General features: G+C 32.4%; 54 protein-coding genes (2 of these 54 running past the window's edge). 39 read left to right on the top strand and 15 right to left on the bottom strand.

Annotation, left to right across the window (positions count from 1 at the left end; genetic code table 11):
- The 5 genes from ATO12_RS15715 to ATO12_RS15695 all read left to right on the top strand — a co-directional run.
- A protein-coding gene (locus tag ATO12_RS15715; RefSeq protein ID WP_034243611.1) for a DUF3526 domain-containing protein crosses the window boundary here: on the top strand, positions 1-897 show its 3' portion. Its footprint begins 444 nt before the window's first position; only the last 897 of its 1,341 coding nucleotides appear in the window; its start codon lies off the left edge, out of view; the stop codon is at positions 895-897.
- Between the two features lie 255 nt (positions 898-1,152).
- Positions 1,153-1,647, top strand: a complete 495-nt coding sequence (locus ATO12_RS15710; RefSeq protein ID WP_034243382.1) for an RNA polymerase sigma factor — start codon at positions 1,153-1,155, stop codon at positions 1,645-1,647.
- Between the two features lie 2 nt (positions 1,648-1,649).
- Complete coding sequence (locus tag ATO12_RS15705; protein ID WP_034243379.1) at positions 1,650-2,339, top strand: hypothetical protein; 690 nt, start codon at positions 1,650-1,652, stop codon at positions 2,337-2,339.
- A gap of 325 nt (positions 2,340-2,664) precedes the next feature.
- Positions 2,665-3,363, top strand: coding sequence for a DUF4386 domain-containing protein (locus tag ATO12_RS15700; RefSeq protein ID WP_034243376.1), 699 nt, complete (start codon positions 2,665-2,667; stop codon positions 3,361-3,363).
- Between the two features lie 43 nt (positions 3,364-3,406).
- Positions 3,407-3,988: a Crp/Fnr family transcriptional regulator gene (locus ATO12_RS15695; RefSeq protein WP_034243373.1), complete on the top strand. Its 582-nt coding sequence runs from the start codon at positions 3,407-3,409 to the stop codon at positions 3,986-3,988.
- Between the two features lie 34 nt (positions 3,989-4,022).
- On the opposite strand, the gene ATO12_RS15690 is transcribed toward ATO12_RS15695, so the two are convergent.
- From ATO12_RS15690 to ATO12_RS15675, 4 genes are read right to left on the bottom strand one after another with little or no spacing between them, the layout of a single operon-like run.
- Complete coding sequence (locus ATO12_RS15690; RefSeq protein ID WP_051575867.1) at positions 4,023-4,706, bottom strand: LytR/AlgR family response regulator transcription factor; 684 nt, start codon at positions 4,704-4,706, stop codon at positions 4,023-4,025.
- Positions 4,703-5,725, bottom strand: a complete 1,023-nt coding sequence (locus ATO12_RS25000; RefSeq protein WP_165583395.1) for a sensor histidine kinase — start codon at positions 5,723-5,725, stop codon at positions 4,703-4,705. Before ATO12_RS25000 ends, ATO12_RS15690 begins: the two co-directional genes overlap by 4 nt.
- Positions 5,726-5,769: 44 nt before the next feature.
- Positions 5,770-6,474, bottom strand: coding sequence for a hypothetical protein (locus ATO12_RS15680; RefSeq protein WP_034243370.1), 705 nt, complete (start codon positions 6,472-6,474; stop codon positions 5,770-5,772).
- A 27-nt stretch (positions 6,475-6,501) separates the two neighbouring features.
- Positions 6,502-8,829, bottom strand: coding sequence for an outer membrane beta-barrel family protein (locus ATO12_RS15675; protein ID WP_034243367.1), 2,328 nt, complete (start codon positions 8,827-8,829; stop codon positions 6,502-6,504).
- Between the two features lie 368 nt (positions 8,830-9,197).
- Between ATO12_RS15675 and ATO12_RS15670 the strand changes: the two genes are divergently transcribed.
- The 15 genes from ATO12_RS15670 to scpA all read left to right on the top strand — a co-directional run bounded on the left by ATO12_RS15670 (position 9,198) and on the right by scpA (position 25,894).
- Entirely contained in the window at positions 9,198-9,767 is a 570-nt protein-coding gene (locus ATO12_RS15670; protein ID WP_034243363.1) for an RNA polymerase sigma factor, read from the top strand.
- 29 nt (positions 9,768-9,796) lie between these two features.
- Positions 9,797-9,979 carry a hypothetical protein gene (locus ATO12_RS15665; protein WP_034243360.1) on the top strand — a complete coding sequence of 61 codons (183 nt, stop codon included), beginning with the start codon at positions 9,797-9,799 and terminating at the stop codon, positions 9,977-9,979.
- A 20-nt stretch (positions 9,980-9,999) separates the two neighbouring features.
- The gene (locus tag ATO12_RS15660) at positions 10,000-10,815 is read left to right on the top strand and encodes a mechanosensitive ion channel family protein (RefSeq protein ID WP_034243356.1); all 816 of its coding nucleotides are present in this window, start codon (positions 10,000-10,002) and stop codon (positions 10,813-10,815) included.
- Positions 10,816-11,460: 645 nt separating this feature from the next.
- Positions 11,461-13,755, top strand: a complete 2,295-nt coding sequence (locus ATO12_RS15655; protein WP_051575865.1) for a TonB-dependent receptor domain-containing protein — start codon at positions 11,461-11,463, stop codon at positions 13,753-13,755.
- A 41-nt stretch (positions 13,756-13,796) separates the two neighbouring features.
- Positions 13,797-14,912, top strand: coding sequence for a PQQ-dependent sugar dehydrogenase (locus ATO12_RS15650; RefSeq protein WP_034243349.1), 1,116 nt, complete (start codon positions 13,797-13,799; stop codon positions 14,910-14,912).
- Between the two features lie 19 nt (positions 14,913-14,931).
- Complete coding sequence (locus ATO12_RS15645; RefSeq protein WP_034243345.1) at positions 14,932-15,396, top strand: c-type cytochrome; 465 nt, start codon at positions 14,932-14,934, stop codon at positions 15,394-15,396.
- 106 nt (positions 15,397-15,502) lie between these two features.
- The gene (locus tag ATO12_RS15640; protein WP_131248845.1) at positions 15,503-16,252 is read left to right on the top strand and encodes a hypothetical protein; all 750 of its coding nucleotides are present in this window, start codon (positions 15,503-15,505) and stop codon (positions 16,250-16,252) included.
- Positions 16,253-16,304: 52 nt separating this feature from the next.
- Entirely contained in the window at positions 16,305-17,576 is a 1,272-nt protein-coding gene (locus tag ATO12_RS15635; RefSeq protein ID WP_034243339.1) for an MFS transporter, read from the top strand.
- A 13-nt stretch (positions 17,577-17,589) separates the two neighbouring features.
- Positions 17,590-19,155 carry a glycoside hydrolase family 3 protein gene (locus ATO12_RS15630; protein ID WP_034243335.1) on the top strand — a complete coding sequence of 522 codons (1,566 nt, stop codon included), beginning with the start codon at positions 17,590-17,592 and terminating at the stop codon, positions 19,153-19,155.
- 6 nt (positions 19,156-19,161) lie between these two features.
- Positions 19,162-20,247 carry an anhydro-N-acetylmuramic acid kinase gene (locus ATO12_RS15625; protein ID WP_034243332.1) on the top strand — a complete coding sequence of 362 codons (1,086 nt, stop codon included), beginning with the start codon at positions 19,162-19,164 and terminating at the stop codon, positions 20,245-20,247.
- Positions 20,248-20,364: 117 nt separating this feature from the next.
- Entirely contained in the window at positions 20,365-20,973 is a 609-nt protein-coding gene (udk, locus tag ATO12_RS15620) for a uridine kinase (protein WP_034243328.1), read from the top strand.
- Between the two features lie 38 nt (positions 20,974-21,011).
- On the top strand, positions 21,012-21,371 hold the full coding sequence (locus ATO12_RS15615) for an FtsB family cell division protein (protein WP_394331716.1): 360 nt from the start codon (positions 21,012-21,014) through the stop codon (positions 21,369-21,371).
- The gene (locus ATO12_RS15610; RefSeq protein WP_034243325.1) at positions 21,364-22,731 is read left to right on the top strand and encodes a methylmalonyl-CoA mutase subunit beta; all 1,368 of its coding nucleotides are present in this window, start codon (positions 21,364-21,366) and stop codon (positions 22,729-22,731) included. Before ATO12_RS15615 ends, ATO12_RS15610 begins: the two co-directional genes overlap by 8 nt.
- Positions 22,732-23,013: 282 nt before the next feature.
- Positions 23,014-23,640, top strand: a complete 627-nt coding sequence (locus tag ATO12_RS15605) for a hypothetical protein (protein WP_165583394.1) — start codon at positions 23,014-23,016, stop codon at positions 23,638-23,640.
- A 121-nt stretch (positions 23,641-23,761) separates the two neighbouring features.
- Positions 23,762-25,894, top strand: a complete 2,133-nt coding sequence (gene scpA / locus ATO12_RS15600) for a methylmalonyl-CoA mutase (protein WP_034243318.1) — start codon at positions 23,762-23,764, stop codon at positions 25,892-25,894.
- A gap of 52 nt (positions 25,895-25,946) precedes the next feature.
- Here scpA and ATO12_RS15595 read toward each other — a convergent pair whose 3' ends face one another.
- Positions 25,947-27,749 (bottom strand): carboxypeptidase-like regulatory domain-containing protein, encoded by a 1,803-nt coding sequence (locus tag ATO12_RS15595; protein ID WP_165583393.1) that lies wholly within the window; start codon positions 27,747-27,749, stop codon positions 25,947-25,949.
- A 303-nt stretch (positions 27,750-28,052) separates the two neighbouring features.
- On the opposite strand from ATO12_RS15595, the gene ATO12_RS15590 reads away from it, so the two are divergent.
- The 9 genes from ATO12_RS15590 (at position 28,053) to ATO12_RS15550 (ending at position 35,530) form a co-directional block, all read left to right on the top strand.
- The gene (locus ATO12_RS15590) at positions 28,053-28,934 is read left to right on the top strand and encodes an SDR family oxidoreductase (protein WP_034243311.1); all 882 of its coding nucleotides are present in this window, start codon (positions 28,053-28,055) and stop codon (positions 28,932-28,934) included.
- 140 nt (positions 28,935-29,074) lie between these two features.
- Positions 29,075-29,839, top strand: coding sequence for a ParA family protein (locus ATO12_RS15585; protein ID WP_034243308.1), 765 nt, complete (start codon positions 29,075-29,077; stop codon positions 29,837-29,839).
- A gap of 6 nt (positions 29,840-29,845) precedes the next feature.
- The gene (locus ATO12_RS15580) at positions 29,846-30,760 is read left to right on the top strand and encodes a ParB/RepB/Spo0J family partition protein (protein WP_034243305.1); all 915 of its coding nucleotides are present in this window, start codon (positions 29,846-29,848) and stop codon (positions 30,758-30,760) included.
- Positions 30,750-31,334: a DUF5683 domain-containing protein gene (locus tag ATO12_RS15575; protein WP_034243302.1), complete on the top strand. Its 585-nt coding sequence runs from the start codon at positions 30,750-30,752 to the stop codon at positions 31,332-31,334. The genes ATO12_RS15580 and ATO12_RS15575 overlap by 11 nt, the downstream gene beginning before the upstream one ends.
- Before the next feature lie 49 nt (positions 31,335-31,383).
- On the top strand, positions 31,384-32,082 hold the full coding sequence (dapB, locus tag ATO12_RS15570; protein ID WP_034243299.1) for a 4-hydroxy-tetrahydrodipicolinate reductase: 699 nt from the start codon (positions 31,384-31,386) through the stop codon (positions 32,080-32,082).
- Between the two features lie 54 nt (positions 32,083-32,136).
- Complete coding sequence (gene lepB, locus ATO12_RS15565) at positions 32,137-33,708, top strand: signal peptidase I (protein ID WP_034243296.1); 1,572 nt, start codon at positions 32,137-32,139, stop codon at positions 33,706-33,708.
- Between the two features lie 19 nt (positions 33,709-33,727).
- Positions 33,728-34,354, top strand: coding sequence for a WbqC family protein (locus ATO12_RS15560; protein ID WP_034243292.1), 627 nt, complete (start codon positions 33,728-33,730; stop codon positions 34,352-34,354).
- The gene (locus tag ATO12_RS15555) at positions 34,351-34,659 is read left to right on the top strand and encodes a DUF6122 family protein (RefSeq protein WP_034243287.1); all 309 of its coding nucleotides are present in this window, start codon (positions 34,351-34,353) and stop codon (positions 34,657-34,659) included. Before ATO12_RS15560 ends, ATO12_RS15555 begins: the two co-directional genes overlap by 4 nt.
- A 91-nt stretch (positions 34,660-34,750) precedes the next feature.
- Complete coding sequence (locus ATO12_RS15550) at positions 34,751-35,530, top strand: M949_RS01915 family surface polysaccharide biosynthesis protein (protein WP_034243284.1); 780 nt, start codon at positions 34,751-34,753, stop codon at positions 35,528-35,530.
- Between the two features lie 25 nt (positions 35,531-35,555).
- Here the strand turns inward: ATO12_RS15550 and ATO12_RS15545 are convergent, their stop codons facing one another.
- From ATO12_RS15545 to ATO12_RS15515, 7 genes are all read right to left on the bottom strand, one after another.
- Positions 35,556-36,572: an endonuclease/exonuclease/phosphatase family protein gene (locus ATO12_RS15545; protein WP_034243281.1), complete on the bottom strand. Its 1,017-nt coding sequence runs from the start codon at positions 36,570-36,572 to the stop codon at positions 35,556-35,558.
- Positions 36,573-36,574: 2 nt separating this feature from the next.
- Complete coding sequence (locus tag ATO12_RS15540) at positions 36,575-37,453, bottom strand: rhomboid family protein (RefSeq protein WP_034243277.1); 879 nt, start codon at positions 37,451-37,453, stop codon at positions 36,575-36,577.
- A gap of 3 nt (positions 37,454-37,456) precedes the next feature.
- A complete protein-coding gene (locus ATO12_RS15535) occupies positions 37,457-38,242 on the bottom strand; it encodes a rhomboid family intramembrane serine protease (protein ID WP_034243274.1) in 786 nt (261 codons plus the stop codon).
- Positions 38,243-38,249: 7 nt separating this feature from the next.
- Positions 38,250-40,136, bottom strand: a complete 1,887-nt coding sequence (mutL, locus tag ATO12_RS15530; RefSeq protein WP_034243269.1) for a DNA mismatch repair endonuclease MutL — start codon at positions 40,134-40,136, stop codon at positions 38,250-38,252.
- The gene (locus ATO12_RS15525) at positions 40,137-40,475 is read right to left on the bottom strand and encodes a hypothetical protein (protein ID WP_240486143.1); all 339 of its coding nucleotides are present in this window, start codon (positions 40,473-40,475) and stop codon (positions 40,137-40,139) included.
- 84 nt (positions 40,476-40,559) lie between these two features.
- Positions 40,560-41,063 carry a 6,7-dimethyl-8-ribityllumazine synthase gene (ribH, locus tag ATO12_RS15520; RefSeq protein ID WP_034243264.1) on the bottom strand — a complete coding sequence of 168 codons (504 nt, stop codon included), beginning with the start codon at positions 41,061-41,063 and terminating at the stop codon, positions 40,560-40,562.
- Between the two features lie 63 nt (positions 41,064-41,126).
- Positions 41,127-41,897 (bottom strand): tetratricopeptide repeat protein, encoded by a 771-nt coding sequence (locus tag ATO12_RS15515; RefSeq protein ID WP_034243259.1) that lies wholly within the window; start codon positions 41,895-41,897, stop codon positions 41,127-41,129.
- Between the two features lie 136 nt (positions 41,898-42,033).
- Between ATO12_RS15515 and recF the strand changes: the two genes are divergently transcribed.
- The 3 genes from recF to ATO12_RS15500 are packed head-to-tail and all read left to right on the top strand — an operon-like array spanning position 42,034 to position 43,902.
- Positions 42,034-43,134 (top strand): DNA replication/repair protein RecF, encoded by a 1,101-nt coding sequence (gene recF, locus ATO12_RS15510; RefSeq protein WP_034243255.1) that lies wholly within the window; start codon positions 42,034-42,036, stop codon positions 43,132-43,134.
- Between the two features lie 58 nt (positions 43,135-43,192).
- A complete protein-coding gene (locus tag ATO12_RS15505) occupies positions 43,193-43,606 on the top strand; it encodes a hypothetical protein (protein ID WP_034243251.1) in 414 nt (137 codons plus the stop codon).
- Positions 43,606-43,902, top strand: coding sequence for a DUF721 domain-containing protein (locus tag ATO12_RS15500; RefSeq protein WP_034243248.1), 297 nt, complete (start codon positions 43,606-43,608; stop codon positions 43,900-43,902). Before ATO12_RS15505 ends, ATO12_RS15500 begins: the two co-directional genes overlap by 1 nt.
- Here the strand turns inward: ATO12_RS15500 and ATO12_RS15495 are convergent.
- Both ATO12_RS15495 and ATO12_RS15490 read right to left on the bottom strand, forming a co-directional pair.
- On the bottom strand, positions 43,888-44,280 hold the full coding sequence (locus ATO12_RS15495) for an acyl-CoA thioesterase (protein WP_034243245.1): 393 nt from the start codon (positions 44,278-44,280) through the stop codon (positions 43,888-43,890). The two genes, ATO12_RS15500 and ATO12_RS15495, sit on opposite strands and share 15 nt — an antisense overlap.
- Before the next feature lie 123 nt (positions 44,281-44,403).
- Positions 44,404-45,528, bottom strand: coding sequence for a hypothetical protein (locus tag ATO12_RS15490; protein ID WP_034243242.1), 1,125 nt, complete (start codon positions 45,526-45,528; stop codon positions 44,404-44,406).
- Between the two features lie 459 nt (positions 45,529-45,987).
- Here ATO12_RS15490 and ATO12_RS15485 point away from each other — a divergent pair, with 459 nt between their 5' ends.
- Entirely contained in the window at positions 45,988-49,251 is a 3,264-nt protein-coding gene (locus ATO12_RS15485) for a SusC/RagA family TonB-linked outer membrane protein (protein WP_034243234.1), read from the top strand.
- A gap of 10 nt (positions 49,252-49,261) precedes the next feature.
- The gene (locus ATO12_RS15480; RefSeq protein ID WP_034243230.1) at positions 49,262-50,917 is read left to right on the top strand and encodes a SusD/RagB family nutrient-binding outer membrane lipoprotein; all 1,656 of its coding nucleotides are present in this window, start codon (positions 49,262-49,264) and stop codon (positions 50,915-50,917) included.
- A gap of 416 nt (positions 50,918-51,333) precedes the next feature.
- On the opposite strand, the gene ATO12_RS15475 is transcribed toward ATO12_RS15480, so the two are convergent.
- A complete protein-coding gene (locus ATO12_RS15475; protein ID WP_034243227.1) occupies positions 51,334-52,497 on the bottom strand; it encodes a hypothetical protein in 1,164 nt (387 codons plus the stop codon).
- A gap of 239 nt (positions 52,498-52,736) precedes the next feature.
- Here ATO12_RS15475 and ATO12_RS15470 point away from each other — a divergent pair, with 239 nt between their 5' ends.
- From ATO12_RS15470 to ATO12_RS15450, 5 genes are all read left to right on the top strand, one after another.
- A complete protein-coding gene (locus ATO12_RS15470; RefSeq protein ID WP_394331715.1) occupies positions 52,737-53,186 on the top strand; it encodes an RNA polymerase sigma factor in 450 nt (149 codons plus the stop codon).
- Positions 53,187-53,246: 60 nt separating this feature from the next.
- Positions 53,247-53,600: a four helix bundle protein gene (locus ATO12_RS15465; protein ID WP_034243220.1), complete on the top strand. Its 354-nt coding sequence runs from the start codon at positions 53,247-53,249 to the stop codon at positions 53,598-53,600.
- A gap of 189 nt (positions 53,601-53,789) precedes the next feature.
- Positions 53,790-54,704: a FecR family protein gene (locus tag ATO12_RS15460; RefSeq protein ID WP_034243218.1), complete on the top strand. Its 915-nt coding sequence runs from the start codon at positions 53,790-53,792 to the stop codon at positions 54,702-54,704.
- Between the two features lie 4 nt (positions 54,705-54,708).
- Entirely contained in the window at positions 54,709-57,261 is a 2,553-nt protein-coding gene (locus ATO12_RS15455; RefSeq protein ID WP_034243216.1) for a TonB-dependent receptor plug domain-containing protein, read from the top strand.
- 83 nt (positions 57,262-57,344) lie between these two features.
- Positions 57,345-57,671, top strand: partial view of a C1 family peptidase gene (locus tag ATO12_RS15450; protein ID WP_034243213.1) — the beginning only. It continues 783 nt past the right edge of the window; 327 of the gene's 1,110 nt are visible here — the first part of the coding sequence; it begins with the start codon at positions 57,345-57,347; the stop codon falls past the right edge of the window.

The raw sequence follows: 57,671 nt of genomic DNA, 5'->3' as shown, positions 1-57,671 counted from the left end.
TCTGAAGAAAAAGAAGGAAAAACCTGGCGATTAATAGCCACTCAAACCTCCTCTCCTCTTAACTTTTTATTTAAAAAGTTATCTATAAGAGTATTTTTTCTATATATCGTATTAGCTATACTTTTTTTATTGGCTATTATTATTTTACAATTACCAATTAATGAAGCTCTTCTGGCATTTATAACGGTAAGTGTTTTGTATTTGGCATTTTGGACTTCTTTATGTTTTATCATTATTTCTTTTCGAAAAAATTCGAGTTTTAATGCATTAACATTACTTTCTTTATGGATTGTACTAACCATATTACTTCCTGCTTCGGTAAACAATTTTGTTGTCAATACATATCCCGTACCAGAAACATTAAAAACTATGGTAGAACAGCGAGATGGATATCATAAAAAATGGGATATGGCAAAAGAGGTTACCATGGACAAATTTTTTGCGCATTATCCGCAGTATAAAAAATACCCGGTTCCTGAAGATAAATTTAGTTGGCTCTGGTACTATGGGATGCAACAAATGGGTGATGATGAATCTCTAGAGTCCAGTAAAATAATGAAGGAAAAAATAAAATTAAGAGAAAAAGTGAGTGAGGCAATATCTTGGGCAATACCTACGATGCACACTCAATTGACTTTTAATCAAATTGCACAATCCGACTTAAATAATCACCTGTCATTTTTAGATCGTCTAGATAAGTACCATGAAGAGTTAAGGCTATACTTCTATCCCAAAATATTCGAAAATTATCCGGTTAGAAATGAAAATTGGAAGGAATTTAAACCAAAATATGCATCTATTGTGCATACTATTAATTGGACCAATTCTATATTTCCATTAGTACTAATTACCGTAATTATTTCTTTAATCAGCTTTTTTAATTTGAGAAAGATCTAATATACATATAGAGAAGTAATACATACAAAGGCTCTATACTATTAATCAACTTCCCTTCGGGCAAATAGGTTCAATCACAAATGTGATTGGACCTATTTATTTATTTGTATTTTCTAAAAACTTAGATAAATAGCCAATACCTTACTTATCTTAGTGTATATAAACACCTAATAATCATATTAATTAAGCATAAAAAACAGGTCACCTGTGATTTTTTATAATTCTAAACGAATAATAGAGTAAACAACAATTAATATGCTTTTGAATGAAGAAACATTTACTAAAATCCTGAGAAGTAATAAAGGTATTCTTTATAAGGTTGCAAATTCATATTGTAAGAATACCAATGACAGAGAAGATCTTATCCAGGAAATAATCATACAATTATGGAAAGCATGGCCAAAATATGACGATACCTATAAAGTATCAACCTGGATGTATCGAATAGCTCTAAATGTGGCTATATCATTTTATCGTAAATCCAATTACCACAGCAATAAATATGACACGTTTAATGAAAATTTGATTTCTACAGTACATAAGCAAAGTTCTGATAGTACAGAAAACATAGAGCAACTCTATCATTTTATTGCTCAGCTAAGTGAGTTAAACAAAGCATTGATCCTTCTCTATTTAGAAAAATATAGCTATGAGGAAATTGGAACAACTCTGGGTATATCTACGACTAATGTAGCTACCAAAATATCAAGGATAAAAAAACAATTAAAAGAAAAATTTAATAACAACTAAAAATGAATTTAGAGAACATACAAGAAGAATGGGGTAATCATTATAACACATCAATTGAGGGTGAAAATTTAGTGATTCAATTATTTAAAGAATCTAAGTATAAAAAAATAGATTCTAATGTAAAACGAATGAAAACACAAAGTGTTTTATATATGATTTTTAATTTATTAGTCATCACTTATACCTGGATTGTTTTGGTAATGAACTTTAAAAACATTGGTATTTCTATTCCTGCAGCACTATTAATACTGCTATCAAAGGTGGTATTTTATAAAAATGTAGCACAACTGAATTCGATGTCCAAAATTAAGTATACCGAACCTGTTGTAAAGCTTCAAAAAATTATCGAACATCTCAAGTTAAAAAGACTGAGACACAATCAATTTATCTTTATTCTGTCGAATATATATTTCTGGTTATTAATGATTGTCTTTTTTTCTATGAATCCATTAGTGTTAATCCCAGAAATTTGGAAAAAAGCGGCTATAGTTGTTATTATACATGTTGGGTTTTCTATACTATGGTTTCCATTATCTTTTTGGATCTTAAGTAAATATGGTGCTCTAGCGCAAAGCTCTACTTTTTGGACTCGATTAGGTAAAAACTCTTTACTTACCGACGAATCTGCAAATGCTTCTTTAAATAAAATATCCTCTTTTTTGGTTGAAATAAAGAGTTTTGAAAAACAATAAGTAATACATTTATTAATGATTTCTTGCCTTTTGTCAAGAAGAAGTAACTTAAAACAAAATAAGTTTGAAATTGGTCACTAATCAAAGATCAATAGTTTAATAAATCTATTATTAGAACAGAAATCTTGAAGAAAATCACAAAACTATCAATTCTAATATTTGCAATAATGGTTCTCTGCCCTTTGCTTATGCAGATTGCAATAGAGAAAGGCAACTATTCATTAATATCATGCGTCTATACTAGTAGCACCTTTTTTAGCATAGGAATTTTATTGAATTCGAAGCCAACAAAAAAAGCTATAGTGATAAACTTAAAAAATAGAAAATGAGTATTGAGAAAAAAAATGCAAGAATTGCTGGATTATTATATATAATCTCAGCATTTCCTATGGCGTTTACAGAGTTGTATGTTCGTTCTAAACTTATTGTATGGGGAGATGCAGCTGCCACAGCCAATAACATCATTAGTTCTAAATCGTTATACAGCATAGGTTTTGTATGTGATGTAGTAGGTTCCACTCTATTTTTACTGGTGCCTTTGGCTCTATACAAATTATTAAAACATATTAATAAAGATTATGCTTCACTTATGGTAATACTGGCATTAATTAGTGTACCGATGATGGCGTTAAACATGATTAATCATGCAACTGTTTTAGAATTATTAAGGGATGTCAATTATCTCAATGCTTTTAAACCCGATCAATTGCATGCACTTATGATGATTTCTCTAGATGCTCATGGTACTGGTTATCTTATTGCTCAGATATTTTTTGGATTATGGTTACTTCCTCTTGGGCTATTAGTATATAAATCAAAAGTAATTCCCAAAATCCTGGGGGTTTTATTAGTTGCAGCATCGGTATGTTACCTCATACAATTTGTTACGATATTTATTTTTCCAAACTATGGTTCTATTATTAATCCAATTGTAAATGCCGTTGTAGGTATCGCAGAATTGGGATTCATGTTTTGGTTAGTTATAATAGGAGTTAATACTAGAAAAATTAATCAACACTATTAAAACTAAAGTAAATAGTAATTTTAATCCTAAATGATTTTATATCATGAACAGTTTAGTAGCATTTATACAGCACATTATTCCCATTACCAAAGCAGAAGCCATAGATATAGCCAACTCTTTTGAATATAAAGAAATAAACAAAGGAGAGTTCATTGTTCGAGAAGGTAAAATTAGTGATGACTACTACTTTTTTGAAAAAGGGCTATTACGAACCTACCTATACGACATCGAAGGTAACGAGGTCACTACTGATTTTTACACTTCAAATTCTATTGTTTTTGAGGTTACTTCTTTTTTTCAAAGAGTACCTTCACAAGTAAATATACAAGCAATTACCGATTGCCAAGGATATCGATTTTCATACCAACAACTCAATTCTCTTTTTCATAATAAGCCGGCATTTAGAGATTTTGGAAGAGCTATCCTAGTTAAAGAATTTATTGCTTCAAAAAAAAGAACTATTTCGATGATAAATCAAACAGCAGAACAACGATATAAGGCTCTTTTACAATCAAACTCAGAAATTATTATGAACGCTCCCTTAAAACATATTGCATCCTATTTAGGAATAACAGATAGCACATTAAGTCGTATTAGAAAAGATGTTGCCAAAAATGAATATTGATTTTTAAAGCTTCTAACCTATAAAAACAGTAGTATTACTTTATATATTTCATCTTTTTTAAGAATTCTTCTTTGTATGTTTTTCCGATAGGTATTTTTTCATCTGCTATATACACCAAATTCCCCGACACTTTTTCTATTTTCTCAAAATTTACAATAAAAGAACGGTGAGTTCTTACAAAATTATGGTCATATAGTTTTTTTTCCCAATTACGTAAACTGTCTAAAAGTAAAATAGATTTTTCTTGAGTAACCACTTTTACATAATCTACTTCGGCTTTTAAATATAAAATATCACCAATCATAATTTTATAAATGGTCTTATCTGCATATAAGAAAAGCTGTTTTTCGGTTTCGTTATTTGTAATCTGTATTTGATTTCTAGCTCTAGTAATTGCTTTAAAAAAACGATCATAAGAAAATGGTTTTACCAAATAATCTAACACATTTTCTTCAAAAGCATCTACCGCATAATCAGGATAAGCAGTAGTTACAATTACTTTTGGAGGGTTGATCAGTGTTTTTAAAAATGATAATCCGTTTAACTCAGGCAGCTGAATGTCTAAAAACATAAAATCTACCTTTTTTAATTCTTCAAACTTAATATCCAATCCACTTTCATATACTCCTAAACAATTCACAAATGGAGTTCTATTAATATAGTTTTGCAACACTTCTTGCGCACCGTGTTCGTCTTCTATAATCAAACAATTTATCATAATGAGATGGTAAGTATTACTTTAAATACATTATCCTTTTTCTTAATCTGCAATTGATATCGCTCTGGGTATAATAACTGTAATCTCCTTTGAGTGTTTTTTATCCCAATACCGCTTTCTTGCCAATTTGCATCAATCTCTGGTTTTTTATTTTCATGATATGGGTTTTCACAGTAAAAAGAGAATTGATCCTTTTTTAATATTGCTTTAATAATTATCTGATGGTTTTTTCCTTTTAAGATGCTAGTATACTTAAAAGCGTTTTCTACAAACGGAATCAAAAGTAATGGAGCTATTTCTCTTTTCGGATTATCAATATCTTCAAAAAAATCGGCTTGTATTTTGGTAGATAAGCGTTCCTCTTGTAAACTAATATAATCTCTTACATGAGTAATCTCATGAGATAAAGTTACTTTTTCTTTTTGGCCTTCATGCAATACATATCTAAAACTACTGGATAGTTTTAAAATCAAATCCGGAGTTTTTTCGTCTTTTTTTAAAGCATTTGCATAAATATTATTTAGAGTATTAAATAAGAAGTGTGGATTTATTTGTGCTTTTAGTGCACTGAGTTCTGCTTGTTGTTTTTCTTGTTTTGTAGTATCTAATTCATGCTGTTTAGCATATAATTTTTTAATAGAATGCAAAGCAAAAAAAGCCAAACTAAAGGAGAAATATGTCACGAAGCTAGAAACTACATATTTCCAGCGATGATCTTGATGATCTTTATGGTCTTCTCCCATATGAAAAAAATTATCTGCATAATAGTGGATTAAAGCGTTACTACTAAAAACAAGCAATACCCAAAAAACATACTTCTTCTTATTTTTTAAAGGAAAGAACCACAGATACATAATATATGTTGGTATCATATTGAATACCAATCCAACCAACTCATGCATAAAACTCATAGGGTACCCTCCTTCTCTTCCCAGATATTTTATATATGGAAAAAAAAGTACCATTCCCCAAAAAAGCAGATGCAATACAGGTTCTGCTTTTTTTAGTTTTGAATACATAGCGTTATTATTCACACGTTCTCTCATTAAACCTTACTAAGGTATTACTTTTCTTGATGATAAATCATCAAATCTTTTATAGATGCCTTTGCAAGAATGGTTTCCTCTTGAGTAGAAGCACCACTTATCCTGAAAAGTATATGCCCTCCCAGAAGTGGATTATAATCTACACGTTCGAAAATAATACTGTCATTAAGAGAAAACCATACTTTATTCTCTTTTCTACCAATTTCGACGGTAACCCATTCATTAGGTTTCATTATGTTTTCTTGTTTACTGAGGTGAAAACCTCGCTCTAAGGAAGAAATATTTTTGTAAAAAAATGGAGTATAGCCATGAGATTCATTGTTAAATGTTAGATTATAATGATTCATTTCTCTTCGCCATTCCCAAATATCTTCGGCGGTAACATTATTTTCGGGTAAGGTTAGCTGTATAGTTTCGCTGGTATCAGAAGCCGAAAATAATACAATTAATACCGATGCTTTTGACAACGCCTTTATTTTATATTGTATTACCATATCTCCCCGATAACTTTTAGGGCTAACCAAAAAGAAACCATCAGAGCTATCAATTTCTTCAAAAACAAATTCATGATCCTTAATCAAGGTTTTACCTTTTCCTATTGTTTCCCATTCTGAAAGTTCTTGAGAAGAGATTTTTTCTTCAACAAAATTATCTGGTTTACAAGCTGTTATTATTAAAATAAAAATTAATATTACTGTTAAAAAAAAAGAATTTATCTTCATTACGTATAGTTTTATTTGTTGTACCGTTTAATTGCTAGAATGATTATGCCTATATTCTCGTTCTTTTCTATTTCTTGCTCTATCTTCACTTTTAAAGAGTGTATATTTTAGACTAAATAAAAATCCCAGTGTTTGTGATTGAAACTTCCAAACGGTACGTTGGTTAAACTCGGGAGTACGTGTATTTCGTTTCATCAAATTATTATCCAATACATCTATTACCCTTAAGTTGGCCGTTAATTTGTTATTCAAAAATTTTGCCCTTACTGCCCAATCAACCCTATGTCTTGGTTCTATATAATTAAAGGCATTTTGCCTCTTGGGTGTATGCCGATATGTTATATCGGTACTCACTTTTTTAGTGATTTTAAATGTATTCTTTACTTGTAGATTAGAGGAATATAATTCATCCCAGGTAACCAGGTTATTCTGATCTGTTTTTGTGTAATAATAGTTTCCGGTAAGCATAGCATTCCAAAACGAAGTAAACTTGTACTTTGCAGTTGTCTCAATACCAAATGAATGATTTATTCCTATATTCTGAAATGAGATTACTTGTACATTGTTATCTTCTATAGCATTTACCCAAAGAATGACATCCTTTCTGTAACGATAAAATGTAGCAACAGACCAATTCAATTTTCTCTTATTATTTTGGTAATTAAGTTCAATGTTATCACTCGATTCTGGTTTTAGCTCTGGATTACCATCAAATCTAAAAAAGGGATTCCCTAGCTGAAATGGATTAATATGATGTAAATTAGGTCTGGAAATTCGTTTGCTATACCCTAAGCCCAGTGTATTATCTTCACTAAAGGCATAGGTAATATGTATTGATGGAAAAAGATTAGAAAAATGTAGATTTGTTGTCGACAGATTTAATGTATTTCGGGATTTCGACGAGAAATATTCATACCGCAATCCAGCTTGCCAATCTAACTTTTGAATCTTAAATTTTGTAAGTGCATAGATACCTAACAGTTCTTCTTCATAATTAAATGTATCTAATGTAGGTACTGTATTATTTGGTCTAAAAAACTGTTGGTTTTTTGTATCACTCTTATTCCAGGATGCTCCTGTTTCTATTATAATTTTTTCTGAAACAGGTAATGCATAGTCTAATGATATGGCATGAATTGTATTATCTTCTTCTATGATTTGATCAAACAAAAAAACATTCTCTTCAAAATCAGTTGATGGATAATCATTTTTATTATTATTAAGATTATAGTCAATCTCTAAAAAATGTCCTTCTTTATTAAATCCTCTACGATAATTAGCATTAAAAACAGAAGTAAAATGTGAATGTGCTGAGTTACGGGTATATATAAAATCGTCACGATCAGTCACATCAAAATATTGAGAATTGTTGTAGAAACTATGATAATCGTCGGTATAATCTAATCCCAGAGAGAATTCATTATGTTCATCTACAAAAAAATCTAAGCCGATTATTCCTCTTTTTATTTTACCATTAAAATCGTGAGGTGTAAAAATACCTTGAGTATCACCATTTATAAAAGATCGATTAATAGTTTCTTTACTATCCATTTCTCTTCCAGATTGCGAGGCATTAAATCTTAAATTCATAAATGATAGGTTATAGTTTCCATCAATACCATAACTATATCGCTTTGTTCCTACTGCACTATTGAGATTAAGGTTAAATCCTTTATTTACACTTCTTTTTAAGATCACATTAATGACTCCTGATAATCCATCTGCCTGATATTTTGCTGATGGAGAAGTAATAATTTCTACAGTTTTTATAGAAGATGATGGGATTTGTTCTAGCAACTCTATTGCATCTAAAGAAGAAGGTTTCCCATTGATTAATAATTTCACATTGTCACTACCTCTTAATGAAATATTGCCAGTTCCCAAATCAGTCTGTATATCTATTATTTGATCAAAAGCTTCGAGGGCTGTAGTCCCAGATTGTTGAATATCTGCTCCTATATCGATAATTTTTCTATCAATTTTAAGCTGTGTGGTAGTTCGATCGGCCTCGATAACAATTTCGTCTAATGTGCTTGCTACCGATTTTAGACTGATTGAAATATTGGCTGGATCACCAACTTCAGAAAACTGTACTGAGGCAGTCTTATAACCAATAAAACTAACTTCAAAATATGTAAATGTTTTGTCTGTCTCTAGTAGAAATTGTCCCTCATCATTAGTCGAAATACCATCAACCAATTCTCCTTTATTGTTATAAACGGCTACGGTAGCATAAGGAATAACCTCTTGAGTTGTTTGATCTCTTACCGTTCCTTTCAACATTGTTATTTCCTGACCACTCATAATTGAGAGCCCTATAAAAAAAAATAGCATAAAACTTATGGTTCGTATCATTCTTTCGATTTTGATAGTTCAAAAGTGATACGCCTATCTTTTTTAGAAAATTTTAATCTGTGAAAGTCCTCAGTTCATCTGTTAACTGCTTAAAAATTAGTTTCAAAAAACAAGAAATCTTTAGAAATCATACTATTACTTTTATTTTTTGCTTAAATTAAGGTTTCAAAAATGTTTTTTTGAACTCTTTTAAACCTTCACTCATACCCCAAAAATTAGTGTTTTTGGATATTTTAATACCATACATCACTTTACAACAAATCATAATTAGGAGTACGGCAATCACTTTGAAATAAAATTAAAAGTGACTTTTTTAGATATACTGTGTCTAAACTATTTAGAGGGATTATATGTAATAAAAATACAGGTTGAAGAAGACAGAACTGGATGAAAATTTGGAGGATAAAGAGCTTGTTTACAAAATAGCCAAAAGTAAGGATACCAGGCTATATGCAATTCTTTATGACAGATATGCAAAAACTATATATAATAAATGCTTGAGTTTTGTAAAATCTAATGAAGAGGCACAAGACTTAACACACGACATTTTTGTTCTTTTATTCGCTAAGCTAAAAACATTTAAAGGAAATTCTAAGTTTTCTACCTGGTTGTATTCATTCACATATAATTTCTGTGTGAATTATGTACAAAGGGTTCAAAAAAAGAAAAAAGAAAAAATCGTATCTATCGATGATATTGTTATTGATTACCCATCAGAAGAAATAGATGATGAAGATATGATGAAATTAAAATCTAAAAAACTAGCAATGGCATTAAAAAAAATTGAACCCGATGACAAAATCATTTTAATGATGAAATATCAGGATGATCTATCTATAAAAGACATTGAAAAAGCTCTTAATATTGGCAGCAGTGCTGTAAAAATGAGACTAAGCCGAGCTAAATCTAGGCTAGTGAACTCGTATAAAACTTTATAACATCTTTTAAACCTAATACCCCAGAAAAAATGAAAAATCCATTTAAAAAAATTATTCAAAATGAAGAATTACCTGCTTCTCTTAAGAAGAAGGTACTTGATGATGTTGAAATAGTAAAATTATCACTAGATCTGGCTGATTTATTTGCTATAAAATATCCAAATTCTCTTGAAGAACTTTTTAAAATAGTAAGTCGTTCTAACAAAAATTAAGGTTTAACCTCCAAAATCGTATGGAAAAATTTCTAAATTTTAAATTGATTGAAAATATATTTAATGAACTGTATGAAATTATACCTAATATCATTGGTGCAATTTTGTTCATTTTAATCGGGTGGCTAATTGTAAAACTCATTCTTTTTATCATTAAAAAATCCTTGAAACTAACCAAAATTGATACTTTGGTATCAAAGATTAGTGAGAATGGGACTCTTTTTAATTCTACCGCCAAAATCGAACCTGCCAAAATAATTTTAGCTTTTGTTAAGTGGTTTCTTATTCTTGTATTGGTCATCGTTGGTGCCGATATGTTTGGTTTAAATATGGTTTCAAATGGTGCAGGAAGACTAATCGATTATTTACCCAAAATATTCAGTTCGATCGTAATTTTAGGATTAGGATTATACCTGGCATCTATAGTAAGAAAATCTGTTTATGCCTTGCTAAAATCTCTGGATCTTAACGGATCTAAACTAATAAGTTCTATACTTTTTTTTAGTATCGTAGCCATTGTGGCTATTACCGCTTTAAATCAGGCAGGTATCAATACTAGTATTATAACCAATAATCTTTCTCTTATTCTGGGAGCTTTTTTAGCCACTTTTGTACTTGCCTTAGGTTTAGGCTCCAGAGATATTGTATACAGATTATTACTTGGTTTTTATTCTAAAAAGAATTTTGAGGTAGGACAAAAAATTAGAATCGAAGATGACGAAGGAATTATTATTTCTATCGACAATATTTGCATAACAGTAGAAAAGAATGACAATAATAGAATAGTCTACCCCATTAAACTTATAGCAAATAAAAAAATCGAAATTATTAGTTAAACACTTCATCAAACATATTAATTTTCAGAAACAGATATATTGTTATGTGTTATAATTATAAACTTATTCAAGGGTAGTGTATAAAATATTTATAACATCGAAATACTCACATGCCCTTATTGAATAAAAAGTATTCATAAAAATTATACTCTTAATTATAAAAAAAAGAGATTCAAAAGTGACTTTTTAGATTCTTATGTGTCAAAACTATATAACAGGTAAAATAGGAGTTTCATACTTCTTATAAAAAGAGAGAGATGATTGTATTGATTACTATTCAGATCTTAATACTAATAGTTTTAATTATACTAATAGTTCGTAATTGGTTTGAATACATGAAGGATAAGAGACAACTACACAAGATTAATAAAGAAAAAGGAAAAATTTAGGGGGTCCAAAAATTACATAATTTGTGTTTTTTTTGGATAATTACGTTTTTTATAGCAGGTCAGTTGATAAGGGGATTTTATAAATCAACTGGCCTCTATAAAGAATGAATATTTTTTACTTTCAGTACAATTGTATATTTTCTTTGATGTTAGGACTATTACATTTGATCGTTAAAATTTCCTAATATTCATTAACACAATCGTGTTTTTTAAAACCAATTGCCTCTAGTTTCCGATATTTGGGAAAAAACAAATCTTGAAAAGAATATTTTTATTTTTAGTACTTGCTTGTCATTTTTCTGTATACTCACAATTTGACATTAAAGGAATTGTCATAAATAATTCGAATAAACTTCCGATTGCCAATGTAAGTGTTCATGATACAGGTAGCAACATCAAAGTTTTTACTGATACTGATGGTAAGTTCTCTATAAAATCTTTAGAAAAAATAACGTTTTTTAAAGATGGTTATACCGAAATTACTATAGACATTAACAACTATAGTTCTACTAAAGACGGGTACATAGTAATACCATTAACCCCCATTACAAATTTGGTAGAGGTGGTGATAGAAGATTATTTTCGTCCACAAAAACATAGGTACGCAACAGAAGCGATCTCTTCTATTACAACTAGTGATATTAATCGTGGCAACCCTATAGAGTTACACCCTATTCTTAATAAAGTTGCTGGTGTTTTTATGCAAAATGGTACTTTGAATACCAATAGAATTACAATTAGAGGAATCGGAGCCAGAAACTTATTTGGCACTGCCAATATAAGAGCCTATTTTGGAGATATCCCATTAACCGATGGAAATGGAGAATCTTCTATAGAGGATTTAGAACTTGGTTCATTATCCCGTATAGAAATCCGTAAAGGACCTTCTTCAAGCAGCTATGGTGTAGGGCTAGGAGGAACTATCTTATTTCAACCTCAATATGCAAATACAAATACCTCTGAGGGTGAGTTCACGACATCATTCGGGAGTTATGGACTAAGAAGAGTTTTGGCAAAAGCAGCTATATCCAAAGAAAAATCTAATATTACAGTACTCTATAGTAACAATCATACCGATGGCTATCGTGATAACAATGAATATGATCGAAATACAATAACACTGGTCTCTGGTTTTGATATCGGAAAGAAAAATAATTTTTCGGTAATAGGTAGCTTTGTTCATCTTAATGCCGGTATTCCCAGTTCTCTAGATCAGGAAAATTTTGATAATAATCCTAGACAAGCTGCATTTACCTGGGGACGTTCACAAGGAAATGAAGATGTAGATTATGGAATATTAGGAATCACCTGGAAACATAATTACAATCCAAAAATAACACATAACACCAGTATTTTTGGTTCTTTTAGAAATAATGACGAGTCCAGACCTTTTAATATCTTGAAAGAAAACGCTACTAGTTTTGGTATAAGAAACCGTATTTTAGGTACTCACCTAATTGCAAATCAAGAATTAAATTGGAGTGTAGGCGGAGAATTATTTCTGGATTATTATACCGGTAAGACTTTTGAAAACTTATACCGAGATTTTCCTCTTGGTACAGGTAGTGTACAGGGCAATCAACTTTCTGATCTTGATGAAAAACGATACTATTACAATATTTTTGCTGAAGCAAATTATAAGATTAGTAAAAAGTTTAGAATAAACTTGGGTACGAATCTTAATCAGACTTTTTTTGATATCAATGATCAATTCTTATCCGATGGAGAGGATAGCTCTGGTAAATTTGATTACGATCCCATACTCTCTCCCAAAATAGGAATGAACTATACTCTAAACTCTCAATTTACATTCTATGGAAACATTGCCCATGGTTTCTCTACGCCAACTACTTCAGAGACACTATTACCCAATGGCCTTTTTAACCCTGATATAAAACCCGAAATAGGATGGAATTACGAAATCGGCACCCGATATAGTCTATTACATGATAGACTCTATGGTTCTGTATCACTATATCAATTTAGAGTAAAAGATCTCTTGGTTTCAAGAAGAACTATCGACGATAATTTCTTTGCTATTAATGCAGGAAAAACTATACATAATGGTGCCGAATTAGAATTGAATTTCGATATGATAAAAATAAACTCCGGAGTATTAAAATTCTTTTTCAATGCATCAATATATGATCACAAATTTGATGATTTTATAGATTTGGATAATGATTTTTCGAGTAATGATCTTACCGGTGTTCCTTCGGGGGTTACCAATTCTGGAATCGAATTTATAGCTCAAAAAGGGTTTTATGGTAATTTTAATTTTCAGACTGTAGGTAAAATACCTGCAAATGATGCAAATACTACATTTAGCAAAAGCTATGAATTGCTACATGGCAAAATAGGATATAAAAATAGTATTGGATCTCGCTTTACATACGACTTATTTTTTGGGGCAAATAATATTTTAGACACCAAGTATGCCTCTCAATTACAAATCAATGCCCGAGGATTTGGGGGTAATGCCCCAAGATATTTCTATCCTGGTTTACCATTTAATGTATATGGAGGGATTAACATAAATTATAGATTATAAATAATATTTCTTTGTATTTTTCAGAAATTAACAAAAAATCTATGAAATTCTCATCATTTTTAATTTCTCTCGCAATTGTATTTTCAGCTTGTGCACAGCAACAAAAAGAAAATGATATCACGCTACAAAATGACCCTAAAAACTATACTACAGAAATTGTTGTTCCTGATTTGCAAATCCCTTGGGGAATGGCCTGGTTGCCTGATGGTAGCATGCTTATTACAGAAAAAAGCGGAGAATTAATTCATTTTAAGAATGGTAACAAAACCTCTATTGGCAATGTCCCTGAAGTATATAACCGTAACCAGGGTGGATTGTTAGATATAGAACTACATCCTAAATATAAAGAAAATGGATGGCTATACATCACTTATTCTTCTAAAGAAGGTGCAGAAAAAGGTGGTAATACAGCGTTGATTAGAGCCAAACTAAACAACAATCAATTAACCAATATAGAAAAACTATATAAAGGAACTCCTAATACTACAAAAGGACACCATTTTGGATCACGAATAGAATTTGACAACGAAGGATACCTTTACTTTTCTATCGGAGATCGTGGCAATAGAGATATCAACCCTCAGGATATTACTCGGGATGGAGGAAAAATATATCGTCTTCATGATGATGGCTCTATTCCTAAAGACAATCCATTTGTTACCAAAAATGGAGCAAAAAAAGCGGTCTTTTCTTATGGTCATCGTAATCCGCAAGGAATGGCAATACATCCTAATGGTACAATCTGGGTTCATGAACATGGCCCTAGAGGTGGTGATGAAATTAATCCAATCATAAAAGGCGCAAACTATGGGTGGCCTGTAATCACTTATGGTATTAATTATAGTGGTACATCTATTACAGATATCACTAAAAAAGAAGGAATGGAACAGCCTTTATATTATTGGGTACCTTCTATTGCTCCCAGCGGAATGGATTTTATAACCAGTGATATTTATCCCCAATGGAAAAATAACTTACTGGTAGGTTCACTAGTATTTCAATATCTTGAATTGGTAGAATTAACCGATGATAAGGTTACAGGACGAAAAAAATTATTAGAAGGTATAGGACGTGTGCGTAATGTAAGACAGGGACCTGATGGCTTTATCTATGTAGCAGTAGAAAATAAAGGTATTGTAAAAATAATTCCTAATTAAATTAGAAACCTGTAAACGCATGAGAAAGTATTTAAAACGTTTCTTCGTTATAGAGATTGCCATAGTAATCATAAGTATTTCACTTGTTGCACAACAAGAAAAATCAGATACCAAATATACCCTCTATTCAGTATCAAAAATTCAGGATACAAAATTATCAGAGAGTATAGCTCGCGGAAACGAGATTTACACTGATTTTTGTATGCAATGTCATCTTCCAGACGGAAAAGGATCTCCTAATGTATTTCCGCCTTTGGCAGGATCAGATTGGTTGATCAATAAACGAAAAGAAAGCATCTATTCTATCAAATATGGATTAAATGGTCCTATCAAAGTTAATGGTAAAACTTATAATAGTGCCATGACCTCATTGGGTCTCGAAGACGAAGAAATTGCAGATGTAATGAATTATATTATGAATAGTTGGGGAAATACTCAGAAAAAAATGGTAACTGTAGAAGAAGTTGCCAGGGTTAAAAAATAATATGTCTTCAAAGTTTATAATGACAATGAAGAATTCATTTAACAAGATATAACAATTGGGTTATGTATAACGTTAATAAAATTAACTAACTAACCAAACATGACATATGAAATTCTTAGTATTTATTTCTATATTTCTAATCATGTATCATGGTAGTTCTCAAAAAAAAAGAGATGCTAATCCCAATACCTATAGATTTAGTTATAAATCAGAGCTATATAAAGGTACCAGGTATGAGATAACTACAAAACTAAGAGCATTAAAGAATAATTCATGGTTTGTAAATATTCCCGAAGAAAAGCAAGTAGAGCTTACAAGTTTATTTAAAAAAGTAAAAAATCAACCTATACCTAGATTATATAGAAAGGATGCAATTGTATTTCTTGATGCATTATATGCTTATGAAGATTTCTTAACAATATATGACAATGCACTTTATGAGGTGATCCAACACCTGAAACATGATATGCGTCGTCTTGATTTTAAATTCGAAAGGCAGTTTACGCAAGCCAAAATACAACTAAATCGTACCCAGAAAGAAGCAAAAAATAATATAGAACGAATAGATCTCCTAAAGAAGGATGTTCGTGATAGTCAAATAAAACTAGTAAGCCACAGGTGGATGAAGAAAAAAATGGAAAAGTATATCGGTATGGATGCCGTTAAAAATCCAGATGAATTGATCAAAGAGTTTAAAAAGGCCGAAGCTATGAATGTTTTTACTATGATTGAAGAAAAGAAGATTGAAAAAATCAATTCGTATCTTGTAGATCAAATCATTGATTTTTTTTATAAAAAATCACTACCAGAGATAAATACAGATGCTCTGAAGTTAGATTATATCGATAAAATATAAATCAGGTATTACTAACAATTTATAAGTATCTTACTTTCCTTAATAACAATTCATGATAGAATCTAACAAAGACAAAAATGCCTGGGCTTGGGTGCCTTCATTATATTTTACAGAAGGATTGCCATATGTGATCATCATCACGTTTTCTGTAATCATGTACAAAAAACTAGGAATTAGTAATGCCGATATCGGCTTGTATACCAGTTGGCTTTATCTCCCTTGGGTTATAAAACCATTATGGAGTCCGTTTGTAGATATTAAAAGTACCAAACGTAATTGGTTTTTAAGCATGCAACTCCTTATTGCTATAGCATTTTTGGGAGTAGGATTAACGATCCCTACCAATAATTTCTTTATCCTTAGTCTTTCGTGTTTCTGGATCGCTGCATTTGCATCTGCCACAAATGATATCGCCTCTGATGGTTTTTACCTTATTAGCCTTTCACAAAAAAAACAATCCTTTTTCTTGGGAGTACGTAGCACATTTTATCGTTTGGCTATGGTAACCGGTCAAGGATTAATTGTAGTGCTTGCTGGTTTTTTAGAAGAGCATTATGGTAATAATCAAAAAGCATGGTCCTATACCATGATTATTACTGCTATTTTCATGATCATATTAACGGTAATAAATCTCTTTGCAACTCCAAAAGTAGAAAATGAAGCCGGAGCTTCTAAAGAAAAACCAATACGTTTCTTCGATGTTTTTAAAACCTTCTTTCAAAAAAAACAAATCGGTATTGTTCTCGCTTTTATTCTTCTTTATAGATTAGGAGAGTCTCAATTGGTAAAAATGGCTTCTCCCTTTTTGCTAGATCAGAATGAAGCTGGTGGATTAGCGCTATCTACCACCGAAGTAGGGACTATTTATGGTACATTTGGGATTATTGCTTTAACTATAGGAGGAATTTTGGGAGGTATTGCCATTTCTATATATGGTTTAAAAAAATGGATGCTTCCTATGATTTTAGCTTTAAACTTACCCAATATACTATATGTTTTATTAGCTTTCTGGCAACCATCTTCTGTTGTATTTGCGACATTGGTTGTTATTATAGAGCAATTCGGATATGGATTTGGGTTTGCAGCGTATCTCATGTTTTTGATTTATGTAGCAGAAGGTGTTTCTAAAACTTCTCATTATGCAATTGCAACAGGATTTATGGCATTGGGTATGATGTTGCCTGGTATGATTAGTGGTTTCATCCAGGAGATTCTTGGATATACTGGGTTCTTTATTTGGGTTGCCGTTGCTGCAATTCCTGGTATTATCCTTACTCGATACATCCAATATCCTGCTAACTACGGAAAAAAAGACAAAAATTAAATTACTGCGAATAATGAACCTATCCAGCCTTTCTAAAACCGAAAAAATTGGTCAGTTTTTCTTTCCGGCCGCATTTATTAATGACACAGAGCAGGAAATAAAAGAAGTTGAAAAATTAATACTAGACTACAAAGTAGGAGGCCTCACTTTTTTTCATAGCAGAGCTAGTGCTGCTACTAATTTTGAAGGTAAGAAAAAAGTTATTCGAAATGAAAACAGTGCCAAGCGACTTGCAGAACTTATAACGCACTATCAAAACATAGCCCCTACTCCATTACTCATTAGTATTGATGCAGAATGGGGTTTAGCAATGCGAGTAGAAAATACTCCTCAATATCCTTATGCCATAACATTAGGAGCCATCCCAGAGGATCAATCAAATTTGATTACCGAAGTAGGAAAACAGATAGGAAATGATCTTAAAAACATAGGAATTCATCTTAATTTGGCTCCAGTGGCCGATATTAATGTCAATCCTAATAATCCTGTAATTGGTTATCGCTCTTTTGGTGAAAAAAAAGAACAGGTCACTCTTAAATCTTTGGCTCTATACAAAGGGCTTAAGGCTTCAGGAGTATTAGGTTGTTTTAAACATTTTCCGGGACATGGGGATACAGCTGTAGATTCACATCTTGGACTTCCTGTAATCTCCAAATCCCGACAAGAATTATATGATGAAGAACTGTATCCATTTATAAAAGCAATAGCATCGGGAATTGATAGTATTCTGATCGGGCATTTGGCCGTACCTTCTTTAACCAACGGAAAAGATGTATCGGCTACTTTATCAAAAGATATCATTAAAGGAGTTTTAAGAAACGAATTAGGTTTTGAAGGTGCTGTTATTTCTGATGCTCTTAATATGCATAGTGTTTCTAAATTATATCCTCAAAAAGGAATGTTAGAATGGAAAGCATTTGACGCTGGTAATGATATTCTATGTTTTGCAGAACATGTACCAGAAGGTATTCGTACTATAGAAAAAAATGCAACAGACCAACAAATTGAGGAAAGTTTTACAAGAATTCAAAAACTGAAAGAAGATGCATTTAAAAAAAATATATCGAATCCTACTTTTGATTTTGAAAAAGCAGCTTCTTTAAATAATAGTATCGCCAAAGTATCACTTACCCATTATAAATCGGATAAAGAAAGTTTTGAAAAATTTAATACCCAAGATTTTGAAGCTGTAGTTATAGGAAATAATGAAGATTGTACTTTTTTTGAAGAAATTAATGTGTCAAAACAATTTACAAAGATGAGGTATACCTCACCTTTTTCTACTACCCTTTCTAGTAATAACATTCTTATAGCACTATTTCCTCCCTCTATAAAGCCAATACATGAGTTTGGTATTGATCCAGAAATACAACAAACTATAGAAGAGTTAAGTAGGTCGAAAAATGTAATTTTATATTTATTTGGTAACCCGTATGCTTTGAGAGTATTACATACTACGGATATGAACAATATAGTACTTGTATATCAGGATTTTAAAACTTTTCAGGAAACTGCAGCCAAACACTTTCTTGGGCTACATACAGCTATTGGCTTATCTCCTGTACAACTTTCAATATAAAAAGATATGAGTTCGATTAAAAATGAATATACCGTAATCGGTTTAATGTCTGGAACTTCTCTAGACGGATTGGATATTGTCTGTTGTACATTTAAGAAGAAAAATGATACATGGACATTCTCTATTAATGCTAGTGATAGTATTGATTATGATGTTATGTTTAAAGAACAATTAAAAAATACAATATATCTCGAACCAACAGCTTTACTGGCTTTTCATAACGAATATGGAAGTTGGCTTGGCCATCAGGTCAAAAAATTTATAACTACAAATAATATTCATGTAGATTTTGTGGCCAGTCATGGTCACACTGTTTTTCATCAACCCGAGATTGGATTAACATATCAAATAGGATCTGGACAACATCTTGCGAATGCATGTGGGCAAAAAGTGATCTGCGATTTTAGAACCAATGATGTTGCCCTTGGTGGTCAGGGAGCTCCCCTGGTTCCTATAGGTGATCAATTGTTATTTGGTCAATATGATTTTTGTCTTAATCTTGGTGGCATTAGTAACATCTCTTTTAATAGCGGGAGAAAAAGAATTGCTTATGATATTTCACCTGCCAATATGTTACTTAATTTTATCTGTTCGACTATAGATAAAACATATGATAAAGGTGGAGAAATCGCAAAAACTGGTACTTTAAACCAGCCTTTACTCGATACTTTAAATAACCTGTCGTATTACGCACTTCCGTTTCCAAAATCTTTGGGATATGAATGGTTTGCCGAAGAAATGATTCCTATTATTGTTCATAATCAGGATTCTGCAGAAAATCTTTTACATACAGCAGTTCATCATATTACAACTCAAATAGCAGATGTAATCAAGAAAACTAAGCATCAAAATAGTACTATGCTGGTAACTGGTGGTGGTGCAAAAAATGATTTTCTTGTTGACTTATTGCAGCAAAAATTAGATGGTTTTGCAACTGTGGTAATTCCTTCAGAAGAAATTATTAATTTTAAAGAAGCACTGATCTTTGCATTTATGGGTGTACTTAGAGAGAGAAATGAAGTAAATTGCCTGCAATCTGTTACCGGAGCAAGGAAAGATTCTTCTGCAGGAGTTTCTTACCATCCGTGGTAAAAATCTCTTGTATATTTCTATGATCTAACAAAAGGTATATTATAACTTTTACGACTATAGAAGTTTTGATATGTAATTACTCAAAAACAATCTTTAAATTTGTCAAAAAAATCAGAAATGCTAATTATCGGTATCGCCGGAGGAACAGGGTGTGGTAAAACTACTGTAGTGAATCAAATTGTAAATGAATTACCAGAAAACGAAGTATGTGTCATATCACAAGACTCATATTATAAAGATACAAGTCATCTCACGTACGAAGAACGAGTTAAAATAAATTTTGATCATCCGCAATCTATAGATTTTGAGCTATTATGTCAACATCTGACCGCACTTAGAAAAGGAGAAACCATAGCGCAACCAGTTTACTCTTTTGTAGAACATAATCGAACCAGTGAAACTGTTAGTACAGCACCAAGCAAAGTAATCATTGTTGAAGGAATTTTGATACTTACTAACCCTAAAATACGGGAGATGTTTGATATCAAAATATATGTACAAACCGATAGTGATGAACGCTTAATACGTAGATTAAAAAGAGATATCGCAGAGCGTGGACGTGACATGGATGAAGTTTTGGATCGATACCAAAATACTTTAAAGCCTATGCATCAACAGTTCATTGATCCAACCAAAGAATTTGCTGATCTTATTATACCTAACAACAACTATAATAACGTAGCTATTGATATTGTACGTACCATTATCAAAGAACGCTTGAATTAACTTTTGTACCTTTACAACAAATATTATTCTCAATTAGATTGAAGCTAAAACAATATTTTCAAAAACTAAAAAATAAACCGGCATTGATCCCGATATTTGCTATATTTTTAAATAAATATGTGCTCATTGTTCTGTTGTTTATAGTTTGGATGCTGTTTTTTGACACTAATTCCTGGTTGATTCACAGAGAGCTAGATGAAGAGATCCAGGAGCTTGAAGATAACAAAGAATACTATATGAAGGAGATTGTAAAAGATCAAAAAGATATTAAAGTATTAAAAGACAGTAGCGAACTTGAAAAATTTGCTAGAGAAGAATATTTTATGAAGCGAGATAATGAAGAAATATACATTATTGAGTACGAAGATAGTGTACCTAAAAACAAAAAAGATGACTAAATCCCTATTCGATAGTTTTGAAACAGTTTCTACAAAACAATGGAAACAAAAAATTCAATTTGATCTCAAAGGTGCAGATTATAATGAAGCATTGATTTATAAATCTTTAGAAGGTATTGATATAAAACCTTTTTATAACCAGGAAGATAACATAGAAAACAGCTCTGTATCTCATCCTTCTACCTGGAAAAATTGTATAAAAATAGTAGTTAATTCAGCAAATATTGGAAATCAAAAAGCACTTGAAGCTATTAAAAAAGGTGCCGAGAGTATTCATTTTGTAATCTTACAAGAAGACATTGATCCAAACAGCCTTTTGCAACATATTACTGTTGCTACTTGTGTTTTTATAGAAACTAAATTTCTTTCTCCTTCTTATGTTCAACAACTAAATCATATTGCCAAAAAAGCTAGTCTTAGTATCTATATTTTAACCGATATTATTAATAATCTCGCGAGTACAGGAAACTGGTATAAAACACTACAAGAAGATCATACTGCATTAGAACAAATCACTAAAAATGATCACCTTAAAAACAATATTAGTATTGATATAGGACTATATCAAAATGCAGGTGCTACAATGGTACAGCAATTAGCGTATGGATTAGCTCATGCCAATGAATATTTAAATCATTTTGAAACCTCATCAAGTACATTCTTAGAAAAAACACCTGTAGTTTTTAAAGTTGCAATAGGTGGTAATTACTTTTTTGAAATTGCTAAACTAAGAGCACTTAGATTATTATGGAGCACATTAGCGCCAGCATATAATGCTACAACAGAGTGTCATATTTTGGCTTATCCATCATACAGAAACAAGACCATTCTGGATTATAATGTAAATATGCTACGTACTACTACAGAATGCATGAGTGCAATATTAGGCGGTGCTGATACCATTCAAAATCTACCTTATGACGATATTTATCATCTCGAAAATGATTTTGGAACAAGAATTTCTTTAAATCAACTTTTAGTTCTAAAAAACGAAAGCTACTTTGATCTGGTTGCCAACCCTGCTTCGGGATCTTATTATATTGAGAGTATAACAAAACAAATGGCAGATAAGGCATTATCGCTATTTAAAAATATAGAAGAAAATGGTGGTTTCTTGAAGCAACTAAAATCTGGAATTATTCAGAAAAAAATAAAAGAAAGTGCCGAAAAAGAGCAAGAACTATTCGATAGTCAAAAAATTATATTAACAGGAACCAATAAATATCAAAACCCCGAAGAACATATTCCTGAATTTCAGAAAACAGTATTTCCAGAAAAAAGAGTTCGAAAAACACTTTTGCCCCCAATAATAACAAAAAGATTGTCTCTAGAAATAGAAAGAAAAGCAATACAACCGTAACACAAACTTTTAATTTAAAACATATTTGATATCTATTATTCTATTTTATTGGTAATAGAAAAAGTATTTAAGTAAATAGAAAAATGCAATGTCTTTTTATACAAGTTTTTAAAGTGGTTAACCCTATTCTATAGTATCACTAATTATACAAAAAGTGGTAATTATAATTTCGAATTCAAGAAAAAAAACACAATAAAACGTTAATATTTGCCAACTTATTGTTAACTTCCCAACTGAATTATAAAATTTAGTCTATACATTAACATTACTAAATCTAAATCAATGCCCCTTAAGATTAGATCTAGAATTATAGTCATAACTTTATTGGTATGCATAAAGATGACTTATTCTCAGTCTGGTTATGACTGCCTTAGTGTAGATGAAACCGGTATTATAAAAAAAGCATACGACTCTTTTGAGAATGACCTGTTTACACATTATAAATTTGGTACAGACTCTATAAAAACTTACAGAACTTTCTTAGCCGAAGTAGCTAGTTTATCCCTTGACTTAAGAAAACTTCCTTCTGAAAACTCTATTAAACTTGCTAGAGAATTTAAAAAGATCGCTAATAATAAAACCTCTCTTTGGATCAAATTAAGCGAATACGAGAATCAAGAGGCTGTAAAAAAATCTACACCCACCACAACAAAAAAAAACGGAGAAGAAATTTTAATTTTCAATTATAGAGGTGGGTTTATTCAATGTCTTAAAAATACAAGTGATAGTGATGATTTTAAAGATATTGTTTCTACCCTCGAGGAGGATGGTAATGTTAGCACATCACTAATCTCACAAAGGGTCTATTATATTCCAGACAAAGAGTTTTGTGCAATAGAAATAAAAAACTTTATAGCCTTTGATATATACTACTCGATCTTAATGGTTATCGAAAAGGCATTTAAGTAATTTTTGCACTATTCTCTAAAAACTTAAACTCGAATCGATTTTTTTTTAATAAAAATCATTTTTAAAAGCTTAATTTTATAGCCTTGTTAATTTATCATTTTTAAAAATGAGGCTTTGAGTAATGAATAGAAAAGACATACAACATATCCAATTACCAAAAGAAGCTATCCCTAATAGACAGCAGCAGATTTCTACATTTACTACTTCAGAAGGAGTTGATATAAAATCTTTTTATGAAAAAGAAGATATTAAAGATCTGGATCATCTCGATTTTTCTGCCGGGATTCCTCCCTATTTACGAGGTCCTTACTCAACAATGTATGTTCGTAGACCATGGACAATACGGCAATATGCAGGATTTTCTACAGCAGAAGAAAGTAATGCTTTTTATCGCAGAAACCTTGCAGCAGGGCAAAAAGGATTATCTGTAGCTTTTGATCTGGCTACACATCGTGGATATGACAGTGATCATGAACGTGTTTTTGGTGATGTAGGTATGGCAGGAGTAGCGATCGACACCGTAGAAGACATGAAAGTTCTATTTGATCAGATTCCACTCGATAAAATGTCTGTTTCTATGACTATGAATGGAGCTGTTTTGCCTATTATGGCATTTTATATTGTAGCTGCAGAAGAACAAGGTGTAGATAAAAATTTACTCTCGGGAACCATCCAAAATGATATCTTAAAAGAGTTTATGGTACGTAATACTTATGTATACCCACCTACTCCATCTATGCGAATCATTGGTGATATTTTTAAATATTGTTCTAAGAATATGCCAAAATTTAATCCTATAAGTATCTCTGGATACCACATGCAGGAAGCGGGTGCTACCTGTGATATCGAATTGGCCTACACATTAGCCGATGGATTAGAGTATATTAGAAAGGGAATTGAAGCTGGCATGGATGTCGATTCATTTGCTCCGCGTCTTTCTTTCTTTTGGGCAATTGGTATGAATCATTTTATGGAAATTGCTAAAATGCGTGCTGCACGTATGCTATGGGCCAAATTGATCAAACAGTTTAATCCAAAAAATCCAAAATCTTTAATGCTCCGTACGCATTGTCAAACCAGTGGATGGAGTCTTACTGCACAAGATCCATTTAATAATGTGGCTCGTACATGCATAGAAGCTAGTGCTGCTGCTTTTGGAGGAACACAAAGTTTACATACCAATGCGCTTGATGAAGCCATTGCATTACCCACAGACTTTTCTGCAAGAATTGCCAGAAATACCCAAATATATCTACAAGTAGAAACTCAGATTACCCGCACGGTTGATCCATGGGCAGGAAGTTATTATGTAGAATCTCTAACCAACGATATTGCTGAGAAAGCATGGAAACTTATCGAAGAAGTAGAAGAACTGGGAGGAATGACCAAAGCTATTGAAGCAGGAATTCCAAAGATGAGAATAGAAGAAGCTGCTGCACGTAAACAAGCCAGAATCGATAGCGAACAAGATGTAATCATAGGAGTTAATAAATTTAAATTAGAAGAAGAAGAGGCCATTAGTACTTTAAAAGTAGATAATCAAGCTGTGAGAGCCCAACAAATAGAAGGGCTTAACAAAGTAAAAGCTTCTAGAGATGAGCAGGCGGTACAAAATGCGTTGAAAAATTTAACCATAGCAGCAACTAATGAAGATCAAAATTTGTTAGCTTTAGCTGTAGAAGCTGCAAGACTAAGAGCTACGTTAGGAGAAATTAGTGATGCCTTAGAAAAAGAATTTGGAAGATACAAAGCTGAAATTAAATCATTTACGGGAGTGTATGCAAAAGAAATAAAAGATGATGCTTCTTTTAATAAAGCAAGAGAATTAGCAAATCAATATGCCGAATTAGAAGGTCGAAGACCAAGGATTATGATTGCCAAAATGGGGCAAGACGGTCATGATCGCGGTGCAAAAGTTGTTGCAACCAGTTATGCAGATGTTGGCTTTGATGTAGATATTGGTCCACTATTTCAAACTCCGGTTGAAGCGGCAAAACAAGCAGTAGAAAATGATGTACATATTGTAGGAGTATCTTCGCTTGCAGGAGGGCACAAAACTCTGGTTCCGCAAATCGTAGAAGAGCTTAAAAAATATGGTAGAGAAGACATAATGGTTATTGTTGGTGGTGTAATTCCTCCTGACGATTATGATGTTCTTTTTGAAGCTGGAGCTGTAGCTATCTTTGGGCCCGGAACAAAAATAAGTGATGCAGCAATCACCATCCTAGAGATTTTAATTTCTGTATTTAAGTAATACTATCGATTGCAATCGATATTTATCTAAATAGCGAACCAAACTTTAACAATTAATAGTCTGAATTAGATAGTTTTGAATTCAATTTTAATAGTCCCATCTTATAATTTTGTCTTTTAAGTTTAAAAAGTTTAATCTCCTTAGTTTGATTGATCTTACCCCAGTTTCTATATACAGAAGCTTTTACATAGGAAGGTGTATTCTTTTTATTTCCAAAATATGTTATATTAATAAACCAATTCCCAGTGGTTAAATCGTATAGATAAAACTCATTAGAAGAATACCCTCTTAGTTTTTCATCCTTAATACGATTACCATCCTTTTCTTGAGAATGTTCAAAATTAAATGCTCTAGATTGAGGATCAACAAATTCTATGGCAAACTCTGCTTCAGAAGTATTCCATTCAAATACCAAACGAATATCACTTTTCGAATTCTGCAAACCTAATCCTTTAATCTCTGCATTTTCTATAATCCCCGCTGCACCTCTTTTTAGTGCATATAAATATGCCATTTCACTATATACTATTTTTTCAATCCCTTCTTCAAGTATATAATTACCTTTTCGTAAATATTGAAGATACATATTCCAGGCTTTTTTATATTGCTTATTTTCTATATAAGCATTCGCCAGGTCTCTATATGATTGTGCATAAGATGGTCTTAATTCTACGAGCCTAGTATACACATCAACCGCTTTTTGAGACACACCACGTTCCTGATAAGCATATGCGATAGCTTTCAATGTTTCTGGATCTTTCTTAAAAATATCTTGAGCTTCAGATAGCACCTTTACTGATAAGGAGTCGTTATTTTTTACTGTTTTAAAATACTCCGAGACATCCAAATAAAAACCGGGAGTTTCTGAGTAGTTAACAGAAAGTCCCTGATAAGATTCATAGATTTTCTCATTACCAGAAATAGTATCAAGTATAGCAAGATAAGGCGTTTTAGATTTTACTGCTGTATACGGTACAGTACCATTGCCGTAGTTATTTTGATTGCCTTTTTTCTTTCTTCCTTTTTTACCTTTCTTTTGTTTTTTAGCCTTAGCTCCTTTGGTTCTTACAACAATTACACCTCCCGATCCTCGCATACCATATTTTGTAGTTCCTGATACCGATTTTATTACAGTAACTTTATCAATATCTCCTACTGCAAGATTAGGAGGATATTCATACACAGTACCATCGATATCCCAAATAGCTAAACTCTCCTCTGGATTTGCAAGCGACAAATTCGGTACTATTCGCACTCTACCATTTTCAATACCCAGATATTTTACGATACCACTTAATGTCTCAATTAAACTAGTTCCCTGAACCGTAAGTTCTTTTCCTCTAATCTTTTTTATCCTGCCATATGAAACACTCTTTTTGTCTATTTTCCCATAAGAAGTTGTTATCATAGACTCCTCTTCTTCTCCATAACGATTCTTCTTTTTATTAGTCTTAAGTACTACTTCTCCAAGTTCATTTAACTCATCTACCATAGTAATATCAAGACGTTTGGTTACATCTTCAACAATAATTTCAACTGGTTTCATCCCAACAGAAGAAAACTGTATCACTTCTTTATCAGCTGCTTTAATTTTATAATATCCTTTTTTATTAGTAGTGGTTCTTGCATCTGTATTTTTTACTATGACTTTTACATTTTCTATAGGAGAATCATTATAAGTTACATATCCCGAAATCTCTTTCAGATTTGATCTGGATTGCCCAAAAGCAATAGCATAATTCCCTAAGATCATTATAAACAGTAAGAGTTTAAAAACGAAATGCTTTTTAAAAATAACCTTACTATCAAAATCAATATTGTACATTGTTATTGCACCCAATTGTAGTTGTTTCACTTTTATAATCATAATTTCAATAATATACTCTCTTTTCCCAAAAAATGCAGATCAAAACAGTGATAGTGTTTTTATAAAAATACACAAAAATAATTAGGGTATATTATGTGGCTATGATAGATGATTTTTCCAAGTATTAATTAACAATCATTATAATTAGATGATCATTTTTTAATCCTTCACCACTTCAAGCATTATAATTAATAGTATTTTAGCTAAACATTAAAAAGAAAACAAAAATAAACTATGCATGCATAGTTTATCATTATAACTTGTTATCTTAGCAGAATACTGATACATATTATGAATTATAAAGATAAAATGCTTCGAGATGGAGCGCTAAAAGGAAAAAATATTGTTGTTACTGGTGGAGGTAGCGGATTAGGGAAATCTATGACGAGGTATTTCCTAGAACTTGGAGCCAATGTTGCCATTACTTCACGTAATCTAGAAAAATTACAAAACACTGCCAAAGAGCTAGAATCAGAAACTGGAGGTACCTGTTTACCTCTGCAATGTGATGTTAGGGAATATGATCAAGTAGAGGCAATGAGAGACCAGGTTCTTGAAGCTTTTGGTTCGGTAGATGTGTTACTTAATAATGCTGCTGGTAATTTTATTTCTCCCACAGAACGTTTATCACATCGTGCTTTTGATATCATCATTGATATTGTACTAAAAGGTACTAAAAATTGTACACTTGCTTTCGGAAAACACTGGATTGAAAATAAATACAAAAATACTGTTGTTCTAAATATTGTAACGACGTACGCCTGGACAGGTTCGGCGTATGTCGTGCCTAGCGCTACGGCAAAAGCAGGAGTTTTAGCAATGACCCGATCACTAGCTGTAGAATGGGCAAAATACGGAATGCGTTTTAATGCCATCGCTCCGGGTCCTTTTCCTACAAAAGGAGCATGGGATCGTCTTTTACCAGGAGATTTAAAAGATAAAATTGATATGGCTAAACAGGTGCCTTTGGCTCGTGTAGGAGATCACCAGGAACTTGCTAATCTTGCAGCCTATCTAGTGTCTGATTTTTCTGCTTATGTAAATGGCGAAGTCGTTACCCTAGATGGTGGTGAATGGCTAAAAGGAGCAGGGCAATTTAATCTTCTTGAACAAATTCCTGAAGAAATGTGGGATCAACTGGAAGCAATGATCAGAGCAAAAAAAAATAAATAAGTATTTATTAACAATAATAGAAGTACGTTAGACCATCCTTAAAGGGGGATGGTCTTTTTTATTTCCTACTGTTAACATTTTTCATTTTTATAATATATAATAAATTGTATTTTTATCGCTATAAATCCAAATCTCCCCTTATGGGTAAAATAATAGCAATTGCAAATCAAAAAGGTGGTGTAGGTAAAACGACTACCTCTGTAAACTTAGCGGCTTCTCTAGGTGTTTTAGAAAAAAAAGTACTCCTGATCGACGCAGATCCACAGGCCAATGCGACTTCTGGATTAGGTCTAGATGTAGAAAGTGTTGAAAAAGGAACGTATCAAATTCTGGAGCATACTATAAATTCTGAAGATGCTATTTTAGAAACCAATTCTCCTAATGTGCATATTATACCAGCACATATCGACTTGGTTGCGATAGAAATAGAACTTGTTGATAAAGATCAACGTGAGTATATGATGAAAAAAGCAATTGAAGAGTTAAAGTCAAAGTATGACTATATTCTCATCGATTGCGCACCTTCTCTCGGTTTGTTAACCCTAAATGCGTTAACTGCTGCCGATTCGGTAATGATTCCTATACAATGTGAGTATTTTGCATTAGAAGGGCTCGGAAAACTTTTAAATACAGTAAAAAGCGTACAAAAGATCCATAATAAAAATTTGGATATCGAAGGATTATTACTAACAATGTATGATTCTAGATTAAGATTATCTAATCAGGTGGTAGAAGAAGTTCAAAAACACTTTAATGAAATGGTGTTTAAAACTATCATTCAGAGAAATATCCGTTTAAGTGAGGCACCAAGTTACGGTGAAAGCATAATTAATTATGATGCTTCTAGTAAAGGTGCCAGTAATTACTTAAGTTTGGCACACGAAATTATTAAGAAAAATAGTTAAGGATTCATGGCGAAGGCAACCAAAAAGCAGGCATTAGGAAGAGGATTATCGGCACTATTAAAAGATCCCGAAAATGATATAAGATCGGTAGAAGATAAAAATGCCGATAAAGTAGTTGGTAATATCATAGAATTAGACCTGGATAGTATAGATGTAAATCCATTTCAACCTCGTACTAGTTTTAATGATGAAACATTACGAGAACTTGCAACTTCTATAAAAGAAGTTGGTGTTATACAACCTATTACGGTTCGTAAATTAGATTTTGACAATTATCAGTTAGTAAGTGGGGAGCGTCGTTTTCGAGCTTCAAAATTAGCTGGATTAAAGAAAATACCCGCATATATTCGTATCGCCAATGACCAGGAGTCGTTAACAATGGCATTGGTAGAGAATATTCAACGACAGGATTTAGATCCTATTGAAATTGCTTTATCGTATCAGCGTCTTATCGATGAGATTAGTTTAACACAAGAGCAATTAAGTGACAGAGTAGGAAAAAAAAGATCTACCATAGCTAATTATCTTAGATTACTAAAACTAGATCCTATTGTACAAACTGGTATGCGTGATGGTTTTATATCTATGGGGCATGGTCGTGCTTTAATAAATATAGAAGATCAACAACAGCAACTGGATATATATGAAACTATTATAGGAAAATCTTTATCTGTTCGTGATACCGAAAAATTAGTTAGATCTCTTAATGATAAAACAGAAGATACTCCAAATACCAAGGCTGCTTCTACTAATAATCAGTTACCAAAACACATTGCAAAAGGGGTTAAAGAGTTCTCGGATTATTTTGGCGCAAAAATTGATATAAAAGTTTCTGGTAAAGGAAGTGGAAAACTTATTATACCATTTTCTTCTGAAGAAGATTTTAAACGCTTAAAGAAACTTATAAATAGTGAAGATTAAATTCTTTTATATTATTTTTTTTGTACTACTTTCTATTCAAAATGTTCTTTCTCAAGAAAATGAAGAATTAAAAGTTATTGAAGAAGAAGTTCCTGTAAAAAAGAAAAAAAGGGAAAGAAAAATACGCCCTTATGAGCCTTTGGCTCCTGCCAGAGCGGCATTTTATTCTGCAGTTCTTCCAGGATTAGGGCAAGTGTACACCAAAAAATATTGGAAAGTCCCCATCGTATATGCTGCCTTAGGAACTGGTATTTATTTTTATATCGATAATAACAAGGAGTATAATCGCTTTCGAGATATATACAAACGTAGATTAGCAGGTTTTACAGATGATGAGTTCCCTAATATAACAAATGATCAATTAATATCATTACAAGAACGCTTTCGTCGGGATAAAGAACTATCATTATTAATAACGGTAGGAGTTTATCTTCTAAATATTGTAGATGCAAATGTGACAGCTCACTTATTACAATACAATGTAACCGAAGATCTCTCGTTTAAACCTAAAATAAATTTTAACGAGTTTGATACCAGGCCCAATTATGGCGTATCACTCAACTACAGTTTTTAAGCAGTACCAATCCTTAATAACTTAGTGAATTAACAATACCAACCAAAATATGAAAATCGCACTACTAGGATATGGAAAAATGGGTAAAACCATAGAAAAGATCGCAATAGAAAGAGGCCATACCATAGTACTTAAAGTAGATAAAGATGATACCACATATGATCTTTCTGAAGCCGATGTGGCTATAGATTTTAGTATTCCCGGCGCAGCAGTAAATAATATCACCAATTGTTTTAATGCAAATGTTCCTGTAGTCTCGGGAACAACAGGGTGGTTAGATCATTATGACGATATTCTTAAATTATGTAACGAAAAAAAGGGAAGTTTTATTTATGCTTCAAATTATAGTTTGGGCGTAAATTTATTTTTCGAGCTTAATAAAAAACTTGCCAAGATGATGAATCCTTTAGAAGGATATAGTATAGCTATGGAAGAGATTCATCATACCGAAAAACTAGATGCCCCAAGTGGTACTGCGATAACATTGGCAGAAGGAGTTATTCAAAATACAGATAAAAAAGCATGGCAACTGGATGACGGTGATGAAAATACCATCCCAATTGTTGCAAAAAGAATTGATAAAGTTCCTGGTACACATACCGTAACATACTCTTCCCTTGTTGATGATATAGAAATTAAACATACAGCACATAATCGTAATGGTTTTGCACTGGGCGCAGTTGTAGCAGCCGAATGGTTAAAAGACAAAACAGGAGTTTATAGTATGAAAGATGTGTTAGGCTTATAAAAAAGTGTAACGCTTTATTAAGAAAAGGTACTTATATTAAAAATATATTTAAAGATGATACTTACAGAGTGGTTTATTTTTTTTCTGATACTACAGGTTATTCATTTTCTGGGCACCTGGAAATTATACGTTAAAGCGGGCAGAAAAGCATGGGAAGCTCTTATCCCTGTATATAATGCTGTAATTTTAATGAAAATTATAAATCGACCGTGGTGGTGGGTGATACTATTATTTATTCCTGTAATTAATGTTATTATGCTACCTGTTATTTGGGTAGAAACCATACGAAGTTTTGGTAAAAACTCTACAACAGATACCATCCTGGTTATTGTTACTCTTGGGTTTTATATCTTTTATGTAAACTATATGCTCGATGTAACTTATATTGAAGATCGGGATTTAAAACCAAGAACCGCTACAGGAGAATGGGTTAGTTCGATTCTATTTGCCATTGTTGCTGCAACTATAGTACATACTTATTTTATGCAACCCTATACCATTCCTACGGGTTCTTTAGAAAGAACATTATTGGTAGGGGATTTCTTATTTGTTAGTAAGTTTCATTATGGGGCTCGTACACCTATGACAGCAGTATCTTTTCCTATGGTTCATGATACAATCCCTTTGGTACGAACCAAATCATATACTAACAAACCGCAATATCCATATTTTAGACTACCTGGTTTTCAAAAAATCAAACGTAATGATATTGTAGTGTTTAGCTGGCCAATAGATACGGTAAATGCTTTTCAGCAATATGGTGATGGTAAATATCATTACAAACCCATAGATAAAAAATCTAATTATGTAAAGCGCTGTGTAGGTATTCCCGGAGATTCTTTGGCCGTAGTAGATGGTTTTGTTCATATTAATGGAAAACAAACTAAATTACCAGAACGAGCGCAATTACAGTTTTCATATTCGGGGACTACAAAAGGCAGTAGTTTTAATCTTCAAAATCTATACAATCGCTACAAAATAAAGAAGAACGAATTTGGATATAACAATTCACAATTTAGTGCTGCCGGTATGACCGAAGAAGCTGCTTCTCGATTTAAAAATCATCAAAACGTAGCAAGTATAGAACGAAATGTGACGCCAAAAGGTTTAAAAGATCCCAAAATCTTTCCTAATAATGGTAAAGTAAACTGGAATTCGGATAATTTTGGCGCAATTTATATTCCTGAAGCTGGTAAAACGGTAAAAATGGATCTCAAAAGTTTCTCTCTTTACAGAAGAATTATAGAAGTCTATGAAGGTTCTGAAATGGGAATTGACAATAAGTTATCTGTAAATGGTACGCAAGTACTCCTTAACGGAAAATCTATAGATAGCTATACTTTTAAACAAGATTATTATTGGATGATGGGAGACAACCGTCATAATAGTGAGGATAGCCGTGTATGGGGTTATGTTCCTGCCAATCATATTGTAGGAAAACCTGTTTTTGTATGGTTTAGCTGGGATTCTAATGCTAAAGGACTTTTTAACAAAATACGATGGGAACGTATGTTTACTACCGTTGGAGGAAGTGGAAAACCCGTGTCCTATTTTAAATATTTCCTAATTGTTTTAGCTGGTTGGATTATCTATAACCAATATCGTAAGAGAAAAAAAGGAGCTTAACACTTAGAGTAGTATAAAATTGAAAACATCCTTACTCCATCCTACGTATTTTGGATCTATACTACAATATGTAGCTATAGCTCAATCTGATACTGTTGTTTTTGAAAATGAAGATAATTACCAAAAACAAACTTATCGTAATCGTACTTATATCTACGGAGCAAATGGCAAACTTTTGTTATCTATTCCTATTAAACATAGTCAAAAACAAGAAAGGCAATTATATAGAGATGTTCGTATAGAGAATGATTTTCAGTGGCAAACACTCCATTGGAAATCTCTTGAAACCGCCTACAGAACTTCACCCTTTTTCGAGTATTATGAAGATGAGTTTATTCATTTATTTGAAAAACCCAGAGAATTTCTTTTGGATTTTAATTATGAGTGCACACAGGTAGTATTAGATTGCCTTCAATTAGATATTTCTTTTTCTAAAACCATAACATATGATAAAGATCCCAAAGAAACAACTGATTTACGAGATCTGGTGAATGCCAAAAAAGAAAAATCATATCCTCTTCAGCCATATATTCAGGTTTTTGAAGATAAGCATGGGTTTATTCCTAACCTTTCTATTTTGGATTTGATATTTAACGAAGGAACCAATGCCCTAACCTACCTCGAGCATCAATCTATTTTTCTATGATCCGACCGATCTTACATTATGGATTTCACCTCATTCTCCCATTATTGATCGCAATCCTTTTCTTCCCTAAACAGTGGAAGAGAGCTTATATTCTATTTATAGCTGCCATGTTAATCGATATCGATCATATATTAGCAGATCCAATTTTTGACCCTAATCGATGTAGTATTGGATATCATCCATTGCATAGCTACTATGCTATTGCAGTATACGGTGTACTATCATTTTTCTCAAAAACAAGAATTATTGGCTTAGCTTTAATTTGGCATATACTTACTGATTATCTCGACTGTTTGATGATGTAAATTATCGTCAATACACTCTATTTCACAAAATAATGATTACATTTATTACAAAACTGGTACTAATAAGCTACTTCTAATTCATTTTTTATCTATGAACAAGTTTCTATTTTTTATCGTAATTATCACCTTATTTTCTTGTGGAAAACAAGCAAAAGATTCTAACAACACTACAGATCAACAAGTAAAAGAAGAGGATTCTACTACCATCAAAGTAGAACTTAAAAGATCTAATTCTATATCATATGATCCTCAAATTGCCCGTAAACTTTCGAATAAGGAAATCGTATCTACTTTTACCAAAAGAATAAGAAGACAATTAGGTATTGAATACCCTATCCACCAGGCATATTCATATAAAGATGATTCAGGAGAAAACTATCTTCTTATATCAGAACGTTTTAAAGAAACCGATGAAAAAAATGACTCCCTTTATGATCAGATAAAAGTACTCAACCTGTCTTATAAAAGTAAGAAGTTTAAAAAAAGATCTGCTCTTAAAGATGACATAGACAAAGACTGGGAATCATCGATTGGATTTTGGAATACATACTCAGAAATATCCGATATAGATAAAGATGGTCTGGCAGATCTTATATTAATTTATGGTACTATGGGCCAAGATGGATATACAGATGGTAGAGTAAAGATTATCATCTATCATAACAAAAGAAGAGTAACGATTAGACATCAGAATAGTGATTATGACGGAAGGTTAACCAAAATCAGTCAAAAATTCTATGGATTGCCTCAACCAATACAACAAGCCGTAAAAGAAAAAATGAAGTTAATGATGCAAAACAAACATGCAGTTTTCTATAAGGATTGGGAAGCAGAAATGAAGAATTACTCAACTAGTATAGATGGGTTGTAATATCAGATACGTACTATTGTAAAGCTTAAAACTTTATTTTTGAAAGTATTGGATAATGATCAGAAAATTCTAGATCAAAACTTTGAAACCCCTGTACTTCGAATTCTTTGGGGACTAAAATAAAATCAATTCTTGCCGGAAACAATTCGAATTTAAAAGTTTTACCAAATCCTTTTCCTGCTTTCTTAAAAGTATCCTGAAGATTTTCTGATCTAATTTTATCGTACACATAAGAATATGCCGTATTATTAAAATCTCCCATTACAATATTTCTATACGGAGAAGATTTCATATGCTCAATAAGCTGCTCTGTTTGGGTTTGTTGCCTTTTAAAAGACACTCCGATACGTTTTAATAATTTTTGAGAATCTGCTTTAGCCAGATCGTCTGTTTTAGAACTAATTCTATGAGATTGTAAATGAATATTATATATTCTAATCGTATCCTTAGGAAATGCCACATCAGCAAAAATCACATTGTTGGCCGTATTCTCAAAATTTAAAGACCCTTTATTAATAAATGGATATTTTGAAAAGATTACCAATGCCAACTCCCTGCTATTGTGATTAAAATACTCATACTTATTTGAATATTGACTAAAATCGATATCTGGATTGTTATAATACTCCTGAGCGCAAAACACATCTGGATTTTGATCTTTCACCAGTTTTGAAATATCCTGAGGAATAGTCTCTGAAGCTATCCAGAAAAAACGATTAAAGCTATGCACATTATAACTCATTAATGAAATACCATCTTCGATCTCATCGGCCGATTTTCCTCTTAATTTATACAATGAAGATACATGAGAAATACCAAGAATTAATGCAACGAGAGAAAGTATTCCTTTTTTATTGAGTTGTACCGCCCAAAATAACAGAAACAATACATTGATCACAATTAATATGGGCACTGCCAAACTTAGAACCGATAATAGGGGAAACATTTTTGGAGAAACATAAGGTAACAAATAAGATAGCAATAAGGCAAAAGCCGCCATAGCGTTCATCAAAAAGACGATCTTGCTAACTATTTTCCTCATAACTACTCCTTCCCTGCTTTAAACAAAAAATCTTTCTCTTCTTTGGTTAAACTGTCATAGCCACTTTTACTAATTTTATCTAAAATAGCATCGATTTGTTTCTGATTAGGGGTTTTGGTTGCAGAAGTCGCTGTTTTCTTAGGAGCTCTTTTATGAGTTTTTGATTTATGAACTGTTTTTAGTGGACTTTTCTTTTTAGGAGTAAACATAGCGCTCAATCCATCCATCAGTTTTTCGAACCAGGCACCGATATCATTTCCTTTTTTAAGTTGAATTGCATACACATATCCAAACAAGGCACCTCCCAAATGAGCTATCAATCCACCCGCATTACCAGATGTAGGGATTTGAATCAGATCAGAAAGTACTACAAACACTCCTATCTGCCATAACTTAACATTAAACACAAAGATTCGTACTTCAGAATTTGGTGTATACGCCGCAATAAAAATCATAATGGCACGAACTGCTGCAGAAGCACCAATTAAATATGCTAATGTATCATTTAAAACCGGAAACAGGTTATATGCCAATACAAATAATAATCCTCCGCAGATAGCACCTAATAAGTAAATTGTGAGAAATCTTTTTTCGGTAAATAAGTTCAGAACATATTGTCCGAACCAGTATAGCACCAGCATATTCCAGAAAATATGCCAAAAATCAAAATGCAGAAAACTATACGTGAGCATGCTCCAGGGCTGTAGTATTAGCGATCCCGGATCAACAGGTAAAACAAACCATTGCATCAAAGCACCTGGACTGGCTTTAAAAATCCAGGATCCCAGTGTGGCAAATAAAAATAAAGCTACATTAATTACAATAAGCTTAATGATTACATTAGCTGTTTTAAACTGATATGATAGATTATTAGTTGTCATCGATTAATACCACCGTTTATCATTGAACGAATTCTTTTTCCAATACCATATCATAATAAACCCAAAGAGAGCACCACCCAAATGTGCTAAATAAGCAGTATTAGAAGGGCTGAAAACAGAATACCCTGTAAGCATAGAAAATAAATCTAATAAAATAATTCCAGGAATAAAATATTTAGCTTTTATAGGAATTGGTAAAAAGATTAACATTAATTCCTGGTTTGGAAACAAAACTCCAAATGCCACCAAAATTCCCATTAATGCGCCAGAAGCACCTACTAATGTTCCATTAAAATTCCCAACTAATTGAGTAAAATCCTTTGGACTCAAAGTGTTTTCCCATACTGGCATATATTTCCCTTGGTTAAGAACATCAAAAATCATATCTCGTTCATAACCTGCATTTACTAATTGAGATAATGAATCCTGAAATTGAAAATAATCATAGCCCGCATGTATCAATAAAGCTCCAAGACCTGCTGAGATATAGAAAAAAACAAATTTTTTAACGCCTAAAAATCGCTCCACCGGTGTACCAAACATCCATAAACCAAACATATTGAATAGTATATGTTGAAAATAAATAGTTTGACCATTTCCTGTAGGAACATAATTTGCATGCATAAACATATGAGTAATTATCTGCCAAGGTTTAAACAAATCATTACTCACAAAATGATATGCAAATAAATTATTAAACAACACTCCTTTAGCAATCGAAAGGGCTCCTATCCAAAAAATGACATTTATAATCAATATATTTTTAACAGCTGGTGTAATTCTTCCCATTTATATATTAAAATTTCTTGTCGATTTCATCTACTGTTAACGTGATGAAAGTCGGCTTATTATTTGGTGTTATTGTAGGCTCAGTACACGCAAATAGGCTATTTACCATATACTGTTGCTGTTCTGAAGCCAATTCTACTCCTGCCCGTACTGCAATACTTTTCGAAATGGATCTTGCTAGCAGATCTGTCTGAGAAAACCCACTATCTGGCACCTCATCCTCTAGATCACCGATAAGTTGCTCTAAAAGTTGAGCTACTTCTTTTTCTGAAGTAACCGATGGTATTCCTGTAATTTCAACTTCTCCTGGGGATAACTCTCCAAAAACAAACCCTGTATTCTCGAGTTGTTCTTTTACAGTGGTAAGAAGTTCGATTTCTTTTTTGGTAAAAGAAAGTGTAAGCGGAAACAACAGTTGTTGACTTACAGCACTTGCCATAGTGATATTGCGCAATAACTCTTCATACAATATTCTTTGGTGTGCCCGGTGTTGATTTACAATCACCATTCCGCTCTTAATAGTAGTAACGATATATTTTTTTTGAAGCTGATAGGTTGTATGATGCCCAACTTTTTTTTCATCGGGTTCAAACAATGATCCTGTAACTTCTGCACTTTCGAATTCTACAGAAGAAAAATCATTTTCTACAGGCTTGGTCGTTGTCATTTCAGATTCTAAACCCACATACAGGTTTTCCCAATCTCCGGCAGATTCCTTTTTAAACGATGTATAACTTTTGCCAGAAAATGAACCACCTCCAGAACCAGAACCAGATACTTTTTCCTCTTTAAACGGATTAAAATTACGATCTACTTCTATTGTAGGTGTCTGAGCAGTTTTCCCCTTATATTCGTAAGGAGTATCCATCGAAGCATCTCTGTTAAAATCTAATACAGGTGCTACATTAAATTGTCCCAGGCTATGTTTTATCGAAGCTCTTAGCATGGCATACAACGCATGCTCATCTTCGAATTTAATTTCGGTCTTAGTAGGATGGATATTAATATCTATTGATTTAGGGTCTACCGTAAGGTATATAAAATAGCTAGGGTGCGCTTTATCTTTTAGTAATCCCTCGAATGCAGCATTAACCGCATGATTTAAATAACCACTCTTAATAAATCTATTATTAACAAAGAAAAACTGCTCACCACGGGTACGTTTGGCATATTCTGGCTTTCCTATAAACCCGCTAATAGTTACCAAGTCTGTTTCTTCTTTGACCGGGACAAGTTTTTCATTGGTTTTTCCTCCAAAAATATTTACAATACGCTGGCGGCAATTTGAAATAGGTAAATTAAAAATCTCACTACCATTATGATACATATCAAATTTAATAGAATGATGTGCCATCGTTACCCTATGGAATTCATCAATAATATGACGTAGTTCTACTGCATTTGATTTTAAAAAATTTCGTCGTGCGGGAATATTATAAAATAAATTCTTGACACTTATAGAAGTTCCTTTCGGTGTTACGCATACTTCTTGAGAAATTACTTCGCTACCTTCGATATTAATCTCTGTACCGACCTCATCTTCTTCTTGTTTCGTTTTTAATTCTACATGGGCAATAGCAGCAATAGAAGCCAAAGCTTCTCCTCTAAATCCTTTGGTATTTAATTCAAAAAGATCTTCTGCGGCTTTTATTTTTGAAGTAGCATGGCGCTCAAAACTCAGTCTTGCATCGGTAACGCTCATTCCTGACCCATTATCAATAACCTGAATAAGGGTTTTACCAGCTTCTTTTATGATTAATTTTATATGAGTAGCCTGAGCATCAATTGCGTTCTCTAACAGCTCTTTCACTACTGAAGCTGGTCGTTGAACCACCTCTCCAGCAGCAATTTGATTAGCTACGTGATCTGGTAATAGTTGAATGATATCAGACATCTATCGTCGTGCAGTAAATATGGATAAATCAAAATCAATTATATACAAAAAGATGAAGATCAGGATTATTGTAATATAGATAACATTTCTATTAATCTCACGATTACCTCGATTACGACTCGATTTACGGGCTTCTGCCCAGTGTGAACCAAAATCTATATCATTTGTAGCATCCCTGTATTTGGTAATTTTGTTCTCAAAATCATAGATATTACCCCCACTTTTACCTTCATAGTACCTTGGTGTGTAATTGAATCTACGGTTTTTTCTTCTTTTTGGGATACTTAACTTCACAATCTGTTCTATCTTTTTGATTATCCAAATATACTTAAAAAGCATTGTAATGTAAAGCTTTTAGCATTACAATAACATCAAAATATAAATAACAAAGATTATGCCGCTTAAATTTTAGCTCGAGAATTCTTATTTATAAAAGGTTGCATCTTTACGCAATTGCGCCATTTTGATTGCTGCAATTGCTGCCTCTGTCCCTTTATTACCATGCTTACCTCCAGAACGGTCAATAGATTGTTGCAGTGTATTATCTGTAAGTACACAAAAGATTACCGGGATATCACTAGCGATATTTAAATCCTTGATTCCTTGTGTAACACCATCACAAACAAAATCAAAATGTTTGGTCTCTCCCTGTATAACAGACCCTATAGCAATAACAGCATCGAGCATATCAAAGGATTCCTGCATTTTCTTACACCCATATACCAATTCGAAACTCCCAGGCACATTCCACCGTACTATATTTTCTTTTACTACTCCACAATCTATAAATGCATCAAATGCACCTTGAAACAGCCCCTCGGTAATTTCTTCATTCCATTCTGAAACAACAATCCCAAACCGAAAGTTTTTCGCATTTGGGATAGTTGTCTTATCGTATTGTGATAAATTTTTATTTTCTGTAGCCATATTGATTTGGCGTCTCGTGTTTCAGGTTTCAGTAAAAAACTAAAAACCGGACCCACAAAACTATTACTTCATTGCCTGTGCTTTACCTAAATGAACGTCTGCTTGATTAGCTTCTACACTCTTAGGAAACTCTTCTTTAATTCGTTCTAAATACGGAATTGCAATTTCTGGTTTATTAAGAGATATTGCAGTAATTGCTGCTTTTAATAAAAACTTCGGAGTGGTAAAATCATTTGTCTTTGCTTTAGCAGCTTTTTCATAATACCCTAATGCTTCTTCTGTTTGATCAAGCTGAGAAAATGCATCTCCTATACCACCAAGAGCCAAAGGACCTAATATATCGTCATCACTCTTAAAGCTATCAAGATAGTTAATTGCTTCCTGATATTTATTCATATTTAGGTAAGAAAATCCAGCATAATAGTTTGATAGATTAGCTGCATCAGTACTACCATAGTTTTCTATAATTCCTAAAAAACCATATTTACCTTCTCCTCCATTAAGTGCCAAAGTATATAATGAATCGCTAAGTTTAGAGTTACCATTAACTGCATTATCAAAATACTGTTGTGCTGTAAACATTTCATTAGCTGCTTCTTCCTCTTTTGGTTCCTGGATAAATTTCTGAAATCCAAGATATCCTAATATCACGATTGCTATCGTTCCAACAGCACCTAGTATGTATTTTTGATTAGCTGCAACCCATTCTTCAGTTTTAGAAGCTCCTTCATCTAAGGTATTAAACACCTCAGCAGTTGTTGAATTGTCTTCTATTTGCTCAACTTCTTCAGCTTTGTTTTTTGGTTTGTGTCCACGTTTCTTGTAAGTTGCCATAAATTTGCTTTAATGAACGGCAAAAATAAAATATTTATTCACAATTAAAAGCACAACTATTTATTATTTTTCAATAATTTGCGTCGATTAACTATGAATTCTATAAAAGTCGATATTGCTTGATGACCACTATTTTATGATTTTAAAATCTCTTTCTTTACTTAATTATAAAAATTTTGAGTCCATCAATTTCGAATTTGATGATAAGATCAACTGTCTTGTTGGAAATAATGGGGTCGGAAAAACAAATATTCTGGATGCTATTTATCATTTGTCATTTGGCAAAAGTTATTTTAATCCTATTACCAGTCAAAACATTAAACATAATACCGATTTTTTTGTCATCGATGGTCTTTATACCAAGGAAGCTCGTGACGAAAAAGTTATTGTTAGTGCGAAAAGAGGGCAAAAAAAAGTAATCAAACGCAACGCAAAAATATACGATACTTTTAGTGAACATATTGGTTTTTTACCTTTGGTAATTATTTCTCCGGCAGATAGAGATCTAATTACAGAAGGGAGTGATACTCGTCGAAAATTTATAGACGGTGTGATTTCTCAAAGTGACCAATCTTATCTAAAAACATTATTAAAATATTCTAAAATTGTATCACAGCGTAATTCTCTACTAAAATACTTTACTGCTAATAATACTTTTGATCCGACTACCTTAGAGGTATACAACCAACAAATGCATGAATACGGTAGTATTATTTATGAAAAAAGAGCAGCATTTTTAGAGACTTTTATTCCTATTTTTGAAAACAGGTATCAAGCGATTAGCTCTGGAAAAGAAAGCGTTACTCTTTCTTATCAAAGTAAGCTATCTGAAACTAATTTACTGACTCTTTTAGAGCAAAGTCTTTCTAAAGACAGAATGCTACAATATACCAGTGTGGGAGTTCACAAAGATGATTTGTCTTTTGAGATTGAAGGATATCCTATCAAAAAATTCGGAAGCCAGGGACAACAAAAATCGTTTCTTATTGCTTTAAAACTGGCTCAATTCGATTTTATAAAAAAGCAAAGTAAAGTAAACCCTATACTTTTACTCGATGATATTTTTGACAAACTCGACGAAAAACGTGTAGAACACATTATAAAATTGGTAGACGATCAAAATTTTGGCCAATTATTTATTAGTGATACTCATGCTGATCGTACAGAAAGTGTGGTAAAAAAAATATCACAATCATATAAAATCATTAAGCTAAAAAGCAACGAATCAGAACACTAAAATTAGCACTCATAATCTTCTGGTTAATAAAGAAAAATTAAAAACACTCAGATAAAATATGCGACGAGTTTTACTTTATATACTACTTCTATACATTACTTCTTGTACGACCACAGATCCAAAAGAACATATTCAATACCTGGATGGGTACTGGGAAATTAAAAAAGTAGTACTTTCTGACGGAAACGAAAAAGAATATAAGTTCAATCAGGATATTGATTTTTTTGAGATTAAAGACTCTATAGGAATACGAAAAAAAGTACGCCCTAAACTAGATGGGAGTTTTACAGTTACCGATAACCAGGAGGTATTTTCAATAACTATAGAAAATGATAGTGTAAGATTACATTACAAAAACTCGTTAGCAACATGGAAAGAAACTATTATTTCTGCAAAAGAAAATGAGATAGTGTTCAAGAATGAAACAGGAAATGTTTACTTTTATCAACGATATCAAAAGCTACAATTATAATGGCAAAACGTCATCAAGAACATCAAAGTATGGAAGAAGTTTTAAAAAGCTTTGTTTCTGACAACAATTTACAAAAAGGGTTGGACAAGGTTGCTGTACGTGATGTTTGGGAAAAAATAATGGGCCCTGCAATAACAAAGTATACTCAAAACATTAAACTTGAAAGAGAAACTGTGTATGTTGAACTTACATCATCTGTATTAAGGGAAGAACTTAGTTATGGTAGACAAAAAATAATAGATAACCTCAATGATGAATTAGGTAAAGTATTAGTCAAAAAACTAGTTCTGAGGTAGCTCTTTTTTTTCGTAAATAACCTTAGTTTTGCCGTGTGGTACTGGTTTTCCATGGGCATCAAGATTAACTACTGTTATATTTTCTACTTTAATAATTGTTTTGCGTGTTAATTTATTTCTCACTTCACACTTAAGAATCAAAGAAGTATTTCCAAATTTTACGACATCCATTCCTATTTCAATAATATCACCTTGTACTGCAGAGCTTACAAAATTAATTTCAGACATAAACTTGGTCACTACCCGTCTGTTTTGTAATTGTATAATTGCATACAATGCCGCTTCTTCATCTATCCACTCTAATAATCTACCTCCAAATAGTGTTTCATTAGAATTTAAATCTCCAGGTTTTACGATTTTTCTGGTATGATACTTCATGATTTCATTTTGTTTATCACAAAACTATCAAAAATATCATGTTTTATACTTGATAAGAGAAAAGGATTTTAAAGTTACTACATATTACTATTTAGCGCTCTGTCATTAACACTACAGAAAGAGTTAAGGAACAACTATCTCATCGCAAAACTGTTGCCCATCGGGACAATTGGGAGTTATTACTTTTGCACATACCTTATTTGTACCTTGATCTAAATCTAATTCTACTATCCCAGCACTTAACAATGAGTTTTCGATAAACACTTCATTTACGTACCAACCTATAGTAACATCATTACTTACCCCTGTAACAGAGGGATTAAATTTATATGTATTTGTACCTGTAACCCGTTCATTAGTATATGTAACAACAGGGCAAATAGGTTCTACTACAATTTCTTTACAAGCAATCGTTCCTTTAAGACAGTTAGGTGTAATTACTTTTATACACGTTTCGTATGTTCCTGGAGTGAATCGTCTTGTAAACGGATTGCCATCAATGGTCTGATCGGTAATCACCTCTCCATTGATTTTAAAAAACAATTGATATCCTTCCATAACCTCAATGTCGGGAATAAACCTATACTCATTATCTTGTAAAGGTTCGATTTCAAATCGTATTGCAGGACAACCCACACAGTTATTTATGATTTCATAAAATTCATAATATGTAGATATCCGTTTCGATTTAAGATCAGGAGCAACCAATATTGATATTGGAAATTTAAAACCTGGTTGATAACTAGCACCTTGATCTACAAGAAAACGACTAAAGCTTTCTTCACTATCAATATCAACTTCTTTATTGTCTTTATCACTTAAAACAATAGGGTATTCAAACTTAAAACATTGCTTATATAAATGGTTAAAAACGTCTCTAAATGTTTTTATCTCACATTGTCTAAGCACATTAATCAAAGCATCTTCATTTTCTATAAGAACTGCACTATCTGCTCCTTTAAACATGATCTGAATAGGAAATTGCAGCCCGGTTATATTAAAATTTGCACTTTGACCAGAAATCACTCTAAGCAATCCTTGATAGTCATCAACTCGTATAGTCGAATCTGTATTATATCCAAATATTAATGGATATTTAAAAGTAAAGCACAGATCTTCTTCGTTTACTATCGAATTTCTGGTTTTTATATCATTAAGAATAGATACTATTGTTGTAGTTGATGTAATCTTAGCATCTATACTATCAGGAAAAAAGGAGTCATCATTTACACAAGAATATGTAAACATTACTAACGCGAGTATAAAACTTTTACAATATGTACTTAATTTATTCAATATGAAACTATTCTAGATATATTTATAACGTTTACAAATTCGTATACCCTACCCCATTCTTCTATTTAATATGGATGAATGTATATAAAATAAAATTAGAATCAAAAGACTATCTAATTACATCTAACTTAATTAAAAATACCGAAACAATTCGATGAATTTAAATTTACCTTTATTAAAATAAAAAAACATTGAATCTTAAATCACAATATTCGATATTCATCGTTATAAAATCACAAAGTTCAAAACGATTAAAAAAACTTCCTTATAAATAGAAAAAATAATATTTAGTCGTTTTTTATTATTACCCTTACAGTTTTCCCGTTAATCTTTTGTTAAAAAAACATTATCCTTATTATCCTGCAAATTTTCTTAATAACCTTGCTTACTAACAAAAATTAACATGCAATAATGAAATTATTAACTAAAAACATGCTAATACTTCTAACAGTATTAGTGACGCAATTTTCTGTTGCGCAAGAAACCCCTATTACAGGTAAGGTCACAGACGATGGTGGTATGCCATTACCTGGTGTAAACATTGTAGTAAAGGGTAGCAACAGTGGAACTCAAACAGATTTTGACGGAATGTATTCGTTACAAGCTTCTGAAGGGAGTACTCTTCTTTTCAGTTATCTTGGCTTTGCAGATCAGGAGGTAATTGTAGGTGCCCAAAAAACTATTAATGTACAATTAGAGGTCACGGCTTCTCAATTAGAAGAAATAGTAGTTACGGCTCTTGGTATTTCTAGAGATAAAAAATCTTTAGGATATTCTACACAAGAAGTTGATGGAGAGGATTTAAACAAAGTAAAAACTGTAAATTTTGTAAATTCTCTTTCTGGTAAGGCTTCTGGTCTTCAAATTAAAAGAAATAATAACTTAGGAGGATCTACCAATGTGGTTATTAGAGGTAATGCTTCCTTAACTGGAAGTAACCAGGCTTTATTCGTTATTGATGGTATTCCTATCAACAATACTAATACCAACTCTGCTGGTCAGGGACAAGCTCAGGGAGGATATTATGATTATGGTAATGCTGCATCAGATATTAACCCAGATGATATAGAATCTATAAATGTTCTAAAAGGTGCCGCCGCATCTGCTCTTTATGGATCCAGAGCTGCAAATGGTGTAATCATGATTACTACCAAAAAAGGAGGTAAATCCAAAGGTATGGGAATTACAGTTAGTTCTGGACTAACATTCGGATCTATTGACAAAAGTACATTTGCTAAATATCAGGATCAATATGGTGGTGGTTACGGACCTTATTATGGACCAGGAGAAGATAGTTATTTAGATTTGGTAGATATTGATGGTGATGGTAATTTAGATTTTGTAACTCCTTTAACAGAAGATGCATCTTATGGAGCTGCCTTTGATTCTAACATTTTAGTGTATCAATGGGATGCTTTTGATCCTGATTCGCCAAATTACAGAACACCTACTCCATGGGTAAATGCTAAGAATGGTCCTATTACCTTTTTTGAAACTCCGGTAACAGTTACAAATTCTATATCCTTAGATAAAGGATTTGATGCTGGTACTTTTAGATTAAACTATACTCATTTTGATCAAACCGGTTTGTTACCAAATAGCTCTATCAAAAGACATAATTTCTCTATGAGTGGAAGCTACAAGCTTAGTGAGCGATTAACAGCTACAGGATACGCCAATTATATCAAAACAAATGGTCTTGGTCGTAACTCAACAGGATATAATGATAACATCATTGGTATGTTTAAACAATGGTGGCAAACCAATGTTGACCTAAAACAACAAGAAGCTATTTATTTTTCTACAGGAAGAAATGTTACCTGGAATCCAGCTAGCAGAGATGCAGGATCTCTTCCTATTTATTGGGATAACCCATATTGGACAAGATATGAAAACTACCAAACCGATATGAGAAATCGTTTCTTAGGGAATGTTTCTTTAAATTATAAAGTAACCGATTGGTTTGATATTACAGGTAGAGTTGCTACCGATACATACTCTGAATTACAAGAAGAAAGAAGAGCTAATGGTAGTGTTGCTACTGCATTTGGTGTTATCTCTAGTGATGGAACCAGACCAACAGTAAATTCTGGATACGGAAGAAAAGATATCCGAAATACAGAAACGAATTATGACTTAATGCTTAATTTCCATAAAGATTTAACCGAAGAATTAAACATCAAGGGGATATTAGGTACTAACATAAGAAGAAATCATTTTCAATCGGTTCATGCATCTACAAGCGGTGGGCTAAGTGTTCCTAGATTATACTCCTTACAAAATAGTGCGGGACCACTTCCATTACCTGCAGAAAGAGATGAAAAAATTGGTGTAGATGGTATCTATGTAAGTGCATCATTAGGATACAAACAAACGTATTTCCTTGACGGAACTTTACGAAGAGATCATTCTTCTTCATTACCAAAAGGGAATAGTACTTTCTATTACCCTTCTATTGCAGCTAGTTTTGTCTTTTCTAATCTTATCGATGCCGAATTCATTTCGTTTGGTAAATTAAGAGCTAACTATGCAGAAGTAGGTAATAGTGCTCCTTTTGATTTCTTATACGATAGTTATAATGTAAACACTCCGATAGGAAGCGCAAGTACTTCTGTAGGAAACATAAAAAAGAATCCAAATCTAAAACCAGAAACCACAACAAGTATTGAGCTTGGACTAGAAATGAAACTTCTACAAAACAGACTTGGATTTGATATTGCATATTATAAAAACAATTCTATCGATCAAATTTTTGGAGTTCCTGTTAGTAGAGGAACCGGATATACTTCTAAGATCTTAAATGCTGGAGAAATCGAAAATAAAGGTGTTGAATTGTCTTTATACGGGACTCCTGTAGAAACACAAAACTTTAGTTGGGATGTAAACGTAAACTGGTCTAAAAATGAAAACGTTGTAGTTTCATTAGAAGACGGGATAGAAAACTTACAATTAGGTTCTTTTCAAGGAGGGATAACCATTAATGCAACTGTAGGACAGCCTTATGGAATAATCCAGGGAACAGATTACACCTATCTAAATGGTCAAAGAGTTGTAGATGAGTCTAATGGTCAATATATAAAGACTAGTGCTTCTAACAACAATATTGGTGATACTAACCCAGATTGGTTAATGGGTATTTCTAATAAATTTAATTATAAAAATATTGCACTTAGTTTCTTAATTGATATCCAGCAAGGAGGAAGCATTTGGTCTCTGGATCAATACTATGGGCAAGCAACAGGTCTATACGAAGAAACTGCCTTTATCAATGACCTAGGAAATCCTGTAAGAAACACCTTGGCAAACGGTGGTGGTTTTATCAATCCTGGAGTTAATCCTGACGGATCTGTCAACACTACAAGAATTAGAGCAGATCGATTTGGTGCCTTTGGATATAGAAGAGGATTACCCGATGCTGCTTTTGTATATGATGCAAGTTTCGTAAAATTAAGAGAAGTTGCTATAACCTATAGTTTTCCTAAAAAATTAATTCAAAAAACATTCTTAAATGATGTTTCTTTTAGTGTAATTGGTTCTAACCTTTGGATTATCGACAAAGATCTTCCACATGCTGATCCAGAAAGTGGTTTGAGTTCTGGTAACTTACAAGGGTATTCTGTAGGTTCTTTACCAACCACCAGAGACATAGGTTTCAACTTAAAATTACAATTCTAAAAAAATAAAGATGAAAAAAATATTAATTCTAATTACAGCAGTAATTATAGCATCTTGTTCGGACAACCTCGAGAGTTTGAACGAGAATATTAAAGATCCATCTTCTGTTCCTGGTGAAACTTTATTTACAGGTGCGCAGAAGAATTTGGTTGATCAAATGGTTGACCTAAATGTGAATAATAATAACACAAAACTTTGGGCGCAATATTTACAAGAGACGACCTATACAGATGAAAGTAATTATGACCAGGTAACAAGAACCATTCCTGCTACACACTGGAGTGTTCTTTATAAGGATGTTTTAAAAGATTTAGACGAAGCTTCTAAAATCATAACAGATACTAAATATTCGCTTCCTGAGGACATTGAGACTAAAGCCAATAAACTTCAAGTAATAGAAATATTAACAATATATGCGTATAGTGTATTAGTAGAAACTTTTGGAAATGTTCCTTACACTGAAGCTTTGGATATCGAAGATCTATTACCTGCTTATGATGATGGTGAAACAGTTTACAAAGCCTTGATTGGAAGGCTTACAACGGCTATCGATGCATTAGATACCAGTAAAGGAAGTTTTGGGGCTGCCGATAATATTTATGGTGGAGATGTATCGCTATGGAAAAAGTTTGCCGCTTCCTTAAAACTTAGAATGGGGATCTTATTATCTGATGTAGATAATGCTTTTGCCAAAACTACTGTAGAATCAGCAGTTGCAAGTGGTGTATTTACCAGCAGAGCCGATAATGCTAATTTCACATATTTATCTGCCGCACCTAATACAAATCCTGTTCATGCAAACTTAGTACTAAGCGGAAGAGCAGATTTTGTTGCTGCTGCTACAATAGTGGATATGATGAATACATTAAATGACCCAAGAAGGCCTTTGTTTTTTGAAAAAACTACAATTACCATTGGTACAATTACATCTACTACTACAGCGGGAACAACAACAACTTTAAATTTTGAAGACCCTATAGACGCTCCTATTGAAATAGGGGATGAAGCATTTAACGGATCTGTTTCACTAGGAACAATTTCTGGAATAAGTGTTTCTTCCATTGATATTGAAAACATTTCTGAAACACCAGAAGTAGATAATGCTATTTCTTTCTCTGGATACAAAGGAGGAACTATCGGTAGTACATCAAGTTTCTCTACGCATTCTCATGTATCTGATTATGTAGAAGCTGCTGCAACTCCTGGTGTAATTTTTGATTATGCAGAAGTTGAGTTTTTATTGGCAGAAGCTGCTGCAAGAACTTTTGCAGTGGGTGGAACAGCAAAAAGTCACTATGATATTGCCGTAGTAGAATCAATAGAAAGTTGGGGAGGATCAAATGCCGATGCCATGACATACCTGGCTCAACCAACAGTAGATTATGATACTGCTTTAGCAGCGAGTACTGCTACTACCCCTTGGAAAGAAGTAATTGGTAACCAAAAGTGGATAGCTTTATTTAATAGAGGTATCGAAGCCTGGACTTCGATCAGACTATTAGATTTCCCAATATTGGCTACACCTGCAGAACCTGTTTCTGGTTTCCCTAATAGATATACATATCCAATTATAGAGCAAACCTTAAATGGTTCAAACTGGCAAGCTGCTTCTACTGCAATAGGTGGTGATCTTCCTGAAACAAAACTTTTCTGGGACCTGAACTAATCAATATTCCCGGTAATTATTAACATAATGTTTAGGGGTGAGATAAAAAATCTCACCCCTATTTTTTATATTCATATCACAATTGCTAAACTGCTTACAACAATATTCCCTCGTTTTACATTCTATGACTTTCTATTCTCCGATCAAATAGATCTATTAGAACATTAATATAAATCTAAAGGAATCTTTTCGTAAAACTACTGTGCCTGATATGTTGTTCTTTCTAACTTGTATGCTAAATAGTTATTGTTTAGAAACTAAGAGCCATTTATAATATACATCTTGTGGTTATAAACAAAGATTCCCCGAAAGCATGGCCTCGCTCCCAGGGAATCAACCTAATTAATCTAACCTAACTAACTTATTATATTTTGTATTCTATTCTTTTTATTAGAAGCGAATAGAAAATCAAGTAATTATTCAAATTCTATAACCTTACAGAATGATGTCCCATTAGGACATTCTGGAGTTTCTATCATTAAGCACACTTCATATCTCCCTGGTCCATCAAATTCATGATAAAATGGGTTGTTATGCGGGAACTCTGGTGATTTACCTACATATTTCCCATCAACAAACCACTCTAGAGTAACATCATCGATCCCTTCGAATGCTCCAGGATAAAAATAATATGCAGCTTTATCGCCATCTCGTTCTGGTTCAAAGGACAGATCCGGGCAATCCCCTACTCTTATCTCTTTGCAATATTTTACTCCCTCTGGGCAATCTGGTGTAATTACTTTTAAACACACTTCATGCACTCCAGAATTAAATTGATATACAAGAGTTCTGCTTCCTACTTGTGGATCATTATTTTTTGGTGATTCGACAACGTTTCCGTCTACATACCATAGTATTTGGCTTACTTCATCTGCACCTTCTATCTTGGCTTCAAAAGTATACGTCCCCACTGTTCCCGGTTCTATTTCTTTTGTAAAAGAAACTTCTGGGCAAACCAAACTTGATTCTTCTACTTCTATAACTTTACAATAAGAAGTTCCTTCTGGGCAATTGGGTGTTTCTGTTTTGATACATACCTCATATCTTCCTGGCTCCTTAAAATTCCATATTAAATAATTGTCTTCGCCAGGAGCAGAATCTTCTACCAATCTATCATTAATATACCATCCATAAGACACTTCATTAATCCCTCTAAAATCTGCAAAAAACTTATATGTAGATCGACCTTGATATTGCTTACTTCTAAAAAATAAATCAGGGCAAGGATCATTTTCATCTACCTCTACTTCTATATCAATGCACGCTTCAATCGTTCTCTGATCGGTTATAATTCTAACACAAATGGTATGTTTACCAGGTTCAAACAGATAATCTAAGATCTGATTAATAATATTTTCTTTATCCTCTCCTTCTATATCATTTCCATCTACAGACCAAATCGTCTGTGCATCATTATCAATCCCACTTGTTTTAGCTTCAAAACTATAAACCGCACTTCCTTCTTTGTTGTCAACAACAATTTCAACCTCTGGATCACTATTAAAATCTTCAGTTTCACAAGAAGTAAATCCCAATACAAGTGTAAGTATTAACGTATACCAAATACTAAGTTTTTTCATCGTAAATAATTTTAGGGGTTACTAAATTTTCTTCAAGAAGCTTTTTAAACCTCTCTTACAATGAAACGGCTTAAAAAAAAATTACCCTACCCCCCTACTTTCATTTTTTATTCTTTGATTGCTTGAAAAAAAAATCTAGATTTGAAAATATATTTTTATCCCCCTAAATGTCTGACAACAATAATTCTACATGTAACGAGCAAGTCTTTGACAAGTTTTTCAAGAGTAATTCTAAGCTTTTGAGGAATTATATTTATTACAAATTTGGAGATCTGGAACAGGCAGAAGATATTGTTCAGGATGCATTTATTAAACTCTGGAATAATTGTTCTAAAGTATCGATAGATAAGGCCAAAAGTTATGTTTATACTATTGCGACTAATCTCGGTATTAGTATTACAAGGCATCAAAAAGTAAAGTTCAAATACAAAGATTATATTTTACAACGTAAAACAGATGTCAATCACGAATCGCCAGAATTTATTGCTCTTGAAAAAGAATATATGGAAAAGTTAAAAAGTGCAATTGCTGATTTGCCAGAACGCCAAAGAGAAGTGTTCCTGCTAAGTCGAATAGATAAAAAAACATATAAAGAAATTGCAGAGCTATCGAATGTTTCTGTAAAAGCAATAGAAAAATTGATGCATAAAGCATTATTAACACTAAGAGGAAAAATAGGGAATATTTAATGAAGTTAATAGTTAATTAGTCAATGGTTAGGTAAATCATTTAAAATTCAATAATAAAAGGTGGCGTTTAAATTTGAAAAACTAAAGGTATGGCAAAAATCTATTGATCTTTCTGGAGATGTTAATAAATTAACCCAGAGTTTCCCTAAAGATGAACTTTATATATTAACTTCTCAAATAAAAAGAGCCACAGATTCAATAGCTCTTAATATAGCAGAAGGTTCTACCGGACAAACAAATAAGGAATTTAATCGATTCTTAAGTATAGCTTTACGCTCCGCTATAGAAGTAGTAAGTTGCTTACATTTAGTTAAAAAAAGAAATTTAATTAATCAAAATCAGTTTCAAGACATTTATGAAAAGTTAACTGAAATTGTTAAAATGATTCAAGCTTTAAGAAAAACATTACACTAGTATAAATTTAAAAATAGGTAAGTAATTGACATAGACTATTAACTATAAACTATTGACCAAAAATACTTAGAGTAAATAAATAATACACTATCTCATTATTTGATGTTATATTTTTATGATTTTAAAAAAATAACTAAAAGAGGTAGGGTAATTTAAAAATAAAACGTTCACATATTATATGCCGAAGTTATGTTAGACGATAAAAAAGATGATATATTCTTATCCAGGTGGATTAGCGGAGAGCTTTCTGAAGAGGAACTTCTTGAGTTTAAATCCCATCCTGAGTATGAATATTATGCAAAAATAATGGCTGGTGCAGATGCTTTGGATCTAAAAGATTATGATGCAGACAAAGAACTCTCTGCTTTAAAATCAAAATCGAGTTATACCGCAAAAGAAAACTCTAATTCGGTTATAAAATTATGGCCATATATTGCGGTTGCCGCTTCGATTGCAATTATCCTGGGAATCTTTTTGTTTAACCCCAATGAGTCTTTCAGCACCGATTATGGAGAACAATTATCTGTAACACTACCCGATGGATCAGAAATGATTCTAAATGCTAAATCTTTAGCAAGTTTTGACAAAGAAAACTGGAAAGAAAACAGAATGGTAACCTTAGAAGGAGAAGCCTTTTTTAAAGTGAAAAAAGGAAGTAAATTCACTGTTACTACCGAAAATGGAGAAGTTTCTGTACTAGGAACCCAATTTAATGTACAATCCCAAAATTCTTTTTTTGAAGTTACTTGTTATGAAGGTAAAGTTAGTGTTGCAAATAAGGAAAATAAAAAAATTCTAACAGCAGGAAAAGGATATAGAAATCTTGAAAATATCGAGCCAGAAAGCTGGGTTTTTGATATCAAACAGCCTTCTTGGCTTAGTAATACAAGCTCGTTTAGAAGTATACCTATCAAATACGTATTTAAGGAGCTTGAAGAACAATATGATTTAAAAATTAAAACAACAGAGATAAATCTCGAAACTATATATACAGGAACTTTCCCTAATAACAATAAGGAAGTTGCTCTTAGAACAGTTTTTAGTACCTTAGGCATGAAGTATAGCGTATCGAAAGATAGCAAGACTGTGGTATTAGAAAAATAGTAGAATGATAAGACTTCTATGTGTATGTATTTTCTTATGTAGCATATCTGTTTCTTCTCAGGAAGAAGCAAAAGTCGTTGCTATCAATAATAAACCACTCCCCGAAGTAATTCCTATAATTGAAGCGTTTTATAGTATTAAATTTTCTTACATCGATACTTTTATAAAGGATAAAAATATTTCTATAACTCTAAACCCTCAACTTTCTCTAAAAGATTTAGTTAAAAAATTACAACAACAAACAAAACTACAGTTTAAAATCACAGGAGAAAACTTTGTTACCATTAGTGTCTTAAATAAAAGAGATACTATTTCTGTTTGTGGGTATATTTTAGATGAAGAAGAAAAACCGCTTAAAGATATAGGAATCTTTTTTAAAGCCAATCGTACTAATGTAACTACTGATAGCAAGGGTTATTTTGAAAATAATCAGGTACCATACAATTCGGTTATTTTAATTAGCGCTCCGGGGTTTCGCCAAAGGGTTTTGAATTCTAAATCGTTTTTAACCGACGAGTGTATAAAAATATATCTTACTAATGCACATGAAGAAATTTTGGATGAAGTTTTTATTCAGGAATATTTAGCTAAAGGAATTACTCAAAACAAAGAAGTAATTCATATTGATTTAAATAATGTAGAAATTCTTCCCGGACGTACAGAACCAGATATTTTACAAACCATACAACTTACACCAGGTGTTAATAATCCATTCGAAACTGCCTCTGGGTTATTTGTAAGAGGAAGCGCTCCTAATCAAAACCTAGTACTGTGGAATGGCATAAAAACATACCACCAAGGGCACTTATTTGGTATGCTATCTGCATTTAATCCATATGTTGCCAAAGAAGTGAATTTTTCTAAAAGCGGAGTCAGTGCCAAATATGGAGACCGAATAGCAGGAGTAGTCGATATTAAGTCCGAAAACCAAATTGCAGAACGTTTTTCTGGCGGAGCTGGTTTTAATATGATCAATGCAGATATGGTAGCACATATTCCCATCATACGAGATAAAGTATCATTACAAGTATCAGGAAGAAGATCATACACCGATGTTTTAGAAACATTTACCTATAAACAACTCTCTGATCGAGTTTTTCAGAATACTAAAATTGCCGAGACTGTTGCCCTTAATAATGAGAGTAATGACTTTTTCTATATAGATTATAATGCCAATTTAATTCTACAGCCTTCAGATAGTGACAAAATTGAAATTAACACGATTTATAGTAAAAATGATTTAGATTTTAGAAGAAGTGATACTATAGAGTCCTTTAATGATGATCTTACTACAGAGAATGAAGGATATAATTTTAAGTGGAGTCACACATACAGTAACACCTTTAACACCAAAGTAAGTGGGTATTACACCAAATATCTTTTAAATTATCAATTTATAACCAGAAACCTTGGAGCGATAACCGAAATCGAAAGTAAAAAAAACACTGTAGGAGACTACGGAGCAGAACTTGGATTAAATTACAGACTATCAAAATATCAAAACATTTCTGGTGGCTATCAATTATCCAACAATACGATTAGATATGCCTTTGTTACTGCAACCCCAAGTTATGAGCTAATTTTGGATGAAGATGATCGTTTTTTAAATACACATGCGGCATATGCAGAATACACATTCGATAACCCAAAAAACTTTTATGTTTCGGCTGGGTTACGTTTCAATTTTTATGCAGAGCTTGATAAAACCTATATCGAACCCAGGGTGTTTGCTCAAAAATATATTACCCAAAACTGGGAAATTAATACCAGTTTAGAATACAGAAGTCAATCAACCAGCCAGATTCAGGAATCTGTTGTGAGTGACCTATCCCTCGAAAATCAAGTCTGGACATTAGCTAATAATGAGCAGTTTCCTGTGATCAGTAGTTATCAATTTACATTAGGAAGTAGTTTTAGAAAAAATAAATGGTATTTGGATATTGATGGGTATTATAAACAAATTGAAGATATTACTACATTAACCTCTGGTTTTATTAATCCTATAGATAATATCCACCATGTAGGTGAAAGTAGAATTTTTGGTGTCGATCTTTTTCTAAAAAAAAGGTTTAAAAATTATAAAACCTGGGTTAGTTATTCTTATATCAATACCCGTAATACATTTGAAGGTATTAATGATAACGAATCCTTTCCTGGTAATTGGAATATTGAACATACCGTAAAATGGTCTCAATTTTATAAGCTTAATAATTTTCAATTCTCCCTGGGTTGGATCTGGCATACAGGTAAAGCCTATACTAATGTATCTGGGGTAGACGAAAGTGGTGAAATCGTAATCTTAGAATTTGATGAGATTAACAGTAATAATCTTCCAGAATATCACAGGTTAGATTTCTCTGCTATTTATGATTTCAAAATAGGTTACAATCCTAATATAAAATATCGTATTGGGCTTTCTGTTCTAAATATATACAACAAAAAGAATTTACTAAACCGAGAGTTTAGAACAACAAATTCTCTTAATAACCAGTTTATTAATTCTGACATACTATCACTAGGGATTACTCCTAATATTAGCTTTAGAATTTTTTGGTAAATAACTACTTCATTTTTTTAGTTGAGTTTTCCTTTTTTGTCTATTTTCTTGTACCTTGATCACCTACAAATCATATAACTAAAATGAAAAAACTCTTTTTTATTAATTGCATGTTTCTATTTTTGTCTATAGGATATGCGCAAGAAACACATCCCGATTATAGTATCACAGATCAAATATCTCTTCAATGTAATCCTGTTATTAGTCAAGGAAAAACAGGTACATGCTGGAGTTTTTCTACCACCTCTTATATCGAATCAGAAATTGCTCGACTAGGACACGGTGTTCACGATTTATCAGAATTATTTCAGGTTAGAAATACATATACCGATAAAGCCCGAAATTATATCCTAAGACAAGGTAAAGCTCAATTTAGTGAAGGAGCACTTGCTCACGATGTTATAAAATCT

The organism is Aquimarina atlantica (genome assembly GCF_000626715.1).
Taxonomy (GTDB): domain Bacteria; phylum Bacteroidota; class Bacteroidia; order Flavobacteriales; family Flavobacteriaceae; genus Aquimarina; species Aquimarina atlantica.
Note: the sequence above shows the minus strand (reverse complement) of the source record. Positions and strands in the feature narration are given on the sequence as shown.

Coding starts and splice junctions, on each gene's coding strand:
- ATO12_RS15630 (WP_034243335.1), top strand. CDS start 17,590: ATGAACCTATCCAGCCTTTCTAAAACCGAAAAAATTGGTCAGTTTTTC.
- ATO12_RS15650 (WP_034243349.1), top strand. CDS start 13,797: ATGAAATTCTCATCATTTTTAATTTCTCTCGCAATTGTATTTTCAGCT.
- ATO12_RS15460 (WP_034243218.1), top strand. CDS start 53,790: ATGTTAGACGATAAAAAAGATGATATATTCTTATCCAGGTGGATTAGC.
- ATO12_RS15700 (WP_034243376.1), top strand. CDS start 2,665: ATGAGTATTGAGAAAAAAAATGCAAGAATTGCTGGATTATTATATATA.
- recF (WP_034243255.1), top strand. CDS start 42,034: ATGATTTTAAAATCTCTTTCTTTACTTAATTATAAAAATTTTGAGTCC.
- ATO12_RS15515 (WP_034243259.1), bottom strand. CDS start 41,897: ATGGCAACTTACAAGAAACGTGGACACAAACCAAAAAACAAAGCTGAA.
- mutL (WP_034243269.1), bottom strand. CDS start 40,136: ATGTCTGATATCATTCAACTATTACCAGATCACGTAGCTAATCAAATT.
- ATO12_RS15455 (WP_034243216.1), top strand. CDS start 54,709: ATGATAAGACTTCTATGTGTATGTATTTTCTTATGTAGCATATCTGTT.
- ATO12_RS15710 (WP_034243382.1), top strand. CDS start 1,153: ATGCTTTTGAATGAAGAAACATTTACTAAAATCCTGAGAAGTAATAAA.
- ATO12_RS15525 (WP_240486143.1), bottom strand. CDS start 40,475: ATGCTTTTTAAGTATATTTGGATAATCAAAAAGATAGAACAGATTGTG.
- scpA (WP_034243318.1), top strand. CDS start 23,762: ATGAATAGAAAAGACATACAACATATCCAATTACCAAAAGAAGCTATC.
- lepB (WP_034243296.1), top strand. CDS start 32,137: ATGATACTTACAGAGTGGTTTATTTTTTTTCTGATACTACAGGTTATT.
- ATO12_RS15625 (WP_034243332.1), top strand. CDS start 19,162: ATGAGTTCGATTAAAAATGAATATACCGTAATCGGTTTAATGTCTGGA.
- udk (WP_034243328.1), top strand. CDS start 20,365: ATGCTAATTATCGGTATCGCCGGAGGAACAGGGTGTGGTAAAACTACT.
- ATO12_RS15690 (WP_051575867.1), bottom strand. CDS start 4,706: ATGATAAATTGTTTGATTATAGAAGACGAACACGGTGCGCAAGAAGTG.
- ATO12_RS15485 (WP_034243234.1), top strand. CDS start 45,988: ATGAAATTATTAACTAAAAACATGCTAATACTTCTAACAGTATTAGTG.
- ATO12_RS15535 (WP_034243274.1), bottom strand. CDS start 38,242: ATGGGAAGAATTACACCAGCTGTTAAAAATATATTGATTATAAATGTC.
- ATO12_RS15580 (WP_034243305.1), top strand. CDS start 29,846: ATGGCGAAGGCAACCAAAAAGCAGGCATTAGGAAGAGGATTATCGGCA.
- ATO12_RS15545 (WP_034243281.1), bottom strand. CDS start 36,572: ATGAGGAAAATAGTTAGCAAGATCGTCTTTTTGATGAACGCTATGGCG.
- ATO12_RS15480 (WP_034243230.1), top strand. CDS start 49,262: ATGAAAAAAATATTAATTCTAATTACAGCAGTAATTATAGCATCTTGT.
- ATO12_RS15680 (WP_034243370.1), bottom strand. CDS start 6,474: ATGAAGATAAATTCTTTTTTTTTAACAGTAATATTAATTTTTATTTTA.
- ATO12_RS15555 (WP_034243287.1), top strand. CDS start 34,351: ATGATCCGACCGATCTTACATTATGGATTTCACCTCATTCTCCCATTA.
- ATO12_RS15610 (WP_034243325.1), top strand. CDS start 21,364: ATGACTAAATCCCTATTCGATAGTTTTGAAACAGTTTCTACAAAACAA.
- ATO12_RS15495 (WP_034243245.1), bottom strand. CDS start 44,280: ATGAAGTATCATACCAGAAAAATCGTAAAACCTGGAGATTTAAATTCT.
- ATO12_RS15675 (WP_034243367.1), bottom strand. CDS start 8,829: ATGATACGAACCATAAGTTTTATGCTATTTTTTTTTATAGGGCTCTCA.
- ATO12_RS25000 (WP_165583395.1), bottom strand. CDS start 5,725: ATGTATTCAAAACTAAAAAAAGCAGAACCTGTATTGCATCTGCTTTTT.
- ATO12_RS15640 (WP_131248845.1), top strand. CDS start 15,503: ATGAAATTCTTAGTATTTATTTCTATATTTCTAATCATGTATCATGGT.
- dapB (WP_034243299.1), top strand. CDS start 31,384: ATGAAAATCGCACTACTAGGATATGGAAAAATGGGTAAAACCATAGAA.
- ATO12_RS15635 (WP_034243339.1), top strand. CDS start 16,305: ATGATAGAATCTAACAAAGACAAAAATGCCTGGGCTTGGGTGCCTTCA.
- ATO12_RS15590 (WP_034243311.1), top strand. CDS start 28,053: ATGAATTATAAAGATAAAATGCTTCGAGATGGAGCGCTAAAAGGAAAA.
- ATO12_RS15475 (WP_034243227.1), bottom strand. CDS start 52,497: ATGAAAAAACTTAGTATTTGGTATACGTTAATACTTACACTTGTATTG.
- ATO12_RS15695 (WP_034243373.1), top strand. CDS start 3,407: ATGAACAGTTTAGTAGCATTTATACAGCACATTATTCCCATTACCAAA.
- ATO12_RS15585 (WP_034243308.1), top strand. CDS start 29,075: ATGGGTAAAATAATAGCAATTGCAAATCAAAAAGGTGGTGTAGGTAAA.
- ATO12_RS15665 (WP_034243360.1), top strand. CDS start 9,797: ATGAAAAATCCATTTAAAAAAATTATTCAAAATGAAGAATTACCTGCT.
- ATO12_RS15705 (WP_034243379.1), top strand. CDS start 1,650: ATGAATTTAGAGAACATACAAGAAGAATGGGGTAATCATTATAACACA.
- ATO12_RS15540 (WP_034243277.1), bottom strand. CDS start 37,453: ATGACAACTAATAATCTATCATATCAGTTTAAAACAGCTAATGTAATC.
- ATO12_RS15645 (WP_034243345.1), top strand. CDS start 14,932: ATGAGAAAGTATTTAAAACGTTTCTTCGTTATAGAGATTGCCATAGTA.
- ATO12_RS15660 (WP_034243356.1), top strand. CDS start 10,000: ATGGAAAAATTTCTAAATTTTAAATTGATTGAAAATATATTTAATGAA.
- ATO12_RS15490 (WP_034243242.1), bottom strand. CDS start 45,528: ATGTTTACATATTCTTGTGTAAATGATGACTCCTTTTTTCCTGATAGT.
- ribH (WP_034243264.1), bottom strand. CDS start 41,063: ATGGCTACAGAAAATAAAAATTTATCACAATACGATAAGACAACTATC.
- ATO12_RS15550 (WP_034243284.1), top strand. CDS start 34,751: ATGAACAAGTTTCTATTTTTTATCGTAATTATCACCTTATTTTCTTGT.
- ATO12_RS15500 (WP_034243248.1), top strand. CDS start 43,606: ATGGCAAAACGTCATCAAGAACATCAAAGTATGGAAGAAGTTTTAAAA.
- ATO12_RS15605 (WP_165583394.1), top strand. CDS start 23,014: ATGCCCCTTAAGATTAGATCTAGAATTATAGTCATAACTTTATTGGTA.
- ATO12_RS15505 (WP_034243251.1), top strand. CDS start 43,193: ATGCGACGAGTTTTACTTTATATACTACTTCTATACATTACTTCTTGT.